Raw genomic sequence first — 56,429 nt, forward strand, 5'->3', positions numbered from 1 at the left:
GGCACGATGTGGAAGGGGTCACTGAGCTTCGAGACCCCGATGCTGTGGGCCACCGGCTTCCTGATCACCTTCACCTTCGGCGGTCTGACCGGCGTGATCCTGGCCTCACCGCCGATGGACTTCCACGTCTCGGACTCGTACTTCGTGGTGGCGCACTTCCACTACGTCGTCTTCGGCACCGTGGTGTTCGCGATGTTCTCCGGCTTCCACTACTGGTGGCCGAAGATGACCGGCAAGATGCTCGACGAGCGCCTCGGCAAGATCACCTTCTGGACGCTGTTCGTGGGCTTCCACGGCACGTTCCTGGTGCAGCACTGGCTGGGCGCCGAGGGCATGCCCCGCCGGTACGCGGACTACCTCGCGGCCGACGGGTTCACCGCCCTGAACACCATCTCGACGATCTGCTCGTTCCTGCTGGGCCTGTCGATCCTGCCGTTCTTCTACAACGTCTGGAAGACCGCCAAGTACGGCAAGAAGATCGAGGTCGACGACCCGTGGGGCTACGGCCGTTCGCTCGAGTGGGCGACCTCCTGCCCGCCGCCGCGGCACAACTTCCTCACCCTGCCGCGGATCCGCTCCGAATCCCCGGCGTTCGACCTGCACCACCCGGAGATCGCCGCTCTCGAGCAGCTCGGTCACGGCGGTCAGGGTGCCAGCGCCCTCGCGGGTAGCAAGGAGGCCGGCAAGTGAAGATCCAGGGCAAGATGTTCATCTGGCTCGCCGCCTTCATCCTCGTCATGGCGATCGTCTATGGCGTGTGGTCGAAGGAGCCGGCCGGTACCACGGCACTGTTCCTCGGTTTCGGCCTGAGCATCATGATCGGCTACTACCTGGCCTTCACGGCCCGGCGTGTCGACCAGCTCGCGCAGGACAACAAGGAGGCCGACGTCGCGGACGAGGCCGGCGAGGTGGGCTTCTTCAGCCCGCACAGCTGGCAGCCGCTCGCCCTCGGCATCGGTGGCGCCTTCGCCTTCATGGGCGTCGTCTTCGGCTGGTGGCTGCTCTACTTCTCGGCCCCGATCATCTTCATCGGTCTGTGGGGCTGGGTCTTCGAGTACTACCGCGGTGAGAACCGCACCCAGTAGCACGCGCCAAGCGCCCGGGAGCCCGGACACTCCGTCAGGAGGGTCCGGGCTCCCTCGTTTGCCGTACACGGTGTCCCCCGCACGGCTCACTCGCCGCGCCGTGGCCGAGGGTGGTTCATAGCGTGAGGCCATGAACCACACAGTGTTCTTCCGAGGCGCAGGAGCCGGTGTCGAGAGGCCGACCGTGCTCGTCCCTTCGGGCCCGCGCGCGCTCGGCCTCTCCGCACCGCCACGCCGGCCCGTCCGTACGGCCGTCAGCTGCGCCCTGCTGGTGGCCGCCCTCGGCGCGGGTTCCGTCGCGTGCAGCGCGGACGACAAGGCGCTCTCGGCCGAGCCGTACGACGCGGCGGACCAGATCGCCTTCAACGGCCCCGCCGGCGACAGCAGGAAGGCCGACCCGGACAAGCCCCTGGAGATCACCACCAGAGGCTCCGAGGGGCGCATCACGGACGTCACGGCCGTGGACGCGACCGGCAGGTACCTGGCCGGGGAACTGGCCGCCGACGGCCACCGCTGGCACAGCACCTCCCCGCTGGCCGCCGAGGCCCACTACACGGTCCGCGTGAGCACCGAGGACGAGGACGGCGCGCCCGGCCGCAAGGTGCTCTCCTTCGACACCGGCAAGCCCACCGCGAAGAAGCGCCTGGACGTCACCTTCGGGCCGAAGGCGGGCGAGTACGGCGTCGGCCAGCCCGTCACCGCCGAGCTGAGCGCCCCCGTCAAGGACAAGGCCTCCCGGGCGGTCGTCGAGCGCGCGCTCAAGGTCGACTCGACGCCCGCCGTCGAGGGCGCCTGGCACTGGGTGGACGACAAGGAGCTGCACTACCGCCCCAAGGAGTACTGGCCCGCGGACGCGGCCATCCAGGCGCACGCCAACCTCGCCGGCATCAAGATCGGCGACCGGCTCTGGGGCGGCAACGCCAAACCCCTGAGCCTCACCACGGGTGACCGGGTGGTGGCCGTGACCGACGCCGCCGCGCACTCGATGCGGGTCTACCGCAACGACGAGGAGATCAAGGAGATCCCCGTCACCACCGGCAAGCCGGGCTTCGAGACCCGCAACGGCGTCAAGGTCGTACTCGGCAAGGAGTACTTCGTACGCATGCGCGGTACCAGCATCGGCATCTCCGAGGGCAGCGCCGACTCCTACGACCTGCCGGTCTACTACGCGACCCGGGTGACCTGGAGCGGCGAGTACGTGCACGCGGCCCCCTGGTCCACCGGCTCCCAGGGCTCCGCCAACGTCAGCCACGGCTGCACCGGCATGAGCACCGCCAACGCCGAGTGGTTCTTCAAGAACTTCCGCGCCGGCGACATCGTCAAGGTCGAGAACTCCAACGGCGCCACCATGGACCCGTTCGGCAACGGCTTCGGGGACTGGAATCTCGACTGGGAGAAGTGGCGCACCGGAAGCGCGCTGCTCGGTGGCACCCCCGACGGACCCCGGCCCGCGGACCGGGCGCGACTGCGTCCGGAGAGTGCCTGAGGCCGCGCCCCGCGAGGGGCGCCGGGCCGTGACCGGCACCGCCCCACCACACGGGCGACGGATCCGGCGGCCCCGGACGGCCCGCGGCCGCCGACACGCCCGGCCGGCCGGACGGTCAGGTTCCCTGCAGGGCCCTGCGGCGCAGCAGAGAGGCCAGCGTGGCGGCGAACTCCACCGGATCGACCGGAAGGGTCACCGCGGCCTCCGCACGGCTCCAGGTGGCCAGCCAGGCGTCCTGCGGGCGCCCGATCAGCACGAGGACCGGCGGGCACTCGAAGATCTCGTCCTTGATCTGGCGGCACACACCCATCCCGCCCATCGGCACCGCCTCGCCGTCCAGCACGCAGACGTCGATCCCGCCCTTGTCCAGCTCCGTCAGGACCGCGGCGGGCGTGGCGCACTCGATGAGCTCGACCTCGGGAACGTCGCCGGCGGGCCTGCGGCCGGTGGCGAGCCGTACCTGTTCGCGGGTGTTGGAGTCGTCGCTGTAGACCAGCACCGTGGCGGTCGGCTGCATTGTTCCTCCGTGACTTCGGCGTCGTACGGGTGTGAACCGCTGCGCGGATGCTACTCCCTCGCACACCGCCTCAGCACCGGTTCGGACAGGGCTTCGATGGGCCATACGGGCTGGACACACCCCCCGGACACTCCGAACGGCACCCCCCGGGGTGAGGGCGGGATAAGCGACCGACATAATGTCGGTCGTGGCGACAGCAACGACAGTAGAAACCGGGCACGCGCACCCGTCGGTCAATCGGCCGAACCTCACCAGCGTCGGAACGATCATCTGGCTGAGTTCCGAGCTGATGTTCTTCGCGGCCCTCTTCGCGATGTACTTCACCCTGCGATCGGTGACCGGGCCGGATCACTGGAAGGAAATGGCGTCCAGCCTGAACTTCCCGTTCTCGGCGACGAACACCACGATCCTGGTGCTCTCCTCCCTGACCTGCCAGCTCGGCGTCTTCGCCGCCGAGCGCGGGGACGTGAAGAAGCTCCGGATGTGGTTCATCGTCACCTTCATCATGGGTGCGATCTTCATCGGCGGTCAGGTCTTCGAGTACACGGAGCTGGTCAAGAAGGACGGGCTCTCGCTCTCCTCCGACCCGTACGGCTCGGTGTTCTACCTGACCACCGGCTTCCACGGCCTGCACGTGACGGGCGGTCTCATCGCCTTCCTGCTGGTCCTCGGCCGCACGTACGCGGCCAGGAGGTTCACTCACGAGCAGGCAACCGCCGCCATTGTCGTGTCCTACTACTGGCACTTCGTCGATGTCGTCTGGATCGGCCTCTTCGCCACGATCTACATGATCAAGTAGTCGGCGCGCCGCAACGGCGGACCGATCCATTCCCGAAGCATCGACGCAGAAGATCCTGACACCGGGGTAATCCGTGAAAAAGCTCTCCGCACGACGACGCCATCCGCTGGCGGCGGTCGTCGTCCTACTCCTCGCGCTGGCGGCCACCGGGGGGCTGTACGCCGCGTTCGCACCCGCGAGCAAGGCGCAGGCCGACGAAACCGCCCAGTCCCTCGCCATCGACGAGGGCAAGAAGCTGTACTCCGTGGGCTGCGCAAGCTGCCACGGCACCGGCGGCGTGGGAACCACAGACGGTCCCCCCCTCACCGGTGTGGGTGCCGCGGCCGTCGACTTCCAGGTCGCCACGGGCCGCATGCCGGCCCAGCAGCCCGGTGCTCAGATCCCGAAGAAGAAGAACATCTACTCGCAGGCCGAGATCGACCAGCTCGCGGCGTACATCGCCTCGCTCGGTGCGGGTCCCTCGGTGCCGACGAAGAACCAGTACAGCCCTGAGGGTGCGGACATCGCCAAGGGCGGCGAGCTCTTCCGCACCAACTGCGCGCAGTGCCACAACTTCACCGGCAAGGGTGGTGCGCTCTCGGAGGGCAAGTACGCGCCGGGCCTGGAAGACGTCGACCCGAAGCACATCTACGAGGCCATGCAGACCGGCCCGCAGAACATGCCGTCCTTCCCCGACACGACGATGCCGGAGAAGAACAAGAAGGACATCATCGCGTACCTCCACGCGGTCAACGGAGACGACACCGAGAGCCCCGGCGGCCTTGACCTGGGCGGCCTCGGGCCGGTCAGCGAAGGTCTGTTCGGCTGGATCTTCGGACTCGGCGCGCTCATCGCCGTCGCCGTCTGGGTCGCCGCTCGGACCGCAAAGGCCAAGAAGTCATGAGTAGCCAAGACATTCCAGAGAACCTGCCTGCTGAGCGGGCCACCGACGAGCAGCGCGCTGCGGTCGGCATCGCGGACGAGCAGAACCCGTTCGCGAACCCGGGGCTGCCGCCCCACGAGCACCGCGTCCAGGACATCGACGAGCGGGCCGCCAAGCGCTCCGAGCGCGTGGTCGCCATGCTGTTCACGCTGTCGATGCTGGCCACGGTCGCCTTCATCGTCTCGTTCGTGACGATCCCGGCCGACAGGTCGGTCTTCATCTGGCCCCTCGGGCACATCAGCGCACTCAACTTCGCGCTGGGCACCACGCTCGGTGTCGCGCTCTTCGCCATCGGCGCGGGCGCGGTCCACTGGGCCCGCACGCTGATGTCCGACGAGGAGGTCGCCGACGACCGTCACCCGATCGAGGCGTCGCCGGAGGTCCGCGCCAAGGTGCTGGCCGACTTCCAGCAGGGCGCCAAGGAGTCCGCGCTCGGCCGTCGCAAGCTGATCCGGAACACGATGTTCGGGGCGCTGACCCTGGTGCCGCTGTCCGGCATCGTCCTGCTGCGCGACCTTGGTCCGCTGCCCGGGGACAAGCTGCGTCACACGCTGTGGTCCAAGGGCAAGCTGCTCGTCAACATGAACACGAACGAGCCGCTGCGTCCCTCGGACGTCGTCGTCGGCTCGCTCACCTTCGTCAAGCCCGAGGGCCTGGAGGAGCACAGCGAGGAGTTCCAGACCGAGATCGCCAAGGCGGCCCTGATGATCGTCCGGCTCCAGCCGGACGACATCAAGGACAAGCGCGAGCTCGAGTGGTCGCACGAGGGCATCGTGGCGTACTCGAAGATCTGCACCCACGTGGGCTGCCCGATCTCCCTGTACGAGCAGCAGACGCACCACGTCCTGTGCCCGTGCCACCAGTCCACCTTCGACCTCTCCGACGGTGCCCGAGTGATCTTCGGCCCGGCCGGTCACCCGCTGCCGCAGCTGCGCATCGGTGTGAACGATGAGGGCTACCTTCAGGCGCTCGGCGACTTCGAAGAGCCCGTCGGTCCTGCTTTCTGGGAGCGCGGATGAGTACTTCAAAGAGCGAGCGTTCGCGCGGGAAGGCCCCCGCCGGTGAGCGGGTGGCGGACTGGGCGGACGGCCGGCTGGGGATCTACTCCCTCGCCAAGTCCAACATGCGCAAGATCTTCCCGGACCACTGGTCCTTCATGCTGGGCGAGATCTGCCTCTACAGCTTCATCATCATCATCCTCACGGGTGTGTACCTGACGCTGTTCTTCCACCCGTCGATGAACGAGGTGGAGTACCACGGCAGCTACGTCCCGCTGCAGGGACAGCTGATGTCCGAGGCGTTCAACTCGACCATGCACATCTCCTTCGACGTGCGCGGCGGTCTGCTCATCCGGCAGATCCACCACTGGTCGGCGCTGGTCTTCCTGGCCGGCATGTTCGTGCACATGATGCGCGTGTTCTTCACGGGTGCGTTCCGCAAGCCGCGTGAGGTCAACTGGCTGTTCGGCTTCCTGCTGTTCGTCCTCGGCATGTTCACCGGTTTCACCGGCTACTCGCTCCCGGACGACCTGCTCTCCGGCACCGGTGTCCGCTTCATGGAGGGCGCGATCCTGTCCGTGCCGATCGTCGGCACGTACCTCTCGTTCTTCCTCTTCGGCGGCGAGTTCCCGGGCGGCGACTTCGTCGCGCGGTTCTACTCGATCCACGTCCTGCTGCTGCCGGGCATCATGCTCGGCCTGCTGGTCGCCCACCTGATCCTGGTCTTCTACCACAAGCACACGCAGTGGGCCGGCCCGGGCAAGACCGAGAAGAACGTCGTCGGCATGCCGCTGCTGCCGGTGTACATGGCCAAGGCGGGCGGCTTCTTCTTCCTGGTCTTCGGCGTCATCGCGGTCATCGCGGCCATCGCCTCGATCAACCCGATCTGGTCCATGGGCCCGTACCGGCCGGACCAGGTGTCGACCGGCGCGCAGCCCGACTGGTACATGGGCTTCTCCGAGGGCCTGATCCGCACCATGCCGGGCTGGGAGATCAACCTGTGGGGCCACACCCTCGTCCTGGGTGTCTTCGTCCCGCTGATCATCTTCCCGCTGGTGCTGGTCGTCATCGCGGTCTACCCGTTCATCGAGTCCTGGGTCACCGGCGACAAGCGCGAGCACCACATCCTGGACCGCCCGCGCAACGTCCCGACCCGTACGGCCGTGGGTGTCGCCTGGATCACCTGGTACGTCGTCATGCTGATCGGTGGTGGCAACGACCTCTTCGCCACCCACTTCCACATGTCGATCAACTCGATCACCTGGTTCGTGCGCATCGCGTTCTTCGTGGCGCCGGTCGTCGCGTTCATCGTCACCAAGCGGATCTGCCTCGGCCTCCAGCGCCGGGACCGGGACAAGGTGCTGCACGGCCGCGAGTCGGGCATCATCAAGCGCCTGCCGCACGGTGAGTTCGTCGAGGTGCACGAGCCGCTCAGCCAGGAGTCGCTGCACACGCTCACCGCGCACGAGCAGTACGAGCCGGCCGAGATCGGCCCCGCGGTCGACGAGAACGGTGTCGAGCGCAAGGTCACGGGCACGCAGAAGCTGCGCGCGAAGCTCAGCAACGCGTACTACGGGGAAGAGAACCAGATCCCCAAGCCCACGGTCGAGGAGTACAAGGAGATCACGAGCGGCCACGGCCACCACTGATCCGCATCCCGGTCACGCGCTGATCGCCACGGCTGGAGCCCCGTCCATTGCATGGACGGGGCTCTTTGCCGTCCCCGGGCCTGGATAGGGTGGACCCTGTCTGTCACACGTCGTGCACGTGTCTTCTCGTCCCTTTTCACGAACCCAGGAGCGGCATATGAGTGCTGTGACCCCCGCTGGAGGCGACATCGCGGCGGGCCGTTCCTGGCCCCAGGTGCTGAACGGCCTGCTCGACGGCCGCGACCAGAGCGCGGACGAGACGGCCTGGGCGATGGACCGCATCATGCGCGGCGAGGCGACGGACGCGCAGATCGCCGGGTTCGCGGTCGCGCTGCGCGCGAAGGGCGAGACGGTCCAGGAGATCTCCGGTCTCGTCCGCACGATGTACGAGCACGCCAACGTGATCGAGGTGCCCGGCGAGACCGTCGACATCGTCGGTACGGGCGGTGACGGCGCCAAGACGGTGAACATCTCCACGATGTCCGCGATCGTCGTGGCCGGCACGGGTGCCAAGGTGGTCAAGCACGGCAACCGGGCGGCGTCGAGCGCGTCCGGCGCCTCGGACGTCCTGGAGAAGCTCGGCGTCAATCTGGAGCTGACGCCCAAGCGGGTCGCCGAGGTGGCCGAGGAGGCCGGGATCACCTTCTGCTTCGCGGTGAAGTTCCATCCGGCGCTGCGTCATGTGGCCGCCGCGCGCGGGCAGTTGGGGATCCGGACCACCTTCAACTTCCTGGGCCCGCTGACCAACCCGGCGCGGGTGAAGGCCCAGGCGGTCGGCGTGGCCGACCTCAGGATGGCGCCCATCGTCGCCGGTGTCTTCGCGGAGCGGGGCCACTCCTCGCTGGTCTTCCGCGGCGACGACGGTCTCGACGAGCTGACCACCACGGCCACGTCGAGGGTGTGGGTCGTGCGCGAAGGAAAGGTCCGCGAGGAGAGCTTCGACCCGCGTGACGTCGGCCTCGAGCTCGTCCCCGTGGAGGCTCTGCGGGGCGCCGACGCGTCGTACAACGCGGATGTCGCCCGGCGGCTGCTGAACGGCGAGACCGGGCCCGTACGGGACGCGGTGCTGCTGAACTCGGCGGCGGCCCTGGTCGCCCTGGAGCCGGGAGACGGACCGCTCGCGGAGCGGATCCGCGCGGGGATGGCGAAGGCGGCCGAGGCCATCGACTCCGGGGCCGCCAAGCGGACCCTCGACCGGTGGGTCGCGGCCAGCCACGCCTGAGCCGAACGCGAGGTGCGCGGGGCGCGGTCCGGATTCTGGACTGCGCCTTGCGCGCCGACGATCTTCTGGCAAGATGCTGTACCAGGTCATGAGCGACAGCCATGAGGCCCCGGCCGGCTGTCCGGCAACCCTCCGTCCGTGGCGGGGTGCCCCGGGTGAAGACCAGGCCGTAGGCAGCGAGGTCTGCGGCAAGCGCGGACCCCTCGCCTCACCAGGGGTCCTGGTCGTCGAGGGAGCCTTCTGTGAGCAAGCGAATGCGATAGGGCGTAGCGCCCCGCCTCCGCACACCCTTTTCACCTTTTCCTGTGCCGGAGCCGCCCCCTTCGCGGGCCGTCCGCACAGCGAATCCGCCTGCTTCTCACAGGAGTTCGCCATGGCTGTCCCCACCACTGCCGCCGACCGGTCCCTTTGTGCCCCGCTGCCCGTTCTGGGCCGGGATGTCACCGTCCCGCTGGTCACCGGCGGCGAGGTCACGTACGCCGCGCTGGACTACGCGGCCAGCGCCCCCGCCCTGCAGCGGGTGTGGGACGACGTCGCCGCGTACGCCCCGTACTACGGCAGCGTGCACCGCGGCGCCGGATACCTGTCCCAGCTGTCCACCGACCTCTTCGAGAACGCCCGCACGACCGTCGCCGAGTTCCTCGACTGCCGCGCCGGCGACCAGGTCGTCTTCACCCGCTCCACCACCGACTCGCTCAACCTGCTCGCCTCCGCTCTGCAGGCCGACTGCCAGGTCTTCGTCTTCGAGACCGAGCACCACGCCTCGCTGCTGCCCTGGCGGGACGCCCGCGTGACGTACCTGAACGCCCCGCGCACCCCGGGCGAGGCCGTCGCGACGCTGGAGCGGGCGCTGGCCGGCCGTGACCCGTACGGGCCGGCCCTGGTGTGCGTCACCGGTGCCTCGAACGTCACCGGCGAGCTGTGGCCGGTGCGCGAGCTCGCCGCAGCCGCCCACGCGCACGGCGCGCGCATCGTCCTCGACGCGGCCCAGCTCGCCCCGCACCACCCGGTGTCCGTGCAGGACCTGGACGTCGACTGGGTCGCCTTCTCCGGACACAAGCTCTACGCGCCCTTCGGCTCCGGCGTCCTCGCCGGCCGCGCCGACTGGCTGACCGAGGCCGAGCCGTACCTCGCGGGCGGCGGCGCCAGCCGCAAGGTGTCGCGGCGCACGGACGGCGGGGTCGACGTGGAGTGGCACGAGAGCGCGGCCCGGCACGAGGCCGGCTCGCCGAACGTGATCGGTGTCCACTCCATCGCGTCGGCCTGCAAGGCGCTGACCGAGGCCGGATTCGACACCCTGGTGGCCCGCGAGCAGCACCTCATCGACACGGTCCGCGCGGGCCTCGCCGAGGTGCCCGAGGTGCGGGTGCTGTCGCTCTTCGGCGACGACGCCCCGCGCGTCGGCGTCATCTCGTTCGTCGTCGACGGCTGGAACAGCTCGCACTTCGCGGCCGCGCTGTCCGCCGAGTACGGCATCGGGGTGCGCGACGGACTCTTCTGCGCCCACCCCCTGGTGCGCACCCTGCTGGGCACCGACCCGCAGAGCCAGGGGGAGTGCGGCGCCCCGGAGGCCGCGCCCGGCGAGAAGTCGCTGAACGCCATCCGCGTCAGCTTCGGCGCGGGCACCCCGGACGAGCACGTCGAGCGCTTCGTCCGCGCCGTGAGGGAACTCGTGCGGGACGGCGCCCGGTGGCAGTACCGGACCGAGGACGGGCGTTGCGTCCCGGCGGTCTGACGCCGTAGGAACGGCTCGGCGCCCCGGGGGCGGTGGGCGCGGTGCGGTCCCGGCGGGTCAGGAGTCGAGGCCGATCGCGAACGCCGCCTCCAGGTCGTGCTGGGAGTACGTGCGGAACGCGACGTGGGTGTCGGTGCCCTCGACACCCGGGATCTTGCTGATCCGGCCGGGGATGACGTCGGCCAGGTCGTCGTGCGCCTGGACGCGGACCATGGCGATCAGGTCGTACGTCCCGGTGACGGAGAAGACCTCGCTGACGCTGTCGAGGGCCGCGATCGACTCCGCGATCTCGGGGATCCGGTCCACGCTGGTCTTGATGAGCACGATCGCGGTGATCACGGCTGGTTCTCTCCCTCGGGGGCCGTCACTGGGGTTTTCACTCTAGTCGCACGGCCGAAGCGCACCCAGGCGTGGAGGAACCCGGCGAAGAAGCCCAGCAGGTGGGCCAGGTAGGCGACCCCGGGGCCCTGGTCGTCGCGGCCCGCCGCCAGCCACTGCAGGACCGCCCAGAAGGGCAGCACCACCCAGGCCGGGAAGCGCAGCGGCAGGAAGAAGAGGAACGGGAAGAGACTGGTCACCCGGGCGCCGGGGAACAGGTACAGGAACGCGCCGAGGACCGCGGAGACCGCCCCCGAGGCACCGACGAGGGGCTGCGTGGACTCGGCGTTGGCGACCGCGTACCCGAGCAGGGCGAGATATCCGCAGCCCAGATAGAAGAGGGCGAACTCGACATGGCCCATGCGCTCCTCCGCCATCGCCCCGAAGACGCAGAAGAAGAGCATGTTGCCCAGGAGATGGAGCCAGCTGCCGTGGATGAACAGGGCCGTCGCGGGGGTGAGCCAGGCCCGGGGCACACCGTCGAGAAGCTCGGCCGGCACCACGCCCCAGCGGCGGAAGTAGGCCTGCTGGGCGGCGAGCAGCTCGTCCCCGGTGCCGTAGGCGGGGTTGAGTCCCGCCGCGGGGCCGATGACGAAGACCAGGCAGCAGAGGCCGATCAGTCCGTACGTCACCGGCGCCGACCGTCCCCGGCTCGTCCCGCCGACCGCCGCACTCCACTTTCCGGTCATGCGGCAAAGCATGACGTAACGGGACCGGACCGCGCAGACCGCCTCGCCGCGTGGACGCCCGAGCGTCGGAGTCCCGCCAGGCCGTAGGGTACGAGCCACACGCACCAGGAAAGCTGGCGCATCACGGACACTAGAGGGAAGGCGAAACAGCCACGATGACGGTTCCCCTGCCGACCGCCGAGACCCGGTGGCGCTGCATGCTCTGCGGCAACCTCACGCGTTTCGACGTGACCCGCTCCTCGAAGGTCGTCGAGTATGTGCACCTCGACCTGGCCGGTGAGCCGAAGGTCGAGGAGCGGGAGGTGGTCAGTGAGACCATCGACTCGGTGCGGTGCCGCTGGTGCAACGCGGTGGACCAGGTGGAACTCGTGGACAGGCCGGGCGCCGGCTCCTGACGATGGGGGTCCCCCCGCTCGAGCGAAGCCGAGAGTGGGGGAGGGCCCCGCGAGAAATTGGGGTGTGAGGGATGGTGGAGACCACGGGCGGGGAGCCGGACGACGGCACCGCCGAGGTGCTCGACCGTCCGCTGCCCGACGGCGTGCGCCGCCGGGTCGTGCAGATCGTCTCCGACGGCTTCGGCGGCCTGACCATGGCCGAACTCCCCGCCCAGCTGCGGCAGTATGCGCGGTTCGCTCCGAACCGGCGGGCCAAGTTCGCGGGCAACGCCATGGCCGCGGCGCTGGAGACGGAGCCGCTGTTCAGACAGCGCATCGCCGAGAAGCTGAGAGAGGCCCAGCCGGAACTGACCGGCGCCCTCGACGCGGGCTCACCGCCCCCGGCCGCGGACCCGCTGGACGTGGGGGCCGCGGCCTACGTGTTGCGCCCCACGGGCTGGGTGAAGCTGGTGACCGCCGCGGGCGAGGAGGCCCAGCGGGCGGACGCCGAGCGCGCCGACGAGGAGAACCGGGCCGAGCTGGAGCGGCTGCGCGAGGAGCTGGCGGCGGCCCGCGGCCAGACCAGGGCCGAGACCGAGCGGCTGCGCACGGAGCTGGAGGCGGCGAGGAAGGAAGCCGAATCGCTGCACCGCAAGCTGCGCAGCGCCCTCAGTGACGTCAAGCGCGGTGAGGCGGCCCTGCGCAGGGTCCAGAGCGAGACGGAGACCGCGCGCGCCGAGGCGCAGGCCCAGGTGTCGGCCGCGGAGAGCGAGAGCCGGCGGCTCAAGGCGCGGCTCGGGGAGGCCGAGGCGGCCCTGGAGGCCACCCGCAGGGCCGCGCGCGAGGGCCGCAGCGTGGAGGACATGCGGGTGCGGCTGCTGCTCGACACGGTGCTGGACGCCGCTCAGGGGCTGCGGCGCGAGCTCGCCCTGCCGCCGGTGTCCCAGCGGCCCGCCGAGACCGTCGACGCCGTCGAGCCGGGGCGGATGACGCCGAAGGACATCGCCGCCCGCGCGCTGTCCGAGAACGACCCCGCGATCCTCGACCAGTTGCTCGCGCTGCCGCAGGCGCATCTGGTCGTCGACGGCTACAACGTCACCAAGACCGGCTATCCGCAGATGCCGCTGGAGAAGCAGCGGCTGCGGCTGCTCGGGCAGCTCTCGCAGCTCGCCGCGCAGACCGGCGCCGAGGTGACCTGTGTCTTCGACGGCGCCGAGCTGGCCGCGCCCGTGCTGCTCGCGCCGCCCCGCGGGGTGCGGGTGCTGTTCTCCAAGGCCGGTGTCACCGCCGACGAGCTGATCCGCCAGCTGGTGCGCGCGGAGCCGGTGGGGCGGCCGGTCATCGTCGTGTCGACCGACCGCGAGGTGGCCGACGGGATCGCCAAGGCCGGCGCTCGCCCGGTGGCGTCGGTCGTACTCCTCAAGCGTTTCTCGCGCGGCTGAACCGGAGCGGAATACACCGCTTTCGGGGCCGAGTCCGCGGTGGTGTCTTTCCGTGCTTACCGGATCATAGGCAACGTACGCACCATGCGTAACGTCTGGGCCAGATGCCCGAATTGGCGAAACCCTAACGCAACGTAGCGTCAAACGCGCATGACTGCACGTGAGTTGTCGGTAAAGAATGCACTCGGTGACCGAGATTTTTCCTGTGAGGATTTGAACTGATCACAAGAAGGTCACTAGGGTCAGCCTCGAACCTCCGCTCGGGTGATCACTCATTGGGAGTGACGGTGGAGGGACACCGCCCGTCGGCGCATCGGCAGGCGGCTGGAGGAAGAAGGAGCTCGCCTTCGTGGCGTCCCACCGTCGACCCAAGCAGCCGAGCCGCACTCGCGTGACCGTGCTCACCACCGCTGCTGCCGCCGCAGTTGCCCTCAGCTCGCAGGCCGCGAACGCCGCGCCGAGCGAGAAGCCGAGCAAGGACGAGGTCAAGTCCAAGGTCGACAAGCTTTACGAAGACGCCGAGAAGGCCACCGAGAAGTACAACGGGGCCAAGGAGAAGCAGGACAAGCTCGAGAAGCAGATCGGCACCCTGCAGGACAACGTCGCCCGCGGCCAGGAAGAGCTCAACGACCTGCGCGACGGCCTCGGTTCGCTGGCCACCGCCCAGTACCGCTCCGGCGGCATCGACCCCTCCCTCCAGCTCTTCCTCTCCTCGGACCCGGACGACTACCTCGACAAGGCGTCCACGCTCGACCAGTTGAGCGGCCAGCAGGTCGAGTCGCTGAAGAAGATCCAGGAGAAGCAGCGCTCGCTCGCCCAGCAGCGCCAGGAAGCCTCCACCAAGCTCAAGGACCTCGCCGAGACCCGCACCGAACTCGGCAAGAAGAAGAAGGAAGTCCAGGGCAAGCTCGCCGAGGCGCAGAAGCTCCTCAACACCCTGACGGCCAAGGAGAAGGCCGCGCTCGACGCGGAGCAGACGCGCGCCACCCGCACCAGCGAGCGCAGCGCCCTCGACACCGACTCCGCCGCCAAGCCCGCCTCCGGCCGGGCCGGCGCCGCGTACGCAGCCGCGCAGACGAAGATCGGTTCGCCGTACGTCTACGGCGCCACCGGCCCCAGCTCCTTCGACTGCTCGGGACTCACCTCGTGGGCCTACGCCCAGGCCGGTGTCTCCATACCGCGCACCTCGCAGGCCCAGGCCAACGCCGGTACGCGCATCTACTCGCAGAGCGACCTCCAGATCGGCGACCTGGTCATCTTCTACGGCGACCAGCACCACGTGGGTCTCTACGCCGGCAACGGCCAGGTGCTCCACGCCCCGCGCACCGGCACGGTCGTGCGCTACGAGTCGATCGGCAACATGCCCTTCCAGTTCGGCGTCCGCATCTGACGCGTTCTGTCCGGTCCGGCCCCGTCGGCCGTCCCGGAAAGCCCTCACCACACCGCCCGAACGGGCGAATCGGTGTGGCTCCCGCCGACCCCGCGCCCCGCTGATGACCTGCGTCTGAGGCGGGGCGTCACGGTGTGTGCCCGCCGCGGTCGTTGGCCGGTGCGTGGTCGCACGGCTACTGTCTGGCGCGTTTCCCCTATTCCGGGGGTCCGTCAGCGGAGGGAGAGCGGCTACCCGTGGGGTCCCATCGTCGCGTTGCACCATCCGGGTTCGACCGGGGCGCGACCAGCGCCGCCGTCTGTGTGCTGTCCGCCGCGGCCGCGGCCCTGGGCGCCGTGCCGGCACTCGCCGAGCCCGAGGACGACACCCGGTCCGCCGTGGACCGCCTGTACGAGCAGGCCGAGCAGGCCACCGAGGCGTACAACAAGGCCGACGAGCGTGCCGACGCCCTGCGCGAGCAGGTGTCCACGGCCCAGGACGAGATCGCCCGCCAGCAGGAGCGCGTCAACACCATGCGGGACGCGCTCGGTTCGCTGGCCGGAGCCCAGTACCGCTCCGGCGGCATGGACCCCTCGCTCGCCCTGCTGTTCTCCGACGACCCGGACGACTACCTCGACAAGGCCGCCGTGCTCGACCGCATCGGCGTGCGCCAGGCGGGCGAACTCAGAAGGCTCCGGACGGCCATGCGCGACCTCGCCCAGCGGCGTGACGAGGCGAGCGGCAAGCTCGCCGAGCTGGACAGGAGCAGCAAGGCCGTCGCCCGGCACAAGAGGAACGTCGAGCGGAAGCTGAACCAGGCACGCCGGCTGCTCGACTCGCTGCCGTCCGCGGAACGCGCGGCCTACGACCGGGCCTCCCGCTCCGGACGCCCCGGCATGCCCGGCTTCGAGGGTGCGGCGCCCTCCTCGGGCCGCGCGGCCGCCGCCGTCGCAGCGGCGCGCTCCGCGCTCGGGCGCCCGTACGTGTGGGGCGCCAACGGGCCCGGCGGCTTCGACTGTTCGGGCCTGATGCAGTGGTCGTACGCGCAGGCGGGTGTCGGTCTGCCGCGCACCTCGCAGGCGCAGCGGTACGCCGGCCGGCAGGTGCCGCTCTCCCAGGCGCAGCCCGGCGACCTGGTGACCTACCGGTCCGACGCGAGCCACATCGCGATGTACATGGGCAACGGCCAGGTGATCCACGCCCCCTACCCGGGCGCGCCGGTGCGCTACGACCCGGTGGGCATGATGCCGGTCTCCTCGGTGACGCGGGTCTGACCGTCACGCGGGCCGCTCCGATGCCGCGGGCCCGGTCCGGAGGTCCGGTTCCGGCCGGGTCCCGGGCAGTGGGCCTACGGCCCTGCCCGGCCGCCGTACGATCGGGAACGTGGCTGGTCGTGGGCGTGTGCCGGGGGTCGTGGCGAACTGTGTGCTGCTGCTCGTCGCCCTGGTGGGCTGCTCGGGCCGGCCGGCGCACGACACCGCCGCCGACACCGTGCAGGGTGTCCTCGACCGGCGGGCCGCCGCGGTCCTGCACCGGGACGCCGCCGCCTACCGTGCGACCGGGGCGGCCCCCGGGCTGGCGAACCTGCGCGATGTCCCGCTGGCCGCCTGGTCCTACCGGCTGACCGGCTTCCACCGCACCGGCGACCGCGCCACCGCCGAGGTGGACCTGAGCTACCGCGTCGAGGGCTACGACCGGGCACCCGTCACCACCGGCCGCACCCTGCGCCTGGTCCGCGGCGAGGGGCGCTGGCGCGTCACCTCCGACAGGCCCGCGAAGAAGGCGGCCGAGCAGTTGTGGGAGCAGGGGGCCGTGAGCGTCGTACGCGGCGAGCACAGCCTCGTCCTCGGCGCGGGGCAGTCGCGGGAGACGCTGCGCCGGTTCGCGGGCCTTGCGGACCGCGCGGTGCCCGCGGTGTCGCGGACGTGGGGCACGGACTGGCCGGGGCACGTCGTCGTGCTCGTACCGAAGTCGCTGGAGGGGATGGCGGGGCTGCTCGGCGCGGCGGCGTCCGGGTACCGGGGGATCGCGGCCGTCACCACGGGCGAGGCGGGCGGACCGGTGAGGGCGCCCGCGGACCGGATCATCATCAACCCGGAGGCGTTCGGCGTCCTCGGCGATCTCGGCAGACAGGTCGTGCTCACCCACGAGACCACCCATGTCGCCAGCCGCGCCCACACCACGGCGGCCACGCCCCTGTGGCTGTCGGAGGGGTACGCCGACTGGGCCGGCTACCTCGGCAGTGGGCGGCCCGCCGCCCAGGTCGCACCGGAGCTTCAGCGCGCGGTGGCCGACGGGCGGTTGCCCGCCGCGCTGCCCGAGGACGCGGACTTCGGCTTCACCGGGGACGCGGCGAGGCTCGCGCGGGCGTACGAGGGCGGCTGGATGGCCTGCCGGCTGATCGCCGACCGCTGGGGCGAGGTCCGGCTGAACGGCTTCTACCGCGCTGTCGGCGCCCACCGGCAGCGCGCCGGGGCCGTCGAGGGCGCCCTGCGGGACGTCCTGCACACGACACCCGAGGCGTTCACGGGGCGGTGGCGGGAGTACCTGCGGGCGCAGCTCGGCTGACCGGGGGCGCGGCCCCCGTGTCCCGGTGTGCCCTCAGGACGAGGTCAGTGTCTCCCTGGTGCGGGTCGCCTGGCCGGGGACGGTGGGGGCCGGCTGGGAGACCGTGCCGCGCCACAGTTCCAGGGCGCCGGTGAGGGTGGCGGCCACCAGCAGGCCGTTGCGCGCGAGGAGGAGGGTGATCCCGAGGGCGTCGCTCGCGACCACGTGCGAGAACCACAGCGGGAACTCCAGGACGGTCACCAGGGCCGCCGCCAGGACCAGTGCGGCCGGCCGGGTCATCCGGGTGCCGCGGAAGCACAGGCAGACCGCGGCGAGCCCCACCAGCCACACCATGTACTGCGGGCTGATCACCCGGCTGGTGGTGGTGAACATGAGCCCCGCCACGAACGCGGCCTCGGCGAGGGTGTGCGCGAGGAACCGCCGGGCGCACAGCCGCCACAGCAGCATCCAGCCGAACGCGACCGCGGTGAGGAGCAGCGCCGCCCCGCTCACCAGGCCGACGTGCGGGCCGACGAACTCCACCGAGCCGTAGTTGAGCAGCACCTCACCGTCCCAGCCGAAGTGCCGGGCGACATGGAAGACGAGGGAGCCGAGCGACTCCACCTCCGTGCCGCGGTTGCGCTGGAAGGCGAGGAAGGAGAACGCCCCGGGCATCGACACCGCGCACAGCAGGGCGAGGCCCCCGACGGTCACCGCGGCCGAGGCCCAGGCCCGCTTCGCGCTCCCTCCGGCGGCGCCCACCAGCACCAGCACCGGCCACACCTTCAGCAGCGCGCCGAGACCCGCGAGCATCCCCATCGTGCGGGGGTGGCGCACCCCGGCCAGCAGCGCGGCGACGGCCACCGCCGTCACCATCACGTCGTAGCGGGCGTACACCGTCGGGCCGAGCAGGGCGACGCCCGCCACCCACATCCAGGCCCCGCGCGGCGACTTGCCGGGACGCAGCCCCGCGTACCGGAGCAGCGTGAACACCAGCAGATCGGCGAGGAGGGCCAGCACGAAGAAGGCCGAGGTGTAGTCCAGGAAGGGCAGCAGGGCGGGGGAGAGGACCGCGAGCGCGGCGGCGGGCGGGTACTGCCAGGTGACGTCGTCCAGCGGGAACGTCCCCGTGCGCAGCACCTCGTACCAGCCCTGGTAGATGACGGAGACGTCGCTCGTGACGTCGGGGCCCGGGAAGGTGAACACCTTGAAGACGAGGAGGAGCAGCACCAGTCTGGTCAGGCCCCAGGCCCCCGCAAGCGCGTACGGAAACCTTTCCGCCCTTGTGCCGGTCATGCCCACCTGGCCCTCGTTCGTCCGGATCCCGTGCGGTTTCGCGGAGTCATGATGGCCTGCGGGGCTGTGCGACAGCCATGAAGCGCGGCCGTACGGAGCTGTGAGTACGGCCGGGAGGGCGGTTGGGTAGGGTCGGGCGCGATGGACAAGACCCTGATCGTGACCAACGACTTCCCGCCCCGCCCCGGCGGCATCCAGGCGTTCCTGCACAACATGGCGCTGCGGCTGGATCCCGGGCAGCTCGTGGTCTACACGTCGACCTGGAAGCGCGGCCGTGAGGGTGCCGAGGCGACGGCTGCCTTCGACGCGGAGCAGCCCTTCACCGTCGTACGGGACCGGACGACGATGCTGCTGCCGACGCCCGCGACAACCCGGCGGGCGGCCGGCCTGCTGCGCGAACACGGTTGTACGTCGGTGTGGTTCGGGGCGGCGGCACCGCTCGGCCTGATGGCGCCGGCGCTGCGGAAGGCCGGCGCCCGGCGGCTCGTGGCCACCACGCACGGCCACGAGGCGGGCTGGGCGCAGCTGCCCGCCGCGCGCCGGCTCCTGCGCCGGATCGGCGAGTCCACGGACACGATCACCTATCTCGGTGAGTACACGCGCTCCCGGATCGCCTCGGCGCTCACGGCCGAGGCCGCCTCCCGCATGGTCCAACTGCCGCCCGGCGTCGACGAGAAGACGTTCCATCCCGGCTCGGGCGGCGACGAGGTCCGTGCCCGGCTCGGCCTCACCGACCGGCCGGTCGTCGTCTGCGTCTCCCGGCTCGTCCCGCGCAAGGGCCAGGACACGCTGATCCGCGCCCTGCCGCGCATCCTGGCCCGGGAGCCCGAGGCGGTGCTGCTCGTCGTCGGCGGCGGCCCGTACGAGAAGGAGCTGCGCCGGCTCGCGCACGACACCGGGGTGGCCGGCTCGGTCCGCTTCACCGGCGCGGTGCCGTGGTCGCAGCTGCCCGCGCACTACGGCGCCGGGGACGTCTTCGCCATGCCCTGCCGTACGCGCCGGGGCGGGCTCGACGTCGAGGGGCTCGGGATCGTGTACCTGGAGGCGTCCGCGACCGGGCTGCCCGTGGTCGCCGGGGACTCGGGCGGCGCGCCCGACGCCGTGCTCGACGGGGAGACCGGCTGGGTCGTCCGCGGAGGCGCGCCCGAGGAGGCCGCCGACCGGATCGTCGCCCTGCTGGGCGACGCGGAGCTGCGCCGCCGGATGGGGGAGCGGGGCCGCGCATGGGTCGAGGAGAAGTGGCGCTGGGACCTCCTGGCGGAACACCTGAAGGAACTTCTGTAGCGCCCCGCCAGGTGCGCGGGGAGCGGCGCGAGCGGCCACGGCGGTGGGTCACCCGCTGGCGAGTCCGTGCCTGCATGGCGTAGGGGTGCCGACGGTGAGGGGGCGTCCGTTCAGGGGGCGGGGAGCGGCGCGAGCGGCCACGGCGGTGGGTCACCCGCTGGCGAGTCCGTGCCTGCATGGCGTAGGGGTGCCGACGGTGAGGGGGCGTCCGTTCAGGGGGCGGGGAGCGGCGCGAGCGGCCACGGCGGTGGGTCACCCGCTGGCGAGTCCGTGCCTGCATGGCGTAGGGGCGCCGACGGCGAGGGGGTGCCCGTTCAGGGGCGCGGGGAACGGCGCGAGCGGCCACGACGGCGGGTCACCCGCAGGCGAGCCCCCGCCCCCACGGCGAAGTGGCGCCCACGGCGAAGGCGCGCCCCACGGCCAGCGCACCGCCCCGCCGCGGACAGCGCCCCGGCACCCGGGACCTACCCCGGGCGTCAGCCCCGGTAGATCGCCTCGATCTCGTCGGCGTAGTCCTTCGCCACCACGTTGCGCTTGAGCTTCAGGGACGGCGTGAGATGCCCCGACTCCTCGGTGAACTGGTACGGCAGCAGCCGGAACTTGCGCACCGACTCCGCCTTGGACACCGCCGCGTTGCCGTCGTCCACGGCGGCCTGGATCGCGCTCAGCAGATCCGGGTCCTCCCGGAGCGACACCGCCGTGGACCCCGCCGGCTTGCCGTGCTCCTGCGCCCAGCGGCCCAGGAACTCCTCGTCGACGGTGACCAGCGCGCCCACGAAGGGACGCCCGTCGCCGACCACCATGCACTCCGCGACCAGCGCGTGCGCCCGGATGCGGTCCTCAATCACGGCCGGGGCGACGTTCTTGCCGCCCGCCGTGACGATGATCTCCTTCTTGCGGCCGGTGATGCGCAGGTAGCCGTCCTCGTCGAGGGTGCCGATGTCACCGGTGTGGAACCAGCCGTCCGCCAGCGCCTCGGCGGTCGCGCCCTCGTTGTTCCAGTACTCCTTGAACAGGTGATCGCCGTGCAGCAGCACCTCACCGTCGTCCGCGATGCGCACCACGGAACCGGGCAGCGGCTGGCCGACCGTGCCGATCTTCGTGCGGTCCCACGGGTTGAACGCGGTCGCGGCACAGGACTCGGTGAGGCCGTAGCCCTCCAGGACCGTGAAGCCGATGCCGCGGAAGAAGTGGCCGAGGCGCTCGCCGAGCGGGGCGCCGCCGGAGATCGCGTACTCGCCGCGTCCGCCGAGCACCGCGCGGAGCTTGCTGTAGACGAGCTTGTCGAACGTCCGGTACTTGATCTTCAGGCCCAGGGACGGGCCCGACGGCGTGTCCAGCGCGCGGCTGTACGCGATCGCCGTGTCCGCCGCCTTGTCGAAGATCCTGCCCTTGCCGTCCGCCTGCGCCTTGGCGCGTGCCGAGTTGTACACCTTCTCGAAGACGCGCGGCACACCGAGGATCAGCGTCGGCCGGAAGGAGGCCAGCTCGTCGGTGAGGTTCTTGATGTCCGGGACGCAGCCGAGCTTGATCGGCGCCATCATCGGCGCCACCTGCACCAGGCGCCCGAAGACGTGCGCCAGCGGCAGGAAGAGCAGGACCGAGCACTCGCCCGTGCGGAACAGCGGACGCAGCCGCTCCACGATGTTGCCGCACTCCGCGAAGAAGCTGCGGTGGGTGAGGACACAGCCCTTGGGGCGCCCGGTCGTGCCGCTCGTGTAGACGATGGTCGCCGGGTCGTCCGCCTTGGCGGCCGAGCTGCGCTCCTCGACGGTCTCGTCGGAGACGTCCTTGCCCGCGCGTTCCAGCTCCTCGACACCGCCGGCCTCGATCTGCCAGACGTGCCGGAGGGCGGGCAGCCCGTCGCGCACCGACTCGACGGAGGCCGCGTGCGTGTCCAGCTCGACGATGCAGGCCGTCGCGCCCGAGTCGCCCAGGATCCACTGCACCTGCTCCGCCGAGCTGGTCTCGTACACCGGCACGGTGACCGCGCCCGCGCTCCAGATCGCGAAGTCGAGCAGCGTCCACTCGTAACGGGTGCGGGACATCAGCCCGACCCGGTCGCCGGGCTGCACGCCCGACGCGATCAGGCCCTTGGCCGCGGCCTGTACCTCGGCGAGGAAGGTGGTGGCGGTCACGTCCGTCCACGTCCCGCCCACCTTGCGGGCGATGACGGCGACATCGGGATGCTGCGCGGCGTTTCTGCGGACGATGTCGGTCAGATTGCCGTCCGCAGGGACCTCGTACAAAGCCGGAAGGCTGAACTCGCGCAAGACTGCTGCTCCTCATAGGGCGCCGGCGCCACGACTCTGTGTGATGCGACGGTGCGTCCAAGGCTCGGGCAGGTGCTCGTGGACGTCATGGTTGAAATCCTGAGCACGACTGGACGGCCCGGACGTTACCCGCCGGTATGGCCTCTCCGACAGGGGGTCCTGGTGAGATGTTCTATGCGTCACACGTGTTGGCGTTCCTTGGCGCACAGTAGTCCAAGCCCTTCGGGACCAGCCAGTAACCGCAGGTCCGACCGCCTCTGTTCACGTTTGCCGCACACCCCTACGCTTGATCGTCATGGCACCCACACGAGGCGGTAACCGAAGGACGCGCGTCCATGTCGTCAGCGACGTGCATGGCAACGCGCGCGACCTGGCGAGGGCGAAAGAGGGCGCCGACGCCCTGATCTGCCTCGGTGACCTGGTGCTCTTCCTGGACTACGCCGACCACTCGCGCGGCATCTTCCCCGACCTGTTCGGCGCCGAGAACGCGGACCGCATCGTCGAGCTGCGTACCGCCCGCCGTTTCGAGGAGGCCCGGGAGTTCGGGGCCCGGCTGTGGGCCGGGATCGGCGCGGACCGCGGCGCCGCCATCGAGAAGGCGGTACGCAGGCAGTACGCCGAACTGTTCGCCGCGTTTCCGACGCCGACGTACGCCACCTACGGCAATGTCGACATGCCGGCGTTGTGGCCGGAGTACGCAGGACCCGGTACGACCGTGCTCGACGGCGGGCGGGCCGAGATCGGCGGATGGGTCTTCGGGTTCGTCGGCGGCGGCCTCAGAACCCCCATGCGCACACCGTACGAGATCAGCGACGAGGAGTACGCGGCGAAGATCGAGGCGGTCGGTGAGGTCGACGTGCTGTGCACACACATCCCCCCGGAGGTGCCGGAGCTGGTGTACGACACGGTGGCGCGCCGTTTCGAGCGCGGCAGCCGCGCCCTGCTGGACGCGATCCGCCGCACCCGCCCGCGCTACTCGCTCTTCGGCCACGTCCACCAGCCGCTGGTCCGCCGGATGCGCATCGGGGCGACCGAGTGCGTGAACGTCGGGCACTTCGCGGGGTCGGGCCGGCCCTGGGCGCTGGAGTGGTGACGGGCGGCGGGCGGCCGGACGCGGTGACGGGGGGCCGGTCCGCGCGCGGTAGCCTTCACGCTGCACACACGTGCGCAGCACCCTTCCTCACCGGACCGCATCTGGAGGAGCCACCGCGATGGCGGAACACACCAGCTCGAGCATCACGATCGAGGCGGCACCGGCCGACGTCATGGCGGTGATCGCGGACTTCGCCCGCTACCCCGACTGGACCGGCGAGGTGAAGGAGGCGCAGGTGCTCGCCACGGACGCGCGGGGCCGCGCCGAGCAGGTGCGTCTGGTCATGGACGCGGGTGCCATCAAGGACGACCAGACGCTCGGGTACACCTGGACCGGCGACCACGAGGTCTCCTGGACCCTGGTCAAGTCCCAGATGCTGCGCTCGCTGGACGGCACGTACCTCCTGAAGCCGGCCGGCGCCGGCGCGACCGAGGTCACCTACCGGCTGACGGTCGACGTCAAGATCCCCATGCTCGGCATGATCAAGCGCAAGGCCGAGAAGGTCATCATCGACCGCGCACTGGCGGGCCTGAAGAAGCGAGTGGAGTCCGGCGACAAGTAGCCCCGGGGCACCCGGGAGTCAGGACACCTCCCGCCCCAGGCCGACGACCTCCAGCCCGTCCGTCCGGCCACCTCCCGACCCGGCCGGAGTTATCCAGTCATCCATCCGGTCGCCCCTGGACCCCGGCCGGAATCATCAGCCCGTCCGGCGTTTGAGGACGAGCCCTTCGGGCGACCGACGCCCACCGGACCTAGGGCCTGTCGTTTGGATCACGCCGGCGTCGCGGGGTCTGGCACGCACATCTGCGGCGTTGTCGTCGGTCGCCGACGCTCCGCGTCGACTCCCTCCTCCGCCTTGCAGCTGCACGCGCCAGACCCCGCTCGGGTCGGTCACGACGAACCGTCGGTCACAGCCAGCATGATCCAAACGACAGGCCCTAGGCCGACTCGCGACAACCGCCAGGCAGGCAAACTCGCCCGGGCGCCCCCGGCCCCGCAGGCAAACTCGCCCGGACGCCCCGGCCCCGCCGGCGAGAACCGCCCAGGTGAGCCAGCTCCCCCGGCCGGCAAGGCCCAGGTACCGTTCACCCCCATGCGCACCATCCTGATCACCGGCCAGGGCGGCACCGGCCGCACCACCGTCGCCGCGGCCACCGCGCTGAAGGCCACCCGCGAGGGCACCCGCACCCTCGTCCTGAGCGCCGACCGCACCGACACCCTCGGCGCCGTCCTCGGCGTCCGCACCGGCGCGGAACCCGTCGAGGCCGCACCGAACCTGGCCGCCTGGCGCCCCGACGCGGCGGAACGCTTCCGTGACGACCTCACCGCCATCCAGGAGCGCGCCACCAGCGCCCTCGACCTCCTCGGCGCCACCCGCCTGGACGCCGAGGAAGTCACCCCGCTGCCCGGCGCCGAGGAACTCGCCCTGCTCCGCGCCCTGCGCGACGCGGCGACCTCGGGACCGTACGACCTGCTGGTGGTGGACCTCCCGCCGGCCCCGCAGGCGCTCGTCCTCCTCTCCCTCCCCGAGGAGCTGCGCCGCTATCTGCGCCGGCTGCTCCCCGCGGAACGCCAGGCGGCCCGCGCCCTGCGCCCCCTGCTCGGCCGGCTGGCCGGCGTACCGATGCCCGCGGAGTGGCTGTACGAGACGGCCGCCCGCTGGGACGTCGAGCTGGCCGCCGCGGAGGCGGTCGTCGGGGACCCCGCCACGACCGTACGGCTGGTCGCCGAACCCGGTCCGGCCGGTGCCGACGCCGTACGCGCCGCCGCCACCGCCCTCGCCCTGCGGGGCCTGCGCGTCGACTCCCTGGTCGCCAACCGGGTCCTGCCCGGCGCCCCGAAGGACCCGTGGGCGGCCGCACTCGCCGCCCAGCAGTCCAAGGTGCTGGACGAGTGGCGGGCCACGTACGCCCTCCACGAGGTCCCGCACCTCGGCCACGACCCCCGCGGCGGCGACGACCTCACCGCGCTCGCCGTCCCCGGTGCGGGTGAATCCGGGCAGCCGGTCGAGTGGCCCGTCACCGACCACCTCGCCGACGACGGGGTGCTCGTCTGGCACATCCCGCTCCCCGGCGCGATACGCGAGGAACTGGACCTGGTCCGCCGAGGCGACGAACTCGTGGTCTCCGCCGGTCAGTTCCGCAGGATCGTCCCGCTGCCGTCCGTCCTGCGCCGCTGCACGGTGGCCGGCGCGGCCCTGCGCGAGGGCGAGCTGCGCGTCCGTTTCACTCCCGATCCCGGGCTGTGGCCGCAGGGCAGGTGACCGGATCGCAGGCGCCGCCGGGACACTGGGCCGCGGACACGTGAACCGCATACCCCCGTTCGGGTAACGTCGGAGGGACGAACCGTAGTCAGGAGTCCGCCATGAGCGAAGAGCGCTTCACGTCCGACGCCGCTCAGCAAGGGGCCGACGAGGTGCGAGCCGCCGACGCCGACGCCTGGGCGAAGGCGTGCGCCGAGGACCTCGCGGCGGAGAAGGCCCGCCGCCGGTCCGAGCAGGGCACGCCGCCCGGCTCCGCCGCCGAGGAACTGCGCAAACTCGTCGACGCCGTCGCCGACAAGCTGTCCGGCCTTCAGTCGCCCCTGTTCGGCACCGTCGCCTCGGGCACGGCCCAGCAGATGGTCAGCCAGGTCGTGCAGCAGGCCAAGGCGGCGGTGGAACCGGTCATCGAGCGCAACCCGGACGTCTTCGACCACCTGGCCGCCGCCGGCTCCGAGCTGCTCGCCGCCTACCGCTCGGCCGTCGAGGCCCAGGAGCGCCGCTGGACCGCACGGGGCACGGACCCCCGCGAGGAGGGCCCCGGTCCCGGGGAACACATCGACCTGGACTGAGGCCCCCTCGGGTACGGTTGCCCGTAGCGGGGCTCGACCGAAACTGAGGGATTCATGGGACTCACCATCGGCGTCGACATCGGCGGCACGAAGATCGCGGCCGGCGTGGTCGACGAGGAAGGCAACATCCTCTCGACCTTCAAGGTGCCGACCCCCACCACACCGCAGGCGATCGTGGACGCCATCGCCGCGGCCGTGGAGGGTGCCCGCGCGGGCCACGACATCGTGGGCGTGGGCATCGGTGCCGCCGGTTACGTCAACCGTCAGCGCTCGACCGTGTACTTCGCGCCGAACATCGACTGGCGGCAGGAGCCGCTGAAGGACGAGGTCGAGGCCCGCGTCGGCCTGCCGGTCGTCGTCGAGAACGACGCGAACGCCGCCGCCTGGGGCGAGTACAGGTTCGGTGCCGGCAAGGGGCACCGCAACGTCATCTGCATCACCCTCGGCACCGGCCTCGGCGGCGGCATCATCATCGGCAACAAACTGCGGCGCGGGCACTTCGGCGTGGCCGCCGAGTTCGGCCACATCCGGATGGTCCCGGACGGTCTGCTGTGCGGGTGCGGCAGCCAGGGCTGCTGGGAGCAGTACGCGTCCGGCCGGGCCCTCGTCCGCTACGCCAAGCAGCGGGCCAACGCGACCCCCGAGCGCGCGGAGACCCTGCTCTCGCTGGGCGACGGCACCCCCGACGGCATCGAGGGCAAGCACATCTCGATGGCCGCGCGGCAGGGCGACCCGGTGGCGGTGGACTCCTACCGCGAGCTGGCCCGCTGGGCGGGCGCCGGTCTCGCCGACCTGGCCTCCCTCTTCGACCCGTCCGCCTTCATCGTCGGCGGCGGCCTCTCGGACGAGGGCGAGCTGGTCCTCGACCCGATCCGCAAGTCGTACAAGCGGTGGCTGGTCGGCGGCAACTGGCGGCCGGTGGCCGACGTCATCGCCGCGCAGCTCGGCAACAAGGCCGGTCTCGTCGGGGCGGCGGACCTGGCCCGGGAGCCCGACCCCGTCATGTGACGCACTCGCTCCGCACAGCGCCCGCCGCCCCCCGAAAGGGGCCGGCGGGCGCTGTCGTGTGCCGGACGCGGCCCGGCGCCGCGGCGGGGCGGACCGCGCGCGGCAGGTGGCGCCCGGGACCTGCGCCGTGCCCGGCTGCCGTATCTTGATCGGCATGTCTGCGAGCACGCCGAGCGCGACCCGTCCGCTGCCCGACTCCCGTACCGACGCCGACGGTTCGGCCGTCGTCCGAGTGCTCAGCTACAACATCCGGTCGATGCGTGACGACACCGACGCGCTCGCCCGGGTGATCAGAGCCTGCGCACCCGACCTGGTCCTCGTCCAGGAGGCGCCGCGCTTCTTCCGCTGGCGCAAGAAGCTGGCCCGGCTCGCGGCGGCCTCGGGGCAGGTGGTCCTGTCGGGCGGTGCCACGGCCGCCGGCCCTGCCGTCCTGTGCAGTCTGCGCGCGACGGTCGAGCGCACCGAGGACGTACTGCTCCGGCTCACCCCGGGTCTGCACCGGCGCGGCTTCGCGACCGCGGTGGTCCGCTTCGGCGGCGTCCGCCTCGGCGTCCTGAGCTGTCACCTCTCGCTGCAGAAGGACGAGCGGTACGAGCAGGCGGGCCTGCTCGTCGACCGTCTCGCCGGACTCGGCACCCCGCACGCCGTCGCGGGCGGCGACCTCAACGAACGCCCCGGCGGCCGGGCCTTCGAGCGCCTCGCTGCGGGCCTCCGGGACTGCTGGGCGACCGCGCCCTGGGGCGGCGAGCACACCTCGACCCCGGCCACCCCCCACCAGCGCATCGACGCGATCTTCGCGACCCCCGGCATCGAGGTCCTGGGGTGCGGGGTGCCGCTCGGCCAGCCGGGGGTGACGGAGGCGGACCTGAGGGCGGCCACGGACCACCTTCCGGTGCTGGCCGCCCTCAGGATCCCCGCCGGCTGAGCCGGCGCCGGACGCGCGAAGGGCCCGGCCGGACGACGTCCGGCCCGGCCCCGATGTCACGCGGTGTCAGACGACAGCGCCCCGTCCGGGGTCGTCCTCGCCCTCGTCGTCGACCCGCATGCGCATCACCAGCGTGGCGAAGCCGCCGAGGAAGCCGCCGATGCCGAGGGTGGCGAGCCACCAGGTCATGTCCCAGCCGAGCAGGACGGCGAGGAGCAGCAGCACGGGACCGCCGAGCACCGCGAGCCAGGCGAACTTGGCCGTGGTGTCGCCCGCGGGCAGCGGGGGCGGCTCGGGCGGCACGAAGTGGCCCTCGTCGTCGTCGCCGAAGTCGTCATCGAGGGCGTCGGGGGACTCGTAGTCGCGGGGGCCGCCGGCGACGCCGGGTGCGAAGGCGACCGAGCTGCCGAGCGGTCTCGCGGACGCCGGGGGCTCCTGCGGGCGCCGGGACGGATCCCCCTGGTCCGGGGCTCCCGCCTCCGCGTCGCCCGTGCCGGAGTCGCCCGCGTCCGAGTCGTTCGTCTCCGAGTCGTTCGTCTCCGAGTCGTTCGTCTCCGGGGCGAGCAGGGCCAGGTCCTCCACGGACTTGAACGGCTTCGAGCCGGGCGGGTCCGGCGGCTCGGCACCGTATCCCGCGACGATCGCCACCCAGGCGGCCTGCTCGTCGAAGGGCACGCTCTGCTCGTCCCCGAGCGGCGGGTCCTTCTCGTCGGGCTCGCCGCGGTCCGCGTCGTACTCAGCCACCGGTGGCCGTCCCTTCCTGCTGACTCACCCGACCCGCTTCGGACTCCTTGCCGACGGCGGGCGCGAGCCGGCCGATGAACGCGTAGCTCTCGTCGAAGATCCGGTCCGCGTCATGGTCCAACGTCGCGACGTGGTAACTCTGTTCCAGCAGGATCTCGGTCACGTCCGTGGACGACACGCGGCCGAGGATGCGCGCCGAGTCCGCGGGCGGCACCACATGGTCCTGGGGGCTGCGCAGCAGCAGCATCGGCTGGGTGACCTGCGGCAGCTCGGCGTCGACGAGCCGGAAGAAGTTCCGCAGTGAGTGGGCGGCGTGCAGCGGCACCTTGTCGTAGCCGATCTCGACGCCGCCCTCCTTGGCGATGTCGCTGGTGAGCCCCTTCGTCGTGCGCACGACGTGCCGCAGGACCGGAAGGGCGTACGCGGAGAGTCCGTGCACCTTGTTCGCCGGGTTGACGACGACGATGCCGCTGATGTCGTCCCCGTGCCGGGCGGCCAGCCGCAGGGTCAGGGCGCCGCCCATGGACAGCCCGCAGACGAACACCCGGCTGCACCGCTCCCGCAGGGCGCGCAGCTCGCGGTCCACTTCCGCGTACCAGTCCTGCCAGCCGGTGAGCTGCATGTCCTCCCAGCGTGTGCCGTGTCCGGGAAGCAGCGGCAGCGCGACGGTGAGACCGCGCTCGGCGAGATACTCCGCCCAGGGCCGCAGCGACTGCGGGGAACCGGTGAAGCCGTGGCAGAGGAGGACGCCGATCTCTCCGCCTTCGTGGCGGTACGGCTCGGCTCCGGGAAGGACCGGCACCTTCGGTCTCCTTGTTCATGAGGGGCGGGAACGGTCAGGGGGCGGGCGTGCTGAACGGAAGACGGCACGACGACTGCGGCGGGACGGCCGCCCGAGGTTCGGGGCGTACTTCACCGTACGCGACCGCACTGACACCGACCAGGGTCGTCGGGGCCATTGGCAGTGCTCCGGGTTAAGGTCTCACCGACGACACAGGAGGCACTCGGTTGATCTACGGCGCAATGAAGTTTTCCATCGGAGGGCCGCTGAAGCTCGCCTTCAGGCCCTGGGTGGAAGGCCTCGAGAACATTCCCGCCGAGGGCCCCGCGATTCTGGCGAGCAATCATCTGTCGTTCTCGGACTCCTTCTTCCTCCCCGCGGTCCTCGACCGCAAGGTGACCTTCATCGCGAAGGCCGAGTACTTCACGACGCCCGGCATCAAGGGGCGGATGACGGCGGCCTTCTTCAAGGGCGTGGGCCAGCTGCCGGTGGACCGCTCCGGCGGGCGCGGCGCGGGCGAGGCGGCCATCAGGAGCGGGGTCGACGTCATCGAGCGCGGTGAGCTGTTCGGGATCTATCCCGAGGGCACGCGCTCGCCCGACGGCCGTCTCTACCGGGGCAAGCCGGGCGGCCTCGCGCGCGTGGCGCTCGCCACCGGCGCCCCGGTCATCCCGGTCGCGATGATCGACACGGAGAAGATCCAGCCTCCGGGCCAGGTGATGCCCAAGCTGATGCGGCCCGGCATCCGCATCGGCAGGCCGCTGGACTTCAGCCGGTACGGCGGCATGGAGCACGACCGCTTCGTGCTGCGCGCGCTGACCGACGAGGTCATGTACGAGATCATGAAGCTCTCCGGCCAGGAGTATGTCGACATGTACGCGACGGCCGCCAAGCGGCAGATCGCGGAGGCGGCGAAGGCGGAGAAGGAGGCCGAGAAGGCCGCCAGGGCCGCCCTCGCGCAGGCGGAGAAGGAGCGGGCCCAGGCCGCGAAGGACCTGGCGCAGCAGGAGACGGACCACAAGGAACGGGCACAGCGGGAACGGTCCGGCTCGTAGCCGCGTCCGTCGGGGTGGGGTGGGGTGGGGGACATGGCCAGACGCGAGAGAGTCATGAGGATGTCGGTCGAGCAGCCGCTGTGGCGTGCGCTCACCGCGTACCGCGTCCTCACCCTGTGCTACGCGATCGGCCTCTTCGTCACCGCGTACGACGAGTTCCCCCGCCCCTGGGTCGCCGTCGCCTACTACGTGGTGCTGGCCGCGTGGACCCTCGCGACCCTGCCCCGGGTCTCCGGCGCCGCCGCCTGCACGAAGCCGTTCCTCACCGCCGACCTCACCGTCGCGCTCGCCGGCGTCCTGCTCACCCGGGTCGCCGACGACGTGTCCCGGATAGAGGCGGGCGGCCCGACCCTGCCGTCGATCTGGACCGCCGGGTCCGTGCTGGCCTTCGCGATCAAGGGCGGCTGGCGCTGGGCGGCCTTCGCCTCCACGCTGGTCGCGGTGGTCAACATCGCCGAGCGCGGCGCCCCGACCCGCGACACCGTCCACAACGTGATCCTCGTCTGGGTCGCCTCCATCGCCATCGGTTACGTCGTCGAGGTCGCCCGCGCCTCCGAGCGCACCCTCGCCCGGGCCCTGGAGATCGAGGCCGCGACCCGCGAGCGCGAGCGCCTGGCCCGTGACATCCACGACGGCGTGCTCCAGGTCCTCGCCATGGTGCAGCGGCGCGGTGCGGTGCTCGGCGGCGAGGCGGCCGAGCTGGGCCGGCTGGCGGGCGAGCAGGAGGTGGCGCTGCGCTCGCTGGTGTCCGGCGGCCTCGTACCGGTCTCCCGGGTCTCCGAGGACGCCGCGCTCGGGGCCGTCGTCCGCGCGGTCGACGAGCCGGACGGCGACACGGACGGCGACACGGACGGCGACCCCGTCGACCTGCGTCCCCTGCTCGCCCGGTACGCCCGCGCGCACGTCACCCTGTCCGAGCCCGGCGCGCCCGTGCCGCTCGCCCCGGCCGCCGCCCGGGAGCTGGCCGGCGCGGTCGGCGCCGCCCTGGACAACGTCGCCAGGCACGTCGGCGAGAGCGCCCGCGCCTGGATCCTGCTGGAGGACGAGCCGGACGCGGTGATCGTGACCGTGCGCGACGAGGGCCCCGGCATTCCGGAGGGGCGGCTCGCGCAGGCGGAGGGGGAGGGGCGGCTCGGGGTCGCCCTCTCGATCCGCGGCCGGCTGCGCGACATCGGCGGCACCGCCGAGCTGATCTCGGTCCCGGGGCAGGGCACGGAGGTCGAGCTGAGGGTCCCGAAGGCCGCGTGGGAGGCCGCGGAGACACGCTGACCCGGACGCCGGACGCCGGTGCCGGTGCCGGTGCGGGTGCCTCCGAGGACGACGAACGAGAACGACAGGCAGAACGACGAACGAGAACGACGAGCAGGACGACGAGCAGGACGACGACAACGCGATGACGAGGACGACGGGGCAGTGATGACGGAGATGACGGGGGCCACGGAGGCCGCACAGCAGGTGGGCAAGGATCCGATCAGGGTGATGGTCGTCGACGACCACCCCATGTGGCGCGACGCGGTCGCGCGCGACCTCGCCGAGGCCGGCTTCGACGTGGTCGCCACGGCGGGCGACGGCGAGCAGGCCGTACGCCGGGCCCGGGCCGTGTCGCCGGAGGTCCTCGTCCTGGACCTGAACCTGCCCGCCAAGCCCGGCGTCCAGGTCTGCAAGGAGCTGGTGGGAGCCGATGCCGCGCTGCGCGTCCTGGTCCTGTCGGCCAGCGGCGAGCACGCGGACGTCCTGGAGGCGGTCAAGTCCGGCGCCACCGGCTATCTGGTGAAGTCGGCGTCCACGGAGGAACTGATCGACGCGGTGCGCCGTACGGCGGTCGGCGACCCGGTGTTCACCCCCGGCCTCGCGGGCCTGGTCCTCGGCGAGTACCGCAGGCTCGCCTCCGAGCCCGCGCCCCCCGCCGGGGACGAGCCCAGGGCCCCGCAGCTCACCGACCGGGAGACCGAGGTCCTGCGTCTGGTCGCCAAGGGGCTGAGCTACAAGCAGATCGCCGAGCGCCTGGTCATCTCGCACCGCACGGTGCAGAACCACGTGCAGAACACCCTGGGCAAGCTCCAGCTGCACAACCGGGTGGAGCTGGTGCGCTACGCCATAGAGCGCGGCCTCGACGACGCCTGACGCCCTGCCGGGAGCGCCGAAACCCCACCTACGAGTGAAGTACGTGATCAACTCCCGGACATTGCACCGGAATTGACCATCCGCCCCATGCCGAAGTGACCTGGATCACTACTAGCGTGAGTCCTGTCAGGCATCCCCGGCGAAGGGACTTTCCATGCGGGTCGGAGTACTGACCGGAGGCGGCGACTGCCCCGGGCTCAACGCCGTCATCCGGGCCATCGTCCGCAAGGGCGTGCAGGAGTACGGCTACGACTTCGTCGGCTTCCGGGACGGCTGGCGGGGTCCCCTGGAGAACCGCTCCGTGCGGCTCGACATCCCGGCCGTGCGCGGCATCCTGCCCCGCGGCGGCACCATCCTCGGCTCCTCGCGCACCAACCCCCTCAAGCAGGAGGACGGTGTCCGCCGGATCAAGGAGAACCTCGCCAAGCAGGAGGTCGGGGCGCTCGTCGTCATCGGCGGCGAGGACACCCTCGGGGTGGCCGGCCGACTCAACGACGAGTACGGCATCAGCACCATCGGCGTCCCGAAGACCATCGACAACGACCTCTCCGCCACCGACTACACCTTCGGTTTCGACACCGCCGTCGGCATCGCCACCGAGGCCATCGACCGGCTGCACACCACCGCCGAGTCCCACATGCGCGTCCTCGTCTGCGAGGTGATGGGGCGGCACGCGGGCTGGATCGCCCTCCACTCGGGCCTTGCCGGCGGCGCGAACGTGATCCTGATCCCCGAGCAGCGCTTCGACGTCGACCAGGTCTGCGCCTGGGTGACCTCACGCTTCAAGGCCTCGTACGCCCCGATCGTGGTCGTCGCCGAGGGGGCCATGCCCAAGGACGGCGACATGGTCCTCAAGGACGGCACGCTCGACTCCTTCGGGCACGTCCGGCTCTCCGGCGTCGGCGAATGGCTGGCCAAGGAGATCGAGCGGCGCACCGGCAACGAGGCGCGGACCACGGTCCTCGGGCACGTCCAGCGAGGCGGCACCCCGAGCGCGTTCGACCGCTGGCTCGCCACCCGGTTCGGACTGCACGCCATCGAGGCGGTCCGCGACGGCGACTTCGGCACGATGGTCGCCCTGCGCGGCACCGACATCGTCCGCGTCCCGATCTCGGAGGCCACGGCCAGGCTGAAGACCGTCGACCCGAAGCTGTACGAGGAGGTCGGCGTCTTCTTCGGCTGATCCCGGCCCCCGTCGGCCGGGACACACCGATACCCTCGCGGCCCCCGGCCGACCGGCGCCCCGGTGGTTCGACTACACCGCGGGCCGCCGCTCGGAGAACGTCCTCGTGCCGTCGCCCGAGCCCAGCTGAGCCAGCAGCTCCCGGACGACGTCCGTACCGCGCAGCGTCAGCACCGACTCCGGGTGGAACTGCACCCCCGCGAACCCGGGACCGCGCAGGGCGTGCACCTCCCCGGTGCCGCCGCGGCCGACCTCGACGCCCCGGGCGAGGAGCGCGGCGCGGGCCTCGTCGTCGCAGCGCGCCACGAAGCTGTTGTAGAAGCCGACGGTCTCGGTGCGCCCGAACAGGTCGACGTCCGTCTGCGCGCCCTGGTACGGCACGTCCTTGCGGACGATCTCCAGGCCCAGTTCGGCGGCGATCAGCTCATGGCCGAGGCACACGCCCAGCACCCCGTGCCGGTGCCGGCGGAGCACCTCGGCGGTCAGTGAGCGCAGGAACCGCATCTTGGGATCGGTCCGGTCCGAGGGGTCGCCGGGGCCGGGGCCGAGGACCACCGGGCCCGCGTGCGCGAGGACCGCCTCCCGCAGCCCGGGTTCGTCGTACCGCCGCACGCTCACCTCGAGACCGGAGGACCGCAGCAGGTGCGCCAGCATCGCCGTGAAGGTGTCCTCGCCGTCCACGACCAGCGCGTGGCCGGTCAGGTCGGCGGCCCGCTCCCGCATCCGCAGCCAGAACGGCGCGAGCGCGGCCCGCCGCCCGTCGAGCGCGGCCCGCACCCGCGGATCGTCGGCCAGCCGCGGCCGTACGCCCTCGGCCGGCGGCCTGCCGGGACGCACGCCCAGCGCGGTGAGCACCCCGGCGGCCTTCGCGTGTGTCTCGGCGACCTCGCTCGCGGGATCCGAGCCGCGGACCAGCGTGGCGCCCACCGGCACGCGCAGCCGCCCGTCCGCGTCGATGTCGGCGGTCCGGATGAGGATGGGGGAGTCGAGGGTCTGCGTCCCGCCCGCGTCCCGCCCGACGAGGGCCAGCGCCCCGGCGTAGTAGCCGCGCCCGCCCACCTCGTGCCGCTCGATCACCCGGCACGCGTTCTGCACCGGCGACCCGGTGACGGTCGCCGCGAACATGGTCTCTCGCAGGACCTCGCGCACGTCCAGCGAGCTCCGGCCCCGCAGCTCGTACTCGGTGTGCGCGAGATGGGCCATCTCCTTCAGCCGAGGCCCGATCACCACACCGCCCCGGTCGCCGACGGTGCACATCATCTTGAGCTCCTCGTCGACGACCATCGAGAGCTCCTCGATCTCCTTGCCGTCGGCCAGGAAGTCCAGCAGGCCCTCGGGCGTCGGCCCCTGCGCCGGATAGCGGTAGGTCCCGCTGATCGGGTTCATCACGACGGTCCCGCCGGACATCCGGACGTGCACCTCGGGGCTGGCCCCGACCAGGGTCCGGTCCCCGGTGTGCACGACGTACGTCCAGTACGCGCCCCGCTCGCCGACCAGCAGCCGCCGGAAGAGGGCGAGGGCGTCGGCCCGGTCGAACCCCGGGATCCCGCCCTCGTACGTCCGGCGGATGACGAAGTTCGCTCCCTCGCCCCGCCCGATCTCCTCGTCCAGCACCCGGCCGACGATGCGGGCGTACTCCTCGTCGGCGACGTCGAAGCCCCCGCCCTGGACACGCACGTCGTGCGACGGGAGCTGCGCGAGCGCCTGTTCCAGCGGGATCCGGTACGTCTCCTCGGCGGTCAGCACCGCGAGCGGCGTCCCGTCGTCGCGCACGTCGAAGCCGCGCTCGCGGATCTGCCGGAAGGGCACCAGGGCCAGGGACGGGCGCTCGCCCACGGGGATGTCGGCCAGCCGGTCGACCACGCGCACCGGGCCGAGCAGCAGCTCCACCGTGTCGTGGTCGTGGCCGGGGGTGCGCCGGCGCAGCAGGGCGAACGGGCGGGGGTCGTCGAGCAGGTCGGTCAGGTTCATCGGTCCTGTTCCTTCTCTCGGGGAGGGCGAGCTCTGCGGAGAGGAACGGCCGGGCCGGAAAACACCGAAGGCCGCCCCTCGGGCGGCCTTCGCGAAGTCTTGCGTACGCGCAGTCAGTGGGCCGCCGGATGAGCGGTCCACCACCAGTTCTGGGTCGAGTGCGCGAACATGCGCCGCACCTTACCCGACAGCCCGGCCCGGCAACAGCGTGAACCGGACCGGCGAGGGGTTCACGGGTGGCCCCGCGCGGCCATGGATGGCCAGGAAGCCCGACCGAGGAGAGAGCCATCCATCCACTGCGTTCACCCCAGTTCCGGCGCGGCCGTGCCCGCGTGCTCACCGTGCTCGCCGCGGCCACGGCCCTCGCCGCCGGCCCGCTCGACACCGCCCCCGCGGCGCCGCGGACCTCCGGCGACACCGTCGACGTCAGCTACCGAGGCCATGTGTTCACCGTCCCCGCCTCCTGGCGGGTCGTGGACCTGGAGAAGAACCCGGACGCCTGTGTCCGCTTTGACCGGCACGTGCTGTACCTCGGCACACCGGGCGACCGGCAGAACTGCTCCGCCGACCCGGCGGGGCGCACGGAAGCGCTGCTGGTGCAGCCCGCCGCGGACACCGGGACCGAGGTCACCGAGAACCGCACGGCCGGCACGTACCGCGCCACCGCGGACCGCATCGCCGTCACCGCCGCCTACGGACAGGACCGCGCGCGGATCCGGGAGATCCTGCGCAGCGCCGGTCTGCCCGTAGCCTCCGCACGGGCCGAGACGCTCACCGGGGCGCCGGCCGCCCTCCCCGCCGACGCGACGTCCTTCCGGGGGAAGGGTTTCGACGCCTGCACCGCTCCGAGCCAGTCGGCCATGGACGCCTGGAAGGACACGTCCGGCTACGGCGCCGTCGGCGTCTACCTCGGCGGGATCAACCGCGCCTGCGCCCAGCCCGAGCTCACCGCGAGCTGGGTACGGACGCAGTACACCAACGGCTGGCGCTTCTTCCCGCTCTACGTCGGCCGGCAGCCCACGTCCGACGGCGGCAGCTGCGGGAGCGGCTGCGCGGCCATCACGGACCCGGTGCCGCAGGGCACGGCAGCGGCCGACGACGCGGCCCGGCAGGCGGAGGCACTCGGGTTCGGCGCGGGAACGGTGATCTACAACGACCTGGAGCACTACACGCGCGGCGGGACGGTCACCCAGCGCGTCCTCGCGTACCTGGAGGCCTACACCGTGCGCCTGCACGAGCTGGGCTACCGCTCCGGGGCGTACGGCAGCGCCACCTCCCTCGTCCCGGACCTGGTCGCGAACGCGGACGGCACCACCCTCCCCGACGTGATCCACTTCGCGCGCTGGAACGACTCCGCCACCACCTCCGACCCGTCGATCCCGGCGAACCTGTGGGCGGACCACCAGCGCATCCACCAGTACGCGGGCGACCGGTCCGAGACCCACGGCGGGGTGAAGATCGGCATCGACCGCAACCAGCTCGACGTGGGCCCCTGAGCCCGCGGCCTCCCGGGCGGGTCCGCCGCGGCGGACCCGCCGACGGCCGCGTGCCGCCGTCCGCGGCAGGGCACCGTCCGAGCGCCCGCCGTCTCACTTGATGAGCAGGTGGTCGGACGCCCGACACGACCCCGTAATGTTGGGGAGGTGACCGTGAACGCTAAGTCCAGCGCGAGCGCTGGCAACACCTGGCGAGACCTTCCCGCGGCGCAGCAGCCCGAGTACCCCGATGCCGAGGCTCTGCGCGATGTGATCGCGGACCTCGAGTCGTATCCGCCGCTCGTCTTCGCGGGCGAGTGCGACCAGCTGCGCGCCCGGTTGGCGTCCGTCGCCAAGGGAGAGGCGTTCCTTCTCCAGGGCGGCGACTGCGCCGAGGCCTTCGACGCGGTGTCCGCCGACCAGATCCGCAACAAGCTCAAGACCCTGCTCCAGATGGGCGCCGTGCTCACGTACGCCGCCTCGGTGCCGGTCGTGAAGATCGGCCGAATCGCCGGCCAGTACTCCAAGCCGCGCTCCAAGCCGACCGAGACCCGCGACGGTGTGACGCTCCCCACCTACCGGGGCGACTCCGTGAACGGCTTCGACTTCACCGAAGCCGCCCGCATCCCGGACCCCGAGCGCCTGAAGCGGATGTACAACGCCTCCGCCTCCACGCTCAACCTGGTGCGCGCCTTCACCACCGGCGGTTACGCCGACCTGCGCCAGGTGCACGCCTGGAACCAGGACTTCGTGAAGTCGTCCCCGTCCGGCCAGCGCTACGAGCAGCTCGCCCGGGAGATCGACCAGGCGCTGAACTTCATGCACGCCTGCGGGGCGGACCCGGAGGAGTTCAAGACCGTCGAGTTCTACGCCTCCCACGAGGCGCTGCTGCTGGACTACGAGTCGGCGCTGACCCGCGTGGACTCGCGTACGGGCCGGCTGTACGACGTCTCGGCCCACATGGTCTGGATCGGTGAGCGCACCCGTCAGCTGGACGGCGCGCACATCGAGTTCGCCTCGAGGATCCGCAACCCGATCGGCATCAAGCTCGGCCCGACGACGACGGCCGAGGAGGCGCTCCAGTACATCGAGCGCCTCGACCCGGACCGCGAGCCCGGCCGTCTCACCTTCATCGTGCGCATGGGCGCGGACAAGGTCCGCGACAAGCTGCCCGAGCTGGTCGAGAAGGTCACCGCCTCCGGCGCGGCCGTCGCCTGGATCACCGACCCGATGCACGGCAACACCTACGAGGCGGCCTCCGGTCACAAGACCCGGCGCTTCGACGACGTGCTCGACGAGGTGAAGGGCTTCTTCGAGGTCCACAAGGCGCTGGGCACCCACCCGGGCGGTATCCACGTCGAGCTCACCGGTGACGACGTCACCGAGTGCGTGGGCGGCGGCGACGAGATCTTCGTCGACGACCTGCACCAGCGCTACGAGACGGCCTGCGATCCCCGCCTCAACCGCAGCCAGTCCCTCGACCTGGCCTTCCTGGTCTCCGAGATGTACCGGGACCAGTAGCAGATCAGCAAGGGTCTCGCCTGTTACGGCGGCGTGAAATGGGGCGCGGATCACATGCGATCCGCGCCCCATCCCACTTTTGCGGGGCCTCGGGCTATGGGTAAGGTTAGGTTTGCCTCACCGATCAGTCGGGACGGCATGACCCATGGATCCCGTCGGGAGGTGAGCCGCGTGTTCGTCTGCAACTGCTTCGGTGTCACCGAGGCCCAGGTGAAGCAGCACGCGCAGGCCGGTGCCTGCACCCCCCGCCAGATCGCCTCGGCCTGCAAGGCCGGCACGGACTGCGGTTCGTGCGTACGCCGCATCCAGGCCCTGCTCGGCCGCGGTGCGACCCCGCGCCCCGAGCTCATGGACCGGGGTCGGCCGGTCCTCGCCGGCACCACGGAGTCCGCCGCCCTGGACGAGGCTGCCTGACCCTCCCGTCTCCCGCGGCGGCTCAGCCCTCCGGCTGCTCGATCAGCTGCGCGATGTAGAGCGCCTCGCCGAGTTTCCCGACCAGTTCCAGCTGGGTGTCCAGGTAGTCGATGTGGTGCTCCTCGTCCGCGAGGATCGACTCGAAGATGTTCGCGGAGGTGATGTCGCCCTTCGCGCGCATCACCTCGATCCCGCGCCTGAGGCGGTCGATCGCCTCGACCTCGACCTGCCGGTCCGCCTGGAACATCTCGGTGACCGTCTGTCCCACCCGGACGTGAAAGAGCCGCTGGTAGTTCGGCAGGCCGTCAAGGAAGAGGATCCGGTCGGTGAGCAGCTCGGCGTGCTTCATCTCGTCGAACGACTCGTGCCGCGTGTACTTCGCGAGCTTCGTCCAGCCGAAGTTCTCCTGCATCTTCGCGTGCAGGAAGTACTGGTTGATCGCGGTGAGCTCGGCGGTCAGCTGCTCGTTGAGGAATTCGAGGACCTCGGGGTCGCCCTGCATCGCAGAGGCTCCTTCCAGGCGGGAAGTGGGCAGGTTGCGCCGCATCCTCGCACCGGCACCCGGGGCCGTCCAGTAAGTGCACGCTTAGTAGGAGTTGCCCGAATCGGGACAGGCCTGGTCATGTGCACCGTCCCAGGTCTGTCAGGATGGAGTCATGGGTCAGTCGGTGGAGCGGGAATCTGGAGAAGCGGCACAGCCGGATCTTCCCCCGGGGCAGCGACTGCAGCGCGGCTGGCCCGTCACGCACTACGGCCCGGTGCCCAAGTTCCGCCCCGAGCGCTGGGAGTTCCGGGTCTTCGGTGCCACCGCCGACCAGGAGAAGCGCTGCTGGACCCACGAGGAGTTCACGGCCCTGCCGTACGCCACCGTCGTGGCCGACCTGCACTGCGTGACGAAGTTCAGCATGGTCGGGGCCGAATGGGGCGGCATCCCCGCGCGCACGATCCTGCGGAGCGCCCCGCCGGCTCCCTCCGTCACCCATGTGATGGTCTGGGCCGAGTACGGATTCAGCTCGAACCTGCGGCTCGACGACTTCGCGTCCGAGCGCACGATCTTCGCCACCCACAAGGACGGCGAACTGCTCACCGCCGAGCACGGCTTCCCGCTCCGCCTGGTCGTCCCGCACCTGTACGCCTGGAAGGGCCCCAAGTGGGTCCGCGGCGTGGAGTACATGACGGCCGACCGCCGCGGCTTCTGGGAGGAGCGCGGCTATCACAACGTCGGCGACCCCTGGCGCGAGCAGCGCTACTCCTACCAGGAGGAGCCCGGGGACGGCCCCGAGCTCTGACCCTCCCGGTGCGGGCGTCAGTGGTGGTACCGGTGCACCACCGCGTGGCCCTTGCCGCGGCCGATCATCCACCGGTTCACCGGTGTCGTCACCACGAAGGCGACCACGAGCGAGACCGCCAGCGCGCCCCAGAACAGCAGGTCGTCGAGGTGCGCCTCCATGGCGCCCGGCCACAGGGCGATCACGGTGTTGTCGATCATCTCCATCACCGCGATGGACAGCGTGTCCGCGGCCAGTGCGACCCGCAACGCGGTCCTGATGGCGACACCCGCCCCGAGGATCCCGCGCAGCGTGAGCGCGTAGCCGAAGAGGAAGGCCAGGATGATGGCCAGGACCATCGTGGGTACGTTGCCCCAGCCGAGCGCGGTCCCGATCACCATGCCGAGCACCTCGCCGATGGCGCAGCCGGTCAGGCAGTGGAGGGTGGCCCGGGCGGCCGTGGCCCAGGTGACCGGGGCGTGGGCGTCGGTGTGGCCATGGTCGCGGTGAGCGTGTCCGGTGTGCGCGTCGTGCTGCATGAGAAGCCCCCAGCGTCAGGTATCGGTTCCCGCAGCTGACGGAACCGTATACCCCCCTGGGGTATTCCTCAACGAAGTCCGCCGTCGCGGAGTTTCTTCAGCCGCTCGATGTCCGCCGCGTGCCCCTCCTTGCCGCCGGGGGTCTCGATGACGAGGGGGACGCCCGCGGTGGCCGGGTGGGTCATCAACGCGCGGAACGGGTCCTCGCCTATGTGGCCGGAGCCGATGTTCGCGTGGCGGTCCTTGTGGGCGCCGACCACGTCCATGGAGTCGTTGGCGTGGATCAGCCGCAGCCGTCCGGCGCCGACGGTGGAGACCAGCAGGTCGAGGGTCTGGTGCATCCCGTCCGGCCCGGTCAGGTCGTGGCCCGCCGCGAAGATGTGGCAGGTGTCGAGGCAGACGCCCAGCCGCGGATGGGCGTCGAGCGCCTCGAAGTAGGGCGCGAAGTCCCAGGTGCGGGAGCAGAGCGAGGCACCCTGGCCGGCCGTCGACTCCAGCAGCAGGTACGGGTCGTCGTCGTGGGTCAGCTCGTCGAGCAGCGGCAGCATCCGCTCCCGTACCTGCGCGAGGGCCGTGGCCCGCTCCCGTCCGCCGGTGGCGCTCCCGGTGTGCACGACCACGCCGAGCGCGCCGATCTCCCGGGCCCGGCGCAGGGAGTGGCGCAGCGACAGCACCGACCGCTCGGCGGTCGCCTCCGTGTGCGAGCCGAAGTTGATCAGATACGGGGCGTGGACGTACGCCGGGACCGACTCGGCGGCGCAGGCCGCGCGGAACGCCTCGTCCTGCTTCGGGTTGCCGGCCGGGGTCGCCCAGCCGCGCGGGTTGGCGACGAAGACCTGGACGGCTTCGGCGCCCAACTCGCGCGCATAGGCCAGGCCGACGGTGGAGAGGCCGCCCGCCACCGGGACATGGCCGCCGACGGGGTTGCGGAGCTGCATGCTTGTCACGCCCTTCAGGGTGTCACGCGCTGCCGTGTGCTCCGGCCCCGGATGTCCCAGGGGGCAGGACCGGCCCGCCCCCGGGGAGCGGGCCGGCTTCGCTCAGCGGATCTCGATCGTGATCGTCGACCCCTTGGGGGCCTTGTCCCCGCCGTCCACCGACTGGTTCTCGACCGTGTCCCCGAAGAACCCGAGGAGCCCCCGGTCCTCGTCGACCTCGAACCCGGCGTCCTCGAGCCGCTGCGTCGCCTTTTCCACGCTGTCGCCCACGACGTCCGGGACCTCGATCATCTCCGGGCCCTTGGAGAGCGTCAGCGTCACCGTGTCGCCCTCGGCGAGCCGCCGGCCGTCGTCCCCCTTCGGTTTCTGCTCGACGACCTCGTCCTTGTCGAACTCCGACGACGTGACCCGCCCGGCGGCGACCTTGACCTTCAGGCCCGCGTCCTCCAGCTCCTCGGTCGCGTCCTCGACCGACGAACCCGTGACGTCGGGCACGTCCACCGCCCTGCCCCTGCTCACGGTGATCGCGATGGCCGACCCGGCGTGCCGCTCGGTGCCGGTGGCGGGGTCCGTACCGATCACGGCCCCCTTGGCGATGTCGTCGCTGAAGTCCCGCGTCACCATGCCGGCCGCCAGGCCCGCCGACTTCAGCCGGTCCCTGGCGCCGCTGAGCGTCTCGCCCTCCAGATCCGGCACCTTCACGAGCTCGGGCCCCTTGGAGATGGTCAGCGTCACCGAGTCGTTCTCCCGGATCCGCTCGCCCACCCCCGGGTCGATCCCGCTGACCGTGCCGCGTTCGACGGTGTCGCTGAAGTCGCGCTCGACCTTCTTGACGTCCAGGCCGGCCGCCTCGAGCCGGTCGCGCGCCTGCGCCTCGGTCTTCTCCAGCACGGGAGGGACCTTGGTGAACTGGCCGGAGTTGATGTACCAGACGCCCGCACCGACGCCGAGCACCAGCAGGACGGCCGCGACGATCGCGAACAGGCCGCGCCGGGGCCGCGTCCCGCGCCGCCGCGGCGTGACCGGCGGACTCTCGAAGCGGCTGGTCCGGTTCAGCGCGGCGTCGTCCTCGTTCACCGGCAGCGGCCGCTGCCCGGACAGCGAGCGCGGGATCACGCTCGTCCGGTCCTCGGCATTGTCGTGGTCCGCGGTCACGGCCTTCGGCGGTACCGCGTCCAGCTGCTCGGGGCTCAGCCCGCCCCGCGCCTCCAGCACCTGCGCGAGCATCGCCACCGCGTCGTACGGGCGCGCCTCGGGGTTGCGGGCGGCAGCCGAGGCGACCAGGTCGTCGAGGGCAGGCGGCAGCCCCGGCACGGCGGCCGACGGCGGCGGCACGTCCGCGTTCAGGTGCTGGTAGAGCACCTGCGCGGGGGAGTCGCCGGAGTGCGGCTTCTCGCCGGTGAGCATCTCGTAGAACACGACGCCGCACGCGTACACGTCGACGCGCGGGTCGGCCGTGCCGTGCTCCATCTGCTCGGGGGCCAGATAGGAGACGGTGCCGAGGACGGACCCCGTGGTGCTCGTCACCGTGTCCACGGCCCGGACGAGACCGAAGTCCGCCACCTTGACCCGGCCGTCGTCCCCTATGAGGACGTTCTCCGGCTTCATGTCGCGGTGCACGAACCCCGCGCGGTGTGCGGCCCCGAGGGCGGCGAGCACCGGCTCCAGGATGTCGAGCGCGGCCCGCGGCTGCAGCGCCCCGCGCTCGCGCAGCACGTCACGCAGGGTGCACCCGGCGACGTACTCCATGGCCAGGTAGACGTACGACCCGTCCGTCCCCTGGTCGAAGACCTGCACCACGTTCGGGTGGGCGAGCCGGGCCACGGACTTCGCCTCCCGGATGAACCGCTCGACGAAGGAGCCGTCGGCGGCCAGCGTGGGGTGCATCACCTTGAGCGCGAGCACGCGGTCCAGGCGGGTGTCCAGGGCACGGTAGACCGTAGCCATCCCGCCGACCGCGATCCGCGCGTCGACGCGGTAGCGGCCGTCGAGCACCTGCCCGACAAGCGGGTCCTGAAGGGTCGTATCCACGCAGGTGAGTCTACGAGCCGCCACTGTCACGCCCACCCGGTCCGCCCGATCCGGGGGCGGAATGCAGCAGACCTGTGACTGTTGTGCGGCCTCACGGACGCGCTTGCGGACCGCCCTCGCGTCAGAAGGCGGGGCGCTCGGGATCCAGCCGCGCACGCCCCTGAACCGGGGAGGACGCCTCGGCGAAGTGCCTGCGCGGGATGCGGCCCGCCCGGTACGCCAGCCGCCCCGCCTCGACCGCGTGCCGCATGGCGTCGGCCATCAGCACCGGCTCCTGGGCCCGGGTCACGGCTGAGGCGAGCATCACACCGGCGCACCCCAGCTCCATGGCGAGCGCGGCGTCCGAGGCCGTACCGGCTCCCGCGTCCAGGATGACCGGCACACGCGCGTGCTCCACGATCAGCTGGAAGTTGTGCGGGTTGCGGATCCCGAGGCCGGAGCCGATGGGCGAGCCCAGCGGCATGATCGCGGCGCAGCCGACGTCCTCCAGCCTGCGCGCCAGCACGGGGTCGTCGTTCGTGTAGGGCAGCACGGTGAAGCCGTCGTCGACCAGCGTCTCGGCGGCGTCCAGCAGCTCGATCGGGTCCGGCAGCAGGGTGCGCTCGTCGGCGATGACCTCCAGCTTGACCAGGTCGGTGCCGAGGGCCTCGCGGGCCAGCCGCGCGGTCAGGACGGCCTCGCCCGCGGTGAAGCAGCCCGCCGTGTTCGGCAGGACGCGGATGCCGAGCCGGTCGAGCACGGACAGCACCGAGCCGTGCGCCTGTGGGTTGACCCGGCGCATCGCGACCGTCGTCAGTTCCGTGCCGGAGGCCGCCAGGGAGCGCTCCAGCACGTCCGGGCTGGGGGCGCCGCCGGTGCCCATGATCAGGCGGGACGAGTAGGACGTACCACCGAGGACGAAGGGGTCGTCGGCCATGGGGTCAGCCTCCTTGGACGGCGGTGAGGACTTCGACGCGGTCTCCCTCGGCGAGGGCCGTCGAGGCCCACCGGGTGCGCGGGACGACGGTCTCGTTCAGGGCGGCGGCGACCCCGGAGGGGGCCGCGGTGAGGGTCGCGACGAGCGCGTCGAGCGCGGTGCCCGGGGCGACGTGCCGCCGCTCCCCGTTGACGTGGATGTTCATGCGGGCTGCTCCGTGCGGGCCGTGCTGAAGCGTTCGGGTGTGAAGGGGCGTGCCTCGTCCGGGAGTTCACCGGTGGTGAGGACGTGGGCCATGGCGTCGCCGGTGACCGGGGTGAGCAGCACGCCGTTGCGGTAGTGGCCGGTGGCCAGCAACAGGCCGTCCAGCCCGGTCGGGCCGAGCAGCGGCGCGTTGTCCGGCGAGCCGGGGCGCAGTCCGGCGCGCGTCTCGGTCAGCGGCAGCTCGGTGATCCCGGGGACCAGTTCGTGCGCGTCGCGCAGCAGTTCGTACACCCCGCCCGCGGTGACCGTGGTGTCCCAGCCCAGCTCCTCGCTGGTGGCGCCCACGACCAGCTCACCGCTCTCGCGGGGCACCAGGTAGACGTGGCTGCCGCGCACGACGGCGCGCACGGTCCGGCTCAGGAACGGCGCGTACCGCTTCGGTACGGTCAGCCGCAGCACCTGCCCCTTCACGGGGCGCACCGGCGGCAGCAGGTCGTCGGGGACGCCCGCCAGCCGGCCGCTGAGGCTGCCCGCGGCGAGGACCACCTGGCCGGCCGCAAGGGCGGTGCCGTCGCGGGTGAGCACCCCGGCGGCCCGGCCCCGTACGACGGTCAGGTGCTCGGCCCAGGTGCGGTGGAGGACCACCCCGGCCCGCTCGCAGGCCGCGACCAGGGCGGCGGCGAGCCGGCGCGGGTCGACCTGGTGGTCCCCGTCCACCCGCAGCCCGCCGCGCACGCCCGGGGCGAGCATCGGCTCCAGACGGCGGCAGTCGCGACCGCTGAGCCACTCCGACTCCAGGCCCGAACGCTGCTGCAGGGCGTGCAGTTCGCGCAGGTGCGCGCGGTCGTCGGCGTCCAGCGCGACGGCGAGCGTGCCGCACCTGCGGTAACCGGGGTCGAGGCCGGTCACCTCCATCAGCTCGGCCACGAAGTCCGGATAGCGGCGCGCGGACGCCAGGTTGAGGCCCAGCAGGGTCTGCTCGCCGTAGTGCAGTTCGGTGACGGCGGCCAGCATGCCTGCGGCCACCTGCGCGGCTCCGCCGCCCGGCTCGGGGTCGACGACCGCGGTGCTGAGCCCCCGTTGTGCGGCCCGCCAGGCGGTCACCAGCCCGATGATGCCACCGCCCACGACGAGGACGTCCGGGATCCCCGCGGACCCCGGTGCGGTGGGCGCGGCGTGCGACATACGCGACATGGGCGTCCAGCCCCTCCCTTCGCCGGCATGACCCGGATCAGGTTCGTACGGTCGGAGGCCGCCCAGCCTCCCTCTCAGCCCGGTGCGTCCGGGCTCCCGCGTGTGCTTTACGTTGGCCACCCTAGCCCGTCGCCCCGGACCCCAGTAGAGGAGTTCCCCGCATGGCCCGCTCGCTCGACGGCCTCGTCCTCGCCCCGGTCTCCGACCAGGCGCCGGGCCAGGTCGGCACCCGCACCCGGTTCGCGTACCACGAGCGGAACGGGGAGATCTGGGCCGAGTACTCGGGCGGGGATGTCGTACGAGGTCATCTCGTGGGTAGGCGTGAGGGTGACCGCCTCGACTTCCGGTACGTGCAGCTGAAGCGCGACGGAACGACCTCTTCCGGGCACTGCGTGTCCTCGGTCGTCGAGCTGGCCGACGGACGGGTACGGCTTGAGGAGAGCTGGCAGTGGGAGTCGCAGGAGGGCAGCGGGACGAGCGCGGTGGAGGAGATCACCCCGCGCACCCGATGACTGACGGGCCGTCAGGTGTCTATGGTGATCAGGTGAGCGAGCAGACGCGGGCTGAGGAACGCACGGCGCGGCAGGTCGTCGTCGTGGGCGCGGGCATGGCCGGGGTGCAGACCGCGGTCGCCCTGCGCGAACAGGGCTTCGCCGGCACGGTGACGCTGATCGGCGCGGAGCCGCACCAGCCGTACGACAGGCCGCCGCTGTCCAAGGCGGTGCTGCTCGGCAAGGCCGAGGGCTCCGCCTTCGACGTCGACTTCGAGGCGCTCGGCATCGAACTGCGCCTCGGCTGCGAGGTGCTCGGGGTGCGCCCCGCGGACCACGAGCTGGACACCGCCGAAGGCCCCGTGCCGTACGACGTCCTGGTCCTCGCGACCGGAGCGGAACCGGTCCGGCTGCCCGGCACGGAGGGCGTCCCGGGAGTCCATCTGCTGCGCACCCTGGACGACGCCGAGCGGCTGCGCCCGGTCCTCGCCGAGCAGCACGACATCGTGGTCGTCGGCGCGGGCTGGATCGGCGCCGAGTTCGCCACCGCGGCGCGCGAGGCCGGCTGCACGGTGACCGTCGTCGAGGCCGCCGACCGGCCGCTGGCCGGGGCGCTGCCTCCCGAAGTGGCCGCGCCCATGGCGGGCTGGTATGCCGACAGCGGAGCCGCGCTGCGCACGCACGCGCGCGTGGAGCGCGTCGAGCCCGGCGCCGTCGTCCTCGACGACGGCTCGCGGGTGCCGGCGGGCGCGGTCGTCGTCGGCATCGGGGCCCGCCCCGCGACCGGCTGGCTCACCGGCTCCGGCATCGAGCTCGGCGCCCACGGCGAGATCGTGGCCGACGCGCACCTGCGCGCCTCCGCGCCCGACGTCTACGCGGTCGGCGACTGCGCCTCCTTCCCCTCGGGGCGGTACGAGGGGCGCCTGCTGGTCCACCACTGGGACAACGCCCTTCAGGGACCGCGCACGGTGGCGGCGAACATCATCGGCGAGACCCCCGCGGTGTACGACCCGGTGCCCTACTTCTGGTCCGAGCAGTTCGGGCGCTTCGTGCAGTACGTGGGCCACCACGCGTCCGCCGACACCACCCTGTGGCGCGGCGACCCGTCGGGCGCCGCGTGGACGGTGTGCTGGCTGCGCGAGGGCCGCCTGGTCGCGCTGCTCGCGGTGGGCCGGCCCCGGGACCTGGCCCAGGGACGCAAGCTCATCGAGGCGGGCACGCCGATGGACGCGGCCGCCCTGACGGACCCGTCGAAGCCGCTGAAGACGGCCGCGGCGTAGCGGATGCCGCCCCGGCCGCCCCGGCCCCCCTCCCCAGGTCGGACGGGCCCGGCTTCCGACTGTCGGTCCCGGATGGCAGGCTTGTCCCCGTGACCGAGATTGACGCAAAGATCGATGCTCTCGTCCCCGAGTGGCTCACCCTTCCCGACATCGCCGAGATGCTCGGCGTCGAGGTGACCCGCGTCCGGCAGCTGGTGAAGGACGGCCAGCTCATCGCCGTACGCCGTGGTGAGAACCGCGCGCTGCACGTCCCCGCCGCCTTCATCGACGGGGCCGAGCAGAAGGTGGTCAAGGGCCTGTCCGGCACCCTGACGCTCCTGCGGGACGACGGCTACAACGACGAAGAGATGCTGGAGTGGCTCTTCACCCCCGACTCGAGCCTGCCCGGCACCCCCGCGCAGGCTCTGAGCGAGAATCGCGGCACGGAGGTGAAGCGCCGCGCCCAGGCGCTCGCCGTCTGATCCGACGACAACCTTCCGGTGTACGGACCACGACCCGCCGGCCCGGCCGGCCGCGGTCCGTACACCGCCGACCACGGGGGACCCCACGATGCCCGAGACCGGTGCCGCCGCCCGCGCACAGCTCGCCGACGCCCGCCTGTACCTGTGCACGGACGCCCGCAAGCGCCAGGGCGACCTCCCCGAGTTCCTCGACGCGGTTCTGGCGGCCGGTGTCGACCTGGTGCAGCTGCGGGACAAGAGCCTGGAGGCGGCGGAGGAGCTCGCGTACCTGGAGCTGTTCGCGGACGCCTGCCGCCGGCACGGCGCGCTGCTCTCGGTGAACGACCGGGCGGACGTGGCCCACGCGATCCGCGCCGCGCATCCGGCCGGCGCCCAGATCCTCCACCTCGGCCAGGGCGACCTGCCGGTCCCCGCGGCCCGCGCCGTCCTCGGCGACGACATCCTGATCGGACGCTCCACGCACGCGGAGTCCGAGGTTGCGGCCGCCGCGGTCCAGGAGGGCGTCGACTACTTCTGCACGGGTCCTTGCTGGCCCACCCCCACCAAGCCGGGCCGCCACGCGCCGGGCCTCGACCTGGTCCGGTACACCGCCTCGCTGGACACCGACCGCCCCTGGTTCGCCATCGGCGGCATCGACCTCGGCAACGTGGACCAGGTCCTGGAGGCCGGCGCCCGCAGGGTCGTCGTCGTCCGCGCGATCACCGAGGCGGACGATCCGGGAGCGGCGGCCGGCGCGTTCGCGAAGCGGCTGCGGGACGTCCGGCCGCCGCCGTGACGCCCGGTGTCCGAGGGATGGACAAGAAGCCGACGAATCGGGACGAATCCCATCTCTCCGGTTGGGTGACCGGCGTCCCCTGGCTAACCTGCGAACATGGCCCTCGGATCTGCTTCCACCAGGACTGATCGCGCACGCACCGTGCGCGACATGCTCGCGACCGGCAAGAAGACGTACTCGTTCGAGTTCTCCGCGCCGAAGACCCCCAAGGGCGAGCGGAACCTGTGGAACGCGCTCCGCCGGGTCGAGGCCGTCGCGCCCGACTTCGTCTCCGTCACCTACGGAGCGGGCGGTTCCACCCGAGCGGGCACGGTCCGGGAGACCGAACAGATCGTCGCCGACACGACACTCACCCCGGTCGCCCACCTCACCGCCGTGAACCACTCCGTCGCCGAGCTGCGCAACATCATCGGGCAGTACGCGGACGCCGGGATCCGGAACATGCTCGCGGTGCGCGGCGATCCGCCCGGCGACCCCATGGGCGAGTGGGTCCCGCACCCCCAGGGCCTGGCCTACGCGGCCGATCTCGTCCGGCTGATCAAGGAGTCCGGCGACTTCTGCGTCGGCGTCGCGGCCTTCCCCGAGATGCACCCGCGGTCCGCCGAATGGGACCTGGACGTCGCGCACTTCGTCGACAAGTGCCGCGCGGGCGCCGACTACGCGATCACCCAGATGTTCTTCCACCCCGAGTCGTACCTGCGCCTGCGCGACCGGGTCTCCGCGGCCGGCTGCGGCACCCCGGTGATCCCCGAGGTGATGCCGGTGACGAGCGTGAGGATGCTGGAACGACTGCCACAACTCAGCAACGCCTCCATCCCGGCGGAGCTGAAAGAGCGGATCCTCACAGCCAAAGACGATCCGGCGGCTGTACGCTCCATTGGCATCGAGTTCGCCACCGAGTTCTGCGCGCGACTGCTGGCCGAGGGAGTCCCCGGCCTGCACTTCATCACGCTCAACAACTCCACGGCGACACTCGAGATCTACGAGAATCTCGGCCTGCACCACCCACAGCGGGCCTGGACCGGCCGCGCCGGTGTGCGACACACTGCGTAGCGGTTACTGGGAGAGGGGCGTACATGGGCTGGACGGTCCTCTACATCGCGTTCGGGATGGTCGCGCTGTGGCTGCTGGGTGAGGTGCTGCTGCAGTACAAGGCGCGGCTGCGCTGGCGGCTGCTCGCCTTCGGCGGTTTCCTCTGCGTCGTCGTCGGCGTGCTGATCCCCTCCGTGGTGGTCATCGGACTGGGCGCCGCCGCCTTCGCGGTCGGGCAGACGTACGTCACGCTGTCCTTCCGCCGCGGCTTCTCGACCGGCTGGGCCATCGGCGGCCGTCCGGGCGCCAGCAAGCGGCGCCGCGGCGAGCAGGACCGCCAGGAGCCCGCGCCGGAGGTCTCCGGTGCGGAGGCGACGGGCGACCGGCCGTACACACGCGACGACGACTACGACCCCGACGACGTCTTCACGCCCGCGCAGCCGTCCGCCCCCGCGGCCACCGCCGTCTACGAGCCGCAGCCGCTGCCCGACGACACCGGTTCCTACGGCGTCTACGACGAGAACGCGTACGCCGGCAACCCGCCCCAGGGCACCGGCCAGCCCCAGGACCAGCAGGCCTACGCCTACGACAGCTACGCGGGATACGACCAGCAGCAGTACGGCTACGACACCGGACAGCAGCAGTACGCGGCCTATTCCGACCCGTACATCGGCACGCAGACCTACGGCAGCGCCTCGTACGACACCGCCGGCTACGACGGCCAGGCGTACGGGCAGCAGGGCTACGACCAGTCCCAGTACACCGGGACCTACGCGGGCGAGACCCCGCCCGGCGGCGTCTGGGTGCCCCAGCAGCGCAACGCCGAGGACCCCTACGGCGGCGAACTCCCGCCGGAGCAGCCGTACCCCTACCAGGGCGACGGCAACGGCAGCAGCACCGGCTACGACGAGCAGTACCGGTACTGACCCCGGAGCGGCGCCGCGGTCACCGCGTCCCCGGGGAGCCCCGGCGGCCCGGAGCCCCAGCTCACCTCACTGAGAGCCCGGAGCCTCGGGTCACCTCACTGCGAGCCCCGGAAGTCCGGTCCCTCCACGACGAGGCCGGTGACGAGCGCACCCGACATCCCCGCGTGCGGCAGCCCGCCGCCGGGGTGTGCCCAGCCGCCGACGGCGAACAGCCCCGGCAGCGCTGTGCTGTTCGACGGGTGCAGCAGCCGTCCGTCCGCCGCCGCGAGCGCCGGGGCGGGCACCGCGCCACCGGCCACGCCGGTCGCCTCAGCGATGTCCGCGGGCGCGTGGACTTCGTGCCACAGAAGACGGTCGCGGAGCCCGGGCAGGGCACGCTCCGCGACGCCGAGCAGCCGCTCCACGTCCGGTGCGGACACCTCCAGGGCCGCCGGGACGGTCGCGGTCAGGGTCACCGCCTCGTGCTCCGCGTCCGGCGCCGAGGCCGGGTCGTCCGGGCGCAGCAGCGTGAGGGTGGGGGCGGCGGCGAGCCCCGGACGGTCGCCGAAGAGCCGGTGCAACTCCTCGTCACGGTCCGCCGCGTGCACCACGGTCCGGTGGGCCGCCCCGGCCGGCCGGCCGCCTCTCAGCGCCAGCAGCACCGTCAGCCGGCTCGCCGCGCCGCGCTGCGGCGGGACGACGCCGGCACCGCCCCGCAGCGCCGTGCCCGGGGCGAGGGCCTCCAGCACACCGGGAGCGACCCCCGCCACCACCAGGTCGGCCTCGGCGACCGCGCCCGCGCTCCCGGCGAGCTCGACGCCCGCAGCCCGCCCGTCCTTCACGACGATCCGCGCGACCTCCGCACCGAACACGAACTCCACCCTGCGGGCCAGGCACCGCTCGTACACCGCCCTGGCCAGCTCACGGACGCCACCCCGCACGTACCAGGTGCCGAAGGCGTGCTCCATGTACGGCAGGACGGCCGCCGCTGCGGGGGCGCTGCGGGGGTCGAGCCCGTACGCCAGGGCGTGACTCTCCAGCAGGGCGGTGAGCCGCGGATCGCGCAGCTCCCAGGCGCCGACCTCGGCGAGCGTGGCGGCCCGCCGGGTGCGCAGCAGACGCTTGTGCGGCACCGCCGGGTAGGGCTCGCGCTCGGCCAGCACCGGCCAGTTCGGCCACAGCGGCTCCTCCAGGAGGGGCCGGCGGGTGCGGTCCCACGCTTCGCGCGCCCGCACCAGGAAGTCGCCCCAGCGGGCCCCCGCGCCCGCGCCGAGCGCCTCGTCCAGGGCGCTGACGACGCCCGCGCGGGAGGCGTTCGACAGGGTGACCCGGGTGTCGTCGGCGAAGACGTGCTGCGACGACGGGTCCACCTGGACCAGCTCGGCGCACGCCTCCAACGGCTCCTTGCCGGTCTTGACGAACAGATCGCGGTAGACCGCGGGCAGCGTCAGCAGTCCCGGCCCGAGGTCGAAGGAGAACCCGTCGCGCTCGAAACGGCGCAGCGCGCCGCCGTACGTCGCCGTGCGCTCGTACACCACCACCCGGTGGCCCGCGACGGCCAGCCGGGCGGCGGCCGCCATCGCGCCCATCCCGGCGCCGATCACCGCAATCCGTGCCATGCCAGGGACTTTATCGGCCGCCACCGACAACCCGGCGCGCGGCCGTCAGCCGGGCCACGCCGTCCGCGCCGCGAGCCGCCGCTCCTCCCGGCGCTGGGCCCTGCGGCGCAGAAAACGCCGGATGCGGGAGACCAGGAAGTAGAGCACCAGCAGCCCGGTGAGCAGCAGGACGCCCGCGATGACCGCCGCGGCCTGCGGGTGGAACATCGCGAAGGTGAGGATCCCGGCGACCCCGAGATCCTCGGCGAGGCTCACGATGATGTTGCTGAACGGCTCGGGAGAGCTGTTGATCGCCATCCGGGTGCCGGCCTTGACCGCGTGGCTCGCCAGCGCCGTCGAACCCCCGACGGCGCCCGCCGCGAGATCCGGGAGCGAACCGCTCTGCCCGGCGAGCAGGGCCCCGACCACCGCCCCCGACACGGGCCGGATCACGGTGTGCACCGAGTCCCACACCGAGTCGACGTACGGGATCTTGTCGGCGACCGCCTCGCAGAGGAAGAGCACCGCGGCGGTGATCAGGACCTCCGGGCGCTGCAGGGACTCCGGCACCTCGTCGCTCAGGCCGGTCGCGCCGAAGACGCCGAGGAGCAGCACCACCGCGTACGCGTTGATGCCGCTGGCCCAGCCGCTGGTGAAGACCAAAGGGAGTACGGACACGGACGCGATCGTATCCAGGCGGCGCCGCCGCGTCCTGGGCCCCTGTGCCCACAACTGAGTAGGTGTACTCAGCCGACCGGATGAGTAGCCGCACGGATGGGCTCGACCTGCGGAAACGACAGAGTGGAGGCACGGAAAGGGGCGCGGCTCCGGCACCGCCGGCACGGGGCGGCGGAACGGAGCCGGGCCCTCGACCGCTCCTCCCGCCGGCACCCGGCGGGAGCGAGGCACGGGAGACCCGGTGGACGACCGCACCGGGCCGACGGGGCACGGGGGAGTACGGGGGAGTACGGAAAGGCGCCGGTTCGGGGCGGCCCGCGGGGGGACGCGGCCGGACCGGACCGGCGCCTTCCCGTGCCGGCCCGCTCAGCGGCTGCCGCTCACGCGCCCCTGCAGGAGCCGGGACAGCGCCGCGTGCACGTCGTCCAGGGACCGCTCCGGCTGGAACGCCTGCCAGTCCAGGGCGGCCACCAGGACCATGCCGACCAGCGCCGCCGCCGTCAGGGGGATGTCGAGTTCGTCGCTGAGCTCGCCGTTCTCCACACCGTCGCGCAGGACGTCCTCGACGACCGCGACCGCCTGCTGTCTGACCACCATCAGGGTGGACTGCCAGGCCCGGTTGGTCCGCCACAGCTCGGCCACGTACAGCTGGGTGAACGCGGGATAGCGGTCGATGAAGACGAGCCCGGCCCTGATCATCGCGTCCAGCGCGTCGACCTTGCTGCCGCCCTCCCGTGCCGCCGTCTCGGAGGCCTCCCTGAGGGACGCGGTGAGGAGCCCGACGCCGTGCCGCAGCAACTCCTCGAAGAGGACGGACTTGCTCGCGAAGTTGTAGTAGACGGTGCCCTTCGCGACTCCCGCCCGTTCGGCGATCTCGTCCACGGTGGTGGCGGAGAACCCCTGTTCGGCGATGAGGGTGACGGCCGCCTCGTAGAGCTTCTGCCGGGTCGCCTCGCGACGGCTGCTCCCGGCCCCCGTGGCACTGGTGCTTTCCATGGCCTTGATTCTCACAGGAACGGTCACAGGGTCAGCTCCGGGTGCAGCCGGTCGAGCGTCCACACCTGCTTGCGGCGGGCGGAGACGGCGGTCAGGGCGAGGGCGCCCGCGGTGAACGCCACGAGGACGGCGCACGCCTGCCAGACCGGACCGAGCCCGCCGCCCGTGATGAGCCTGCGGAGGGCGTCGACGACGTGGCTCATCGGCAGGAACGGATGGATGGCGTTGAAGAACCCAGGACTTGTCTGCACGGGGTAGGTGCCGCCCGCCGAGGTCAGCTGAAGCATCAGCAGGGCGAGGACGAGGATGCGGCCCGCGGCCCCGAAGCGCGCGTTCAGCCACTGCACGATCGCCGCGAAGCACGCCGTGACCAGGAACAGGAAGCCCACCGTCCCGGCCGCCCGGACCATGTCGAGACCGACCAGCCAGTGGAGCACCGACATCAGGGCGGCGGTCTGCAGCACGCCGAGGGCCGCGACCGGCAGCCAGCCCGCCAGGGTGATCCGCCAGGCCGGGGCGCCGGCCGCGAGCGCGCGCCGGTTGAGCGGCGGGATCAGCATGTACGCCACCATCGCGCCCACCCACAGGGAGAGCGGGATGAAGTACGGCGCGAATCCGGTGCCGTAGTTGGGCGCCTTGTGCAGGTCCCGCGAGGCCAGCTGCACCGGGTCGGACATGACCTGGGTGCGCTGGTCCCGGTCGTTCTCGTCGTAGTCCGGGATCCTGCCCGCGCCGTCGTGCAGGCCGCCCGCCAGCTTCCCGGAGCCGTCGGCCAGCCTGTACATGCCGCCGTCGAGGTCGACCGCGCCCGTCCTGAGCCTGCCGATGCCGGTGTCGAGGTCGGCGGCGCCGCTCTTGGCGGTGCCGAGACCCGTGTGCAGCGTCTTGGCGCCCTTGGCGACCTTCCCGGCCCCGCTGTTCAGAGCGTTGATCCTGGTGACGGCGTCGTCGAGGTCCTCGGAGAGGTGCGGCGAGCGCCTGGCGAGACTCCGGGCCTGCTTCTCCAGGGTGGCCAGGTTCCTGTCGAGCGTGTCGAGGCCGCCGTCCTGGTCGCTCACGAGCGTGTTCACGTCGTCGGCGACCGTCGCCACGTCCGCGGCGGCCTGCTTGGCCTTCTTGAGTTCCGGGCACGCCGGGTCGGGGACCACCGCGGTCTCGCAGCGCGCCCTGTGGATTCGGTCGAGGGTGTCGGAGGCGGTGCGGGCGGCCTTGGCGGCGGCCGGGGCGGTCCTCACCAGGGTGTCGAGGTTGTGGCGGACCGCGGACGCCGAGTCGGCGACCAGCCGGGCCGTGTCGCCGATCGTCTTCTCGTTGTCCTTCAGGAAGGGGCGTACGCCGGCGGCGACCCCGTTGACCTTGTCGGCGAGCGTCTGCGTGCCGTCGGCCACCCGCCGCGAGCCGTCCTCGAGGTCGCCCGCTCCCTTGTTGAGCTTCCTCAGGCCCGAGGACAGCTTTCCGCTGCCCGCCTCGGCGTCCTTCAGGCCGTCGGCGAGAGCCTTGGAGCCCTTCTTGGCCTTGCCGATCCCGCCCTTGAGCCTGTCGGCTCCCTTGGCTGCCTTGACTGTCTCCCCGTGGATGTCCGAGAAGGAGATGAAGATCCGGTCGAGGAAGGACCGTGAGGCCTTCGTGGACGCCGCCGTGCGCACCTCGCTGAACACCGTCCGGGAGATCTGCCCGACGATGTAGTTGTTCGCGTCGTTCGTACGCACCTGGAGCGCGCCCGTCTCGGGGGAGTCCCCGGAGCTGGACGCGATCCGCCGGCTGAAGTCCTCCGGCATGGTGAGCGACAGGTAGTACGTGCCGTCCTCGACGCCCCTGCGGGCCTCGGCGGCGCTCACCTCGTGCCACTCGAAGGTGTCGCTCTCGTGCAGCCCCTTGGTGATGTCGTCGCCTGCGGTCAGCTTCCGTCCGGCGGCGGTCGCCCCCGCGTCG

The 56,429-nt window shown here is 71.9% G+C and carries 55 protein-coding genes and 2 riboswitches (1 of these 57 running past the window's edge); of the genes, 35 read left to right on the top strand and 20 right to left on the bottom strand.

The features are described 5' to 3' along the window. The 3 genes from AC069T_RS06470 to AC069T_RS06480 all read left to right on the top strand — a co-directional run. Positions 1–690 (top strand): cytochrome c oxidase subunit I (locus AC069T_RS06470; RefSeq protein WP_478781659.1); only part of this gene is annotated, 690 nt, incomplete at its 5' end. Further along, a complete protein-coding gene (locus tag AC069T_RS06475; RefSeq protein WP_478781660.1) occupies positions 687–1,085 on the top strand; it encodes a cytochrome c oxidase subunit 4 in 399 nt (132 codons plus the stop codon). The genes AC069T_RS06470 and AC069T_RS06475, both read left to right, overlap by 4 nt. Positions 1,086–1,215: 130 nt before the next feature. Continuing rightward, positions 1,216–2,571 carry a L,D-transpeptidase gene (locus AC069T_RS06480; protein WP_478781661.1) on the top strand — a complete coding sequence of 452 codons (1,356 nt, stop codon included), beginning with the start codon at positions 1,216–1,218 and terminating at the stop codon, positions 2,569–2,571. Between the two features lie 115 nt (positions 2,572–2,686). Here the strand turns inward: AC069T_RS06480 and AC069T_RS06485 are convergent, their stop codons facing one another. Then, positions 2,687–3,088, bottom strand: a complete 402-nt coding sequence (locus AC069T_RS06485) for a response regulator (RefSeq protein WP_478781662.1) — start codon at positions 3,086–3,088, stop codon at positions 2,687–2,689. 178 nt (positions 3,089–3,266) lie between these two features. Between AC069T_RS06485 and ctaE the strand changes: the two genes are divergently transcribed. The 6 genes from ctaE (at position 3,267) to AC069T_RS06515 (ending at position 10,413) form a co-directional block, all read left to right on the top strand. After that, complete coding sequence (gene ctaE, locus AC069T_RS06490) at positions 3,267–3,887, top strand: aa3-type cytochrome oxidase subunit III (RefSeq protein WP_355781457.1); 621 nt, start codon at positions 3,267–3,269, stop codon at positions 3,885–3,887. Between the two features lie 73 nt (positions 3,888–3,960). Next, on the top strand, positions 3,961–4,770 hold the full coding sequence (qcrC, locus tag AC069T_RS06495) for a cytochrome bc1 complex diheme cytochrome c subunit (RefSeq protein ID WP_476755348.1): 810 nt from the start codon (positions 3,961–3,963) through the stop codon (positions 4,768–4,770). After that, a complete protein-coding gene (gene qcrA / locus AC069T_RS06500; protein WP_478781663.1) occupies positions 4,767–5,828 on the top strand; it encodes a cytochrome bc1 complex Rieske iron-sulfur subunit in 1,062 nt (353 codons plus the stop codon). The genes qcrC and qcrA overlap by 4 nt, the downstream gene beginning before the upstream one ends. Beyond that, positions 5,825–7,456, top strand: a complete 1,632-nt coding sequence (qcrB, locus tag AC069T_RS06505) for a cytochrome bc1 complex cytochrome b subunit (protein WP_478781664.1) — start codon at positions 5,825–5,827, stop codon at positions 7,454–7,456. Before qcrA ends, qcrB begins: the two co-directional genes overlap by 4 nt. 157 nt (positions 7,457–7,613) lie before the next feature. Beyond that, complete coding sequence (trpD, locus tag AC069T_RS06510; protein WP_478781665.1) at positions 7,614–8,678, top strand: anthranilate phosphoribosyltransferase; 1,065 nt, start codon at positions 7,614–7,616, stop codon at positions 8,676–8,678. An 84-nt stretch (positions 8,679–8,762) separates the two neighbouring features. After that, positions 8,763–8,879, top strand: a riboswitch (SAM riboswitch). A 172-nt stretch (positions 8,880–9,051) separates the two neighbouring features. Next, positions 9,052–10,413, top strand: coding sequence for an aminotransferase class V-fold PLP-dependent enzyme (locus tag AC069T_RS06515; protein WP_478781666.1), 1,362 nt, complete (start codon positions 9,052–9,054; stop codon positions 10,411–10,413). Positions 10,414–10,470: 57 nt separating this feature from the next. On the opposite strand, the gene AC069T_RS06520 is transcribed toward AC069T_RS06515, so the two are convergent. Both AC069T_RS06520 and AC069T_RS06525 read right to left on the bottom strand, forming a co-directional pair. Next, the gene (locus AC069T_RS06520; protein WP_355781475.1) at positions 10,471–10,752 is read right to left on the bottom strand and encodes an Lrp/AsnC family transcriptional regulator; all 282 of its coding nucleotides are present in this window, start codon (positions 10,750–10,752) and stop codon (positions 10,471–10,473) included. Next, a complete protein-coding gene (locus AC069T_RS06525) occupies positions 10,749–11,480 on the bottom strand; it encodes a rhomboid family intramembrane serine protease (protein WP_478781667.1) in 732 nt (243 codons plus the stop codon). Before AC069T_RS06525 ends, AC069T_RS06520 begins: the two co-directional genes overlap by 4 nt. A 155-nt stretch (positions 11,481–11,635) precedes the next feature. Here AC069T_RS06525 and AC069T_RS06530 point away from each other — a divergent pair, with 155 nt between their 5' ends. The 5 genes from AC069T_RS06530 to AC069T_RS06550 all read left to right on the top strand — a co-directional run bounded on the left by AC069T_RS06530 (position 11,636) and on the right by AC069T_RS06550 (position 17,233). Beyond that, positions 11,636–11,875, top strand: a complete 240-nt coding sequence (locus tag AC069T_RS06530) for a hypothetical protein (protein WP_355781480.1) — start codon at positions 11,636–11,638, stop codon at positions 11,873–11,875. Between the two features lie 71 nt (positions 11,876–11,946). Next, entirely contained in the window at positions 11,947–13,296 is a 1,350-nt protein-coding gene (locus AC069T_RS06535; RefSeq protein ID WP_478781668.1) for an NYN domain-containing protein, read from the top strand. A gap of 349 nt (positions 13,297–13,645) precedes the next feature. Next, entirely contained in the window at positions 13,646–14,686 is a 1,041-nt protein-coding gene (locus tag AC069T_RS06540) for a C40 family peptidase (protein WP_476755356.1), read from the top strand. Between the two features lie 236 nt (positions 14,687–14,922). Continuing rightward, on the top strand, positions 14,923–15,939 hold the full coding sequence (locus tag AC069T_RS06545; RefSeq protein ID WP_478781669.1) for a C40 family peptidase: 1,017 nt from the start codon (positions 14,923–14,925) through the stop codon (positions 15,937–15,939). Positions 15,940–16,048: 109 nt separating this feature from the next. Next, entirely contained in the window at positions 16,049–17,233 is a 1,185-nt protein-coding gene (locus AC069T_RS06550; RefSeq protein WP_478781670.1) for a hypothetical protein, read from the top strand. A 33-nt stretch (positions 17,234–17,266) separates the two neighbouring features. On the opposite strand, the gene AC069T_RS06555 is transcribed toward AC069T_RS06550, so the two are convergent. Continuing rightward, positions 17,267–18,508, bottom strand: a complete 1,242-nt coding sequence (locus tag AC069T_RS06555; RefSeq protein WP_478781671.1) for a glycosyltransferase 87 family protein — start codon at positions 18,506–18,508, stop codon at positions 17,267–17,269. Between the two features lie 141 nt (positions 18,509–18,649). On the opposite strand from AC069T_RS06555, the gene AC069T_RS06560 reads away from it, so the two are divergent. After that, entirely contained in the window at positions 18,650–19,792 is a 1,143-nt protein-coding gene (locus tag AC069T_RS06560; RefSeq protein WP_478781672.1) for a glycosyltransferase family 4 protein, read from the top strand. 476 nt (positions 19,793–20,268) lie between these two features. Here the strand turns inward: AC069T_RS06560 and AC069T_RS06565 are convergent, their stop codons facing one another. Beyond that, positions 20,269–22,065: an AMP-dependent synthetase/ligase gene (locus AC069T_RS06565; protein WP_478781673.1), complete on the bottom strand. Its 1,797-nt coding sequence runs from the start codon at positions 22,063–22,065 to the stop codon at positions 20,269–20,271. A 295-nt stretch (positions 22,066–22,360) separates the two neighbouring features. Between AC069T_RS06565 and AC069T_RS06570 the strand changes: the two genes are divergently transcribed. The 6 genes from AC069T_RS06570 (at position 22,361) to AC069T_RS06595 (ending at position 27,923) form a co-directional block, all read left to right on the top strand. Further along, positions 22,361–23,158: a metallophosphoesterase family protein gene (locus AC069T_RS06570; protein WP_478781674.1), complete on the top strand. Its 798-nt coding sequence runs from the start codon at positions 22,361–22,363 to the stop codon at positions 23,156–23,158. 118 nt (positions 23,159–23,276) lie between these two features. Further along, complete coding sequence (locus tag AC069T_RS06575; protein WP_478781675.1) at positions 23,277–23,720, top strand: SRPBCC family protein; 444 nt, start codon at positions 23,277–23,279, stop codon at positions 23,718–23,720. Between the two features lie 531 nt (positions 23,721–24,251). After that, positions 24,252–25,421: an ArsA family ATPase gene (locus AC069T_RS06580; RefSeq protein WP_478781676.1), complete on the top strand. Its 1,170-nt coding sequence runs from the start codon at positions 24,252–24,254 to the stop codon at positions 25,419–25,421. Between the two features lie 101 nt (positions 25,422–25,522). After that, entirely contained in the window at positions 25,523–25,990 is a 468-nt protein-coding gene (locus AC069T_RS06585) for a DUF5304 domain-containing protein (protein ID WP_478781677.1), read from the top strand. A gap of 54 nt (positions 25,991–26,044) precedes the next feature. After that, on the top strand, positions 26,045–26,998 hold the full coding sequence (locus tag AC069T_RS06590; RefSeq protein ID WP_476755365.1) for an ROK family glucokinase: 954 nt from the start codon (positions 26,045–26,047) through the stop codon (positions 26,996–26,998). Positions 26,999–27,152: 154 nt separating this feature from the next. Continuing rightward, the gene (locus AC069T_RS06595) at positions 27,153–27,923 is read left to right on the top strand and encodes an endonuclease/exonuclease/phosphatase family protein (RefSeq protein WP_478781678.1); all 771 of its coding nucleotides are present in this window, start codon (positions 27,153–27,155) and stop codon (positions 27,921–27,923) included. A gap of 66 nt (positions 27,924–27,989) precedes the next feature. On the opposite strand, the gene AC069T_RS06600 is transcribed toward AC069T_RS06595, so the two are convergent. Both AC069T_RS06600 and AC069T_RS06605 read right to left on the bottom strand, forming a co-directional pair. Then, a complete protein-coding gene (locus AC069T_RS06600; RefSeq protein WP_478781679.1) occupies positions 27,990–28,667 on the bottom strand; it encodes a hypothetical protein in 678 nt (225 codons plus the stop codon). After that, positions 28,660–29,469 (bottom strand): alpha/beta hydrolase, encoded by an 810-nt coding sequence (locus tag AC069T_RS06605; protein ID WP_478781680.1) that lies wholly within the window; start codon positions 29,467–29,469, stop codon positions 28,660–28,662. Before AC069T_RS06605 ends, AC069T_RS06600 begins: the two co-directional genes overlap by 8 nt. A gap of 221 nt (positions 29,470–29,690) precedes the next feature. Here AC069T_RS06605 and AC069T_RS06610 point away from each other — a divergent pair, with 221 nt between their 5' ends. The 4 genes from AC069T_RS06610 (at position 29,691) to AC069T_RS06625 (ending at position 33,810) form a co-directional block, all read left to right on the top strand. Continuing rightward, positions 29,691–30,503 (top strand): lysophospholipid acyltransferase family protein, encoded by an 813-nt coding sequence (locus AC069T_RS06610; RefSeq protein WP_476755368.1) that lies wholly within the window; start codon positions 29,691–29,693, stop codon positions 30,501–30,503. 33 nt (positions 30,504–30,536) lie between these two features. Beyond that, positions 30,537–31,772, top strand: coding sequence for a MacS family sensor histidine kinase (gene macS, locus AC069T_RS06615; protein WP_478781681.1), 1,236 nt, complete (start codon positions 30,537–30,539; stop codon positions 31,770–31,772). A 147-nt stretch (positions 31,773–31,919) separates the two neighbouring features. Then, positions 31,920–32,627 (top strand): response regulator, encoded by a 708-nt coding sequence (locus AC069T_RS06620; RefSeq protein WP_478781682.1) that lies wholly within the window; start codon positions 31,920–31,922, stop codon positions 32,625–32,627. A 154-nt stretch (positions 32,628–32,781) separates the two neighbouring features. Then, positions 32,782–33,810 carry a 6-phosphofructokinase gene (locus AC069T_RS06625; RefSeq protein ID WP_478781683.1) on the top strand — a complete coding sequence of 343 codons (1,029 nt, stop codon included), beginning with the start codon at positions 32,782–32,784 and terminating at the stop codon, positions 33,808–33,810. 72 nt (positions 33,811–33,882) lie between these two features. On the opposite strand, the gene AC069T_RS06630 is transcribed toward AC069T_RS06625, so the two are convergent. Both AC069T_RS06630 and AC069T_RS06635 read right to left on the bottom strand, forming a co-directional pair. After that, positions 33,883–35,781: an anthranilate synthase family protein gene (locus tag AC069T_RS06630; RefSeq protein ID WP_478781684.1), complete on the bottom strand. Its 1,899-nt coding sequence runs from the start codon at positions 35,779–35,781 to the stop codon at positions 33,883–33,885. A 113-nt stretch (positions 35,782–35,894) separates the two neighbouring features. Next, a complete protein-coding gene (locus AC069T_RS06635; RefSeq protein ID WP_071528813.1) occupies positions 35,895–35,951 on the bottom strand; it encodes a trp operon leader peptide in 57 nt (18 codons plus the stop codon). 162 nt (positions 35,952–36,113) lie between these two features. Here AC069T_RS06635 and AC069T_RS06640 point away from each other — a divergent pair, with 162 nt between their 5' ends. The 3 genes from AC069T_RS06640 to AC069T_RS06650 all read left to right on the top strand — a co-directional run bounded on the left by AC069T_RS06640 (position 36,114) and on the right by AC069T_RS06650 (position 39,191). After that, on the top strand, positions 36,114–37,277 hold the full coding sequence (locus AC069T_RS06640) for a glycoside hydrolase domain-containing protein (protein WP_478781685.1): 1,164 nt from the start codon (positions 36,114–36,116) through the stop codon (positions 37,275–37,277). Positions 37,278–37,424: 147 nt separating this feature from the next. Then, positions 37,425–38,777: a class II 3-deoxy-7-phosphoheptulonate synthase gene (locus tag AC069T_RS06645; protein ID WP_476755374.1), complete on the top strand. Its 1,353-nt coding sequence runs from the start codon at positions 37,425–37,427 to the stop codon at positions 38,775–38,777. Between the two features lie 162 nt (positions 38,778–38,939). Continuing rightward, positions 38,940–39,191 (top strand): (2Fe-2S)-binding protein, encoded by a 252-nt coding sequence (locus AC069T_RS06650; protein WP_478781686.1) that lies wholly within the window; start codon positions 38,940–38,942, stop codon positions 39,189–39,191. 22 nt (positions 39,192–39,213) lie between these two features. Here the strand turns inward: AC069T_RS06650 and bfr are convergent, their stop codons facing one another. After that, entirely contained in the window at positions 39,214–39,693 is a 480-nt protein-coding gene (gene bfr / locus AC069T_RS06655) for a bacterioferritin (protein WP_478781687.1), read from the bottom strand. Positions 39,694–39,847: 154 nt separating this feature from the next. Here bfr and AC069T_RS06660 point away from each other — a divergent pair, with 154 nt between their 5' ends. Beyond that, complete coding sequence (locus tag AC069T_RS06660; protein ID WP_478781688.1) at positions 39,848–40,480, top strand: sulfite oxidase-like oxidoreductase; 633 nt, start codon at positions 39,848–39,850, stop codon at positions 40,478–40,480. Positions 40,481–40,497: 17 nt separating this feature from the next. Here the strand turns inward: AC069T_RS06660 and AC069T_RS06665 are convergent, their stop codons facing one another. The 6 genes from AC069T_RS06665 to thiO form a co-directional block, all read right to left on the bottom strand. Next, positions 40,498–40,998 (bottom strand): DUF4396 domain-containing protein, encoded by a 501-nt coding sequence (locus AC069T_RS06665; protein ID WP_478781689.1) that lies wholly within the window; start codon positions 40,996–40,998, stop codon positions 40,498–40,500. A gap of 68 nt (positions 40,999–41,066) precedes the next feature. Next, complete coding sequence (locus AC069T_RS06670) at positions 41,067–41,936, bottom strand: deoxyribonuclease IV (RefSeq protein ID WP_478781858.1); 870 nt, start codon at positions 41,934–41,936, stop codon at positions 41,067–41,069. A gap of 102 nt (positions 41,937–42,038) precedes the next feature. Further along, positions 42,039–43,967 carry a Stk1 family PASTA domain-containing Ser/Thr kinase gene (pknB, locus tag AC069T_RS06675; protein WP_478781690.1) on the bottom strand — a complete coding sequence of 643 codons (1,929 nt, stop codon included), beginning with the start codon at positions 43,965–43,967 and terminating at the stop codon, positions 42,039–42,041. Between the two features lie 121 nt (positions 43,968–44,088). Further along, positions 44,089–44,883, bottom strand: coding sequence for a thiazole synthase (locus AC069T_RS06680; protein WP_476755380.1), 795 nt, complete (start codon positions 44,881–44,883; stop codon positions 44,089–44,091). A gap of 4 nt (positions 44,884–44,887) precedes the next feature. Beyond that, positions 44,888–45,088 carry a sulfur carrier protein ThiS gene (gene thiS / locus AC069T_RS06685; RefSeq protein ID WP_478781691.1) on the bottom strand — a complete coding sequence of 67 codons (201 nt, stop codon included), beginning with the start codon at positions 45,086–45,088 and terminating at the stop codon, positions 44,888–44,890. Then, positions 45,085–46,281 carry a glycine oxidase ThiO gene (gene thiO, locus AC069T_RS06690; protein ID WP_478781692.1) on the bottom strand — a complete coding sequence of 399 codons (1,197 nt, stop codon included), beginning with the start codon at positions 46,279–46,281 and terminating at the stop codon, positions 45,085–45,087. The genes thiS and thiO overlap by 4 nt, the downstream gene beginning before the upstream one ends. After that, positions 46,279–46,391, bottom strand: a riboswitch (TPP riboswitch). It overlaps the preceding gene by 3 nt. 51 nt (positions 46,392–46,442) lie before the next feature. Between thiO and AC069T_RS06695 the strand changes: the two genes are divergently transcribed. The 6 genes from AC069T_RS06695 to AC069T_RS06720 all read left to right on the top strand — a co-directional run bounded on the left by AC069T_RS06695 (position 46,443) and on the right by AC069T_RS06720 (position 51,246). Further along, positions 46,443–46,793: an avidin-fold protein gene (locus tag AC069T_RS06695; RefSeq protein WP_478781693.1), complete on the top strand. Its 351-nt coding sequence runs from the start codon at positions 46,443–46,445 to the stop codon at positions 46,791–46,793. A 32-nt stretch (positions 46,794–46,825) separates the two neighbouring features. Then, positions 46,826–48,052, top strand: coding sequence for an NAD(P)/FAD-dependent oxidoreductase (locus AC069T_RS06700; protein ID WP_478781694.1), 1,227 nt, complete (start codon positions 46,826–46,828; stop codon positions 48,050–48,052). Positions 48,053–48,141: 89 nt separating this feature from the next. Then, entirely contained in the window at positions 48,142–48,513 is a 372-nt protein-coding gene (locus tag AC069T_RS06705; RefSeq protein ID WP_478781695.1) for an Rv2175c family DNA-binding protein, read from the top strand. An 88-nt stretch (positions 48,514–48,601) separates the two neighbouring features. Further along, positions 48,602–49,288, top strand: coding sequence for a thiamine phosphate synthase (gene thiE, locus AC069T_RS06710; protein ID WP_478781696.1), 687 nt, complete (start codon positions 48,602–48,604; stop codon positions 49,286–49,288). Positions 49,289–49,384: 96 nt separating this feature from the next. Next, positions 49,385–50,341: a methylenetetrahydrofolate reductase [NAD(P)H] gene (gene metF, locus AC069T_RS06715; RefSeq protein ID WP_358853496.1), complete on the top strand. Its 957-nt coding sequence runs from the start codon at positions 49,385–49,387 to the stop codon at positions 50,339–50,341. Between the two features lie 23 nt (positions 50,342–50,364). Next, complete coding sequence (locus AC069T_RS06720) at positions 50,365–51,246, top strand: SCO2102 family sporulation regulator (protein WP_478781697.1); 882 nt, start codon at positions 50,365–50,367, stop codon at positions 51,244–51,246. Positions 51,247–51,341: 95 nt separating this feature from the next. On the opposite strand, the gene AC069T_RS06725 is transcribed toward AC069T_RS06720, so the two are convergent. From AC069T_RS06725 to AC069T_RS06740, 4 genes are all read right to left on the bottom strand, one after another. Next, positions 51,342–52,844 (bottom strand): phytoene desaturase family protein, encoded by a 1,503-nt coding sequence (locus tag AC069T_RS06725; RefSeq protein WP_478781698.1) that lies wholly within the window; start codon positions 52,842–52,844, stop codon positions 51,342–51,344. Positions 52,845–52,889: 45 nt separating this feature from the next. Continuing rightward, positions 52,890–53,501, bottom strand: coding sequence for a DUF4126 domain-containing protein (locus AC069T_RS06730; protein ID WP_478781699.1), 612 nt, complete (start codon positions 53,499–53,501; stop codon positions 52,890–52,892). A gap of 366 nt (positions 53,502–53,867) precedes the next feature. After that, positions 53,868–54,497 carry a TetR/AcrR family transcriptional regulator gene (locus AC069T_RS06735; RefSeq protein ID WP_478781700.1) on the bottom strand — a complete coding sequence of 210 codons (630 nt, stop codon included), beginning with the start codon at positions 54,495–54,497 and terminating at the stop codon, positions 53,868–53,870. A gap of 23 nt (positions 54,498–54,520) precedes the next feature. Further along, positions 54,521–56,429, bottom strand: the 3' portion of a protein-coding gene (locus AC069T_RS06740) for a YhgE/Pip family protein (protein ID WP_478781701.1). The gene runs 176 nt beyond the window's last position; the window shows 1,909 of its 2,085 coding nt (coding positions 177–2,085); the start codon falls outside the window, past its right edge — the gene reads right to left on this strand; its stop codon occupies positions 54,521–54,523.

The organism is Streptomyces sp. NPDC043867, assembly GCF_056435845.1.

Bases quoted from the DNA above. Each gene is read 5' to 3' on its own strand.
- AC069T_RS06480 (WP_478781661.1), top strand. From the start codon at position 1,216: ATGAACCACACAGTGTTCTTCCGAGGCGCAGGAGCCGGTGTCGAGAGG.
- AC069T_RS06485 (WP_478781662.1), bottom strand. From the start codon at position 3,088: ATGCAGCCGACCGCCACGGTGCTGGTCTACAGCGACGACTCCAACACC.
- ctaE (WP_355781457.1), top strand. From the start codon at position 3,267: ATGTCGGTCGTGGCGACAGCAACGACAGTAGAAACCGGGCACGCGCAC.
- qcrA (WP_478781663.1), top strand. From the start codon at position 4,767: ATGAGTAGCCAAGACATTCCAGAGAACCTGCCTGCTGAGCGGGCCACC.
- qcrB (WP_478781664.1), top strand. From the start codon at position 5,825: ATGAGTACTTCAAAGAGCGAGCGTTCGCGCGGGAAGGCCCCCGCCGGT.
- trpD (WP_478781665.1), top strand. From the start codon at position 7,614: ATGAGTGCTGTGACCCCCGCTGGAGGCGACATCGCGGCGGGCCGTTCC.
- AC069T_RS06515 (WP_478781666.1), top strand. From the start codon at position 9,052: ATGGCTGTCCCCACCACTGCCGCCGACCGGTCCCTTTGTGCCCCGCTG.
- AC069T_RS06525 (WP_478781667.1), bottom strand. From the start codon at position 11,480: ATGACCGGAAAGTGGAGTGCGGCGGTCGGCGGGACGAGCCGGGGACGG.
- AC069T_RS06530 (WP_355781480.1), top strand. From the start codon at position 11,636: ATGACGGTTCCCCTGCCGACCGCCGAGACCCGGTGGCGCTGCATGCTC.
- AC069T_RS06535 (WP_478781668.1), top strand. From the start codon at position 11,947: ATGGTGGAGACCACGGGCGGGGAGCCGGACGACGGCACCGCCGAGGTG.
- AC069T_RS06555 (WP_478781671.1), bottom strand. From the start codon at position 18,508: ATGACCGGCACAAGGGCGGAAAGGTTTCCGTACGCGCTTGCGGGGGCC.
- AC069T_RS06560 (WP_478781672.1), top strand. From the start codon at position 18,650: ATGGACAAGACCCTGATCGTGACCAACGACTTCCCGCCCCGCCCCGGC.
- AC069T_RS06570 (WP_478781674.1), top strand. From the start codon at position 22,361: ATGGCACCCACACGAGGCGGTAACCGAAGGACGCGCGTCCATGTCGTC.
- AC069T_RS06575 (WP_478781675.1), top strand. From the start codon at position 23,277: ATGGCGGAACACACCAGCTCGAGCATCACGATCGAGGCGGCACCGGCC.
- AC069T_RS06580 (WP_478781676.1), top strand. From the start codon at position 24,252: ATGCGCACCATCCTGATCACCGGCCAGGGCGGCACCGGCCGCACCACC.
- AC069T_RS06585 (WP_478781677.1), top strand. From the start codon at position 25,523: ATGAGCGAAGAGCGCTTCACGTCCGACGCCGCTCAGCAAGGGGCCGAC.
- AC069T_RS06590 (WP_476755365.1), top strand. From the start codon at position 26,045: ATGGGACTCACCATCGGCGTCGACATCGGCGGCACGAAGATCGCGGCC.
- AC069T_RS06595 (WP_478781678.1), top strand. From the start codon at position 27,153: ATGTCTGCGAGCACGCCGAGCGCGACCCGTCCGCTGCCCGACTCCCGT.
- AC069T_RS06610 (WP_476755368.1), top strand. From the start codon at position 29,691: ATGAAGTTTTCCATCGGAGGGCCGCTGAAGCTCGCCTTCAGGCCCTGG.
- macS (WP_478781681.1), top strand. From the start codon at position 30,537: ATGGCCAGACGCGAGAGAGTCATGAGGATGTCGGTCGAGCAGCCGCTG.
- AC069T_RS06620 (WP_478781682.1), top strand. From the start codon at position 31,920: ATGACGGAGATGACGGGGGCCACGGAGGCCGCACAGCAGGTGGGCAAG.
- AC069T_RS06625 (WP_478781683.1), top strand. From the start codon at position 32,782: ATGCGGGTCGGAGTACTGACCGGAGGCGGCGACTGCCCCGGGCTCAAC.
- AC069T_RS06630 (WP_478781684.1), bottom strand. From the start codon at position 35,781: ATGAACCTGACCGACCTGCTCGACGACCCCCGCCCGTTCGCCCTGCTG.
- bfr (WP_478781687.1), bottom strand. From the start codon at position 39,693: ATGCAGGGCGACCCCGAGGTCCTCGAATTCCTCAACGAGCAGCTGACC.
- AC069T_RS06660 (WP_478781688.1), top strand. From the start codon at position 39,848: ATGGGTCAGTCGGTGGAGCGGGAATCTGGAGAAGCGGCACAGCCGGAT.
- AC069T_RS06665 (WP_478781689.1), bottom strand. From the start codon at position 40,998: ATGCAGCACGACGCGCACACCGGACACGCTCACCGCGACCATGGCCAC.
- AC069T_RS06670 (WP_478781858.1), bottom strand. From the start codon at position 41,936: ATGCAGCTCCGCAACCCCGTCGGCGGCCATGTCCCGGTGGCGGGCGGC.
- AC069T_RS06680 (WP_476755380.1), bottom strand. From the start codon at position 44,883: ATGGCCGACGACCCCTTCGTCCTCGGTGGTACGTCCTACTCGTCCCGC.
- thiS (WP_478781691.1), bottom strand. From the start codon at position 45,088: ATGAACATCCACGTCAACGGGGAGCGGCGGCACGTCGCCCCGGGCACC.
- thiO (WP_478781692.1), bottom strand. From the start codon at position 46,281: ATGTCGCGTATGTCGCACGCCGCGCCCACCGCACCGGGGTCCGCGGGG.
- AC069T_RS06695 (WP_478781693.1), top strand. From the start codon at position 46,443: ATGGCCCGCTCGCTCGACGGCCTCGTCCTCGCCCCGGTCTCCGACCAG.
- thiE (WP_478781696.1), top strand. From the start codon at position 48,602: ATGCCCGAGACCGGTGCCGCCGCCCGCGCACAGCTCGCCGACGCCCGC.
- metF (WP_358853496.1), top strand. From the start codon at position 49,385: ATGGCCCTCGGATCTGCTTCCACCAGGACTGATCGCGCACGCACCGTG.
- AC069T_RS06720 (WP_478781697.1), top strand. From the start codon at position 50,365: ATGGGCTGGACGGTCCTCTACATCGCGTTCGGGATGGTCGCGCTGTGG.
- AC069T_RS06725 (WP_478781698.1), bottom strand. From the start codon at position 52,844: ATGGCACGGATTGCGGTGATCGGCGCCGGGATGGGCGCGATGGCGGCC.
- AC069T_RS06735 (WP_478781700.1), bottom strand. From the start codon at position 54,497: ATGGAAAGCACCAGTGCCACGGGGGCCGGGAGCAGCCGTCGCGAGGCG.